Below are 54,942 nucleotides of genomic sequence, written 5' to 3'. Positions count from 1 at the left end.
CAGCGCCTTGGCGTGCACCTCGGCCAGGGTCGCCCGGCGGAAGCCCTGCGGGGTCTGCACCGCGCGCAGGGTGGACCGGTCGGGCGTGTCGAGGACGGGCTCGGGGTGGCCCGGGTTCGGCTCGACCCGCTTCACGGTGTCGGCCAGCGGCACCGCGGGCACCACCGCCTCGGCTCCGGCCCGGACGGCGGCCGCGACCGCGTCCACCACCTCGACCGGGACGAGCGGGCGGGCCGCGTCGTGCACCAGGACGATCTCCACGTCGGCCGGGATCGCGGCCAGGCCGAGCCGGACCGACTCCTGGCGGGTCGAGCCGCCGGCCACCACGCGGATGTCCTTGCCGTCCAGCCCGTGGCTGTCCAGCAGGGCGGCCACCTCGGCCACCCCGTCGGCCGGCGCGGCGACCACGACGAGGCCGACCGCGCGGCTGCGGGCCAGCGCCCGGACCGCGTGCACCAGGAGCGGCACGCCGCCCAGTTCCCGCAGGGCCTTCGGGGCGCCGGGGCCCAGCCGCTCACCGCGTCCGGCGGCGGGCACCACTGCTGCTGCGACTGCTGCTGAGGCGTTCAGGTTTCACTCCTTCGGCGAAGTGGGTATGGCCATGGCGTGCACGACGGGCGTATGGACCCCTTCCGACGAACCACCGGTCCCCGGCCCGCGCTTCGCAGATCCACAGATCCGCAGAACGGTCCGGCATGCCCGAAGACCGTCGGGGCGGAGGAGGTGTCGCGTCCGGACACGCCTCAGCGCCCGAAGTGCCACTGCACCACTCCCGGATGCTGGATCCGGGGAGCGGCGCGCCGGCACCGGGCGCTGTGAGCGGTGGGCGGCAGCCCGACTGCACTACGAGGCGAGAACCTCGTCGAGCAGCGTCTCCGCCTTGTCCTCGTTGGTGTTCTCGGCCAGCGCGAGCTCGCTGACCAGGATCTGGCGCGCCTTGGCGAGCATCCGCTTCTCGCCGGCCGAGAGGCCGCGCTCGCGCTCGCGGCGCCAGAGGTCGCGCACAACCTCGGCGACCTTGATAACGTCACCCGAGGCGAGCTTCTCCAGGTTCGCCTTGTAGCGACGGGACCAGTTGGTCGGTTCTTCGGTGTACGGTGCGCGCAGCACCTCGAAGACCCGGTCCAGACCTTCCTGGCCGACCACATCGCGCACGCCGACGAACTCCGCGTTCTCGGCGGGCACGCGGAGCGTCAGGTCTCCCTGCTGCACCTTGAGCACCAGGTAGGTCTTGTCCACACCTTTGATCTGGCGAATTTCGATGGCCTCGATCAGCGCGGCCCCGTGATGGGGGTAGACCACCGTGTCGCCAACCTTGAACGTCATGTGACAGGACCCCTTCCGTGGCTTTCCAGAATAACACGCTTCTCGGCCCACCCGAAGGGCGTTTTCGCAGGTCAGGGCAGGTCTCGGGGCTTGACAAGGACCCCCATGACGTGCTGCGACCGGTGTTCGAGAGGGGCTTCCCGCAGGTCGGAGGCGGTTCTGGCGCTCGGCGAAACCTCTCGCCACAGGCCCGAAACCGTGATTGGATCTTGAGTTTTCACCGTTTGTCGGGGCGTATCCGGATCGTTATCTGATCTTGGTCGAAGCTTGTCCCGCGAGTGACCCGGACACGTCACGGTGCCGCCGGACGGACGCCCGGGCGGCCCTTCCGAGTGCGACACGGGGACCACCCCGTGAGGACCGCATAAGCGAGGTCGATAATCTGAGACCTGACCTACCGACACGTGACCATAGGAGAAGCCGCCGCCGTGAGCCGCAGCCTTCGACGCGGCAGCATCGCCGCCCTCGCCGCCCTCGCCATCGCCTCGCTGTCCTCCTGCGCGGCCGGCAACCAGCCGGACACCCTGCAGATCAAGCCCGACAGTGCGTCGGCGACGCTCGGTACGAACGTCCGGCTGAACAACATCATCGTCGTCACCGGCGACGAGTCCTCGGGCCAGCACACCGGCCCCGCCGCCGTGACGGTGAACATCTCCAACACCGGGGCCGAGCCGGTCGAGCTGCAGTCGATCACCGTCGGCAGCGGCGCCAACGCCACCTTCGCCGACCCCGCGGGCGCGCCGCTGACCGGCATCGTCGTCCCGGCCGGCGGCGCCGTGCTGATCGGCGGTGACGGCAACCCGTCCGCCCGGATCGCCTCCGTGAGCGTCACGGTCGGCGGCATGATTCCGACCACCTTCGCCTTCAAGGACGGCCGGAAGGTCGACACGCAGGCCAGCGTGAGCCCGAACAAGGCCCTGTTCAAGGGCTTCGGCCCGACCCCGACCCCGACCGCGACCACCCCGGTCGCGGTGCCGACCAAGAACGCCTCCCCGGCCGCCACCACCCCGGCCGCCGGTGCCGGCGCCACCACCCCGGCGGGCACCGCCACCCCGGCCGCGCCCGCCGCCGGCGCCACGGGTGCCGCCACGCCGTCCGGTGCGGCCACGCCGTCCGCCGGCACCCACTGACGCGTCGCGTTGCGCCTGCCGGCCCCCTGGCCCGGCAGGCGCAACGCGAAGGCCCCCTCCGGCATCGGAGGGGGCCTTCGCGTGTCGGGCGACTTCGCGGTTTACGGCTCGAACTTGTAGCCGAGGCCGCGGACCGTGACCAGGTAGCGCGGGGCACCCGGGTCCGGCTCGATCTTCGCCCGCAGGCGCTTCACGTGGACGTCCAGGGTCTTGGTGTCGCCGACGTAGTCCGCGCCCCAGACCCGGTCGATCAGCTGCATCCGGGTGAGCACCCGGCCCGCGTTGCGCAGCAGCATCTCCAGCAGGTCGAACTCCTTCAGCGGCAGGTCGACCTTGGCGCCGTCCACCGTCACCACGTGCCGGTCCACGTCCATCCGGACCGGGCCGGCCTCCAGGGCGCCCGGGCCGCCGCCGTTGTCGCCCGCGCCGCCGTCCTCGCCGCGGCGCCGCAGCACCGCGCGGATCCGGGCGACCAGCTCACGGGTGGAGTAGGGCTTGGTGACGTAGTCGTCCGCGCCTATCTCCAGACCGACGACCTTGTCGATCTCGCTGTCCTTGGCGGTCACCATGATCACCGGGACGTTGGAACGCACCCGGAGCTGGCGGCAGACCTCGGTTCCCGGCAGGCCCGGCAGCATCAGGTCGAGCAGCACGAGGTCGGCGCCGTTCCGTTCGAACTGCTCCAGCGCGTCGGGGCCGGTGGCGGCGACGGCCACCTCGAAGCCCTCCTTGCGGAGCATGTACGAGAGGGCGTCGCTGAACGACTCCTCGTCCTCGACCACCAGTACTCGGGTCACGATCAGGCCTCCGGGGCAAGCTGGGGGGTTGTGTCTGACAGCGGTTGTTCTTCCCGCTCCCCGGCGGGGAGCGAACGGTCCGTGCGGCCCGTGGAGGCCGTCCGGTCTGTGGTGGTGGTCCGGGGTGCGGCGGCGGAGCCGGCAGCGTCGAGGTCGTCCGCGGCGTCGGGGCCGTCGTCCTCGGCCCCGGGTGCCTGTCCGGCGGGCAGGCGGACGGTGAAGGTCGAGCCCTGGCCCTCGACGCTCCACACCGAGACGGTGCCGCCGTGCGAGGCGGCGACGTGCTTGACGATGGAGAGACCGAGGCCGGTCCCGCCGGTGGCCCGGGAGCGGGCCGGGTCGACGCGGTAGAAGCGCTCGAAGACCCGCTCGCGGTCCTTCTCGGAGATGCCGATGCCCTGGTCGGTGACCGAGATCTCGATCAGCTCGCCGTCCGCCTCCCCGAGCGCGGCGGCGCTGGAGATCCGGCGGGTGGCGATCGCCACCCGGGTGCGGGGCGGGCTGTAGTTGACGGCGTTCTCGACCAGGTTGCCGAGTGCGGCGGCGAGCTGGCCGCGGTTGCCGTGCAGGTAGAGGCCGGCGATGCCGCCGGCGGCGATCAGGATCTGCTTGGCGGCGGCCTGCTGGCGGCAGCGGTCGATCGCCTCGGCGATCAGCTCGTCCACCGCGACCGGCTCCGGGTCGACCATCAGCCGGTCGTCCTGGACCCGGGAGAGGTCGATGATCTCCTGGACCAGGCTGGCCAGCCGGGTCGCCTCGATCTGCATCCGGCCGGCGAAGCGCTGCACCGCCTCCGGGTCGTCGGCCGCGTCCGCGACCGCCTCGGAGAGCAGCGACAGGGCGCCGACCGGGGTCTTGAGCTCGTGGCTGACGTTGGCCACGAAGTCCCGGCGGACGGCCTCCACCCGGCGGCGCTCGGTCTGGTCCTCGACCAGCACCAGCACCAGCCGCGAGCCCAGCGGGGCGACCCGGACCGAGACCGCGAGCGGCTCGGCGGCGCGGGCGGCACCAGGGCGCGGCACCTCCAGTTCGACCTGGCGGATCTCGCCGTCCCGTCGGGTGGCGCGGGCCAGCGCGAGCATCTGGTCGACGGCGACCGCGCCGCCGCGCACCAGGCCCATCGCGTACGCCGCAGAGCTGGCCTTGACCACCTCGTCGGCCTCGCCGAGCACGATCGCGCACGAGCGCAGCACGGAGAGCACGGTGTCCACACCGGGAGGCAACGGGGGCTCCTGGGTGCCGGCGCCCAGCACCTGGTGCCGACCGTGGTTCCTGCCGTTGGTGCCGCTGTACCTGCCTCTGGCCTGCTCGCGCTCGCTCCAGCGGAAGGCGATGGAGGCCGTGAGGCCGACGCCGAGCCCGGCTATGGCGCAGGCAGCGGCGGCGGCCACGTTCACGTCCATGTGGCCAGCGTAAGCGCATGGCCTGGGCCTTCCCCAAGAGGCAGATCAAGGCATCGGCCTCGCGTTGCCGAGAATTCACCTCCACGTAGCGGCCGATTCACCGCTCGGGTCGTGCGTGGTCGCCCGGGCGGCGCAAGGTTGGACGCGCAGCCCGTGTGGGACTGGGCGGTGTGTCGAACCAAGCAGCCGCCGCCCCGGGGTGCGCGTACCATGCGCGCACCAGCAGCGGTCATCCGTGCGCCGTGGAGACGGTCGGACGGGATGACCGGTCGGCACCGCCACCGACACAGCTACTGAGGAGAGAGCATGCGCGACGCGTACCACGAGGAACTCGATGCGATCGGCGACGGCCTGGTCGAGATGGCCCGGCTGGTCGGCTCGGCCCTGGGCAGGGCGACCACCGCACTCCTCGACGCGGACCTGGCGCTGGCGGAGAGCGTGATCGCCGCCGACGAGAAGATCAACGAGCTCCACCACGATCTGGAAGACCGCGCCATCGACCTGCTCGCCCGCCAGCAGCCGGTCGCCACCGACCTGCGCATCGTCGTCACCTCGCTGCGGATGAGCTCCGACCTGGAGCGCTGCGGCGACCTCGCCCGGCACGTCGCCAAGGTCGCCAGAATGCGCTACCCCGAGTCGGCGGTGCCGCGCGACCTGCACTCCACCGTCCTGGAGATGGGCCAGCTCGCCCAGCGCCTGGTGGCCAAGGCCGGCCTGGTGATCGCCACCAAGGACGTCGACAAGGCGCTGGAGATGGAGCAGGACGACGACGCCATCGACACGCTCCACCGTGAGCTGCTGTCGCACCTGATCGACGACCGCTGGGCCCACGGCATCGAGACCGCCGTCGACATCACCCTGGTCGGCCGCTACTACGAGCGCTTCGCGGACCACGCCGTGTCGGTCGCCAAGCGCGTCGTGTACCTGGTGACCGGTGAGCACGTGGCCGACTTCATCGCCACCTCGGAGGCCTCGGCCGCGGAGTGACCTCGGCGGGGCGCAGTGACCTCGGCGCGCTCACCCCGGGGCCCGTGAGGGTGAGTAAACCTCGGGCGAGGGGGGTGTGGGTGCACGGCGATCCGAACACCCCACCACTGCGCGCCCGTTGACGCCCCCTCCGACCGGCGGCTTCACTCGAAGCCGTAGGCACCGAAGTGTGCCTGTCACTAGGAGGGTTCAGCACGATGAAGGCCAACCCGACCCGACCGGCACCGCCACACGACACCGTCGAGCCGCCCACCCCGAAGCTGCTGCCCGTCCTCGCCGCCGGCTGCGGCTGCGGTCCTGGCTGCGGCTGCGGCTGCCAGTCCGGCGCCCCCTGCCAGTGCGGCGGCACGGACGGCGGCTGCTGCGGCGGCCACTGAGGCACTCCCGGGGTGCGGTGCCGCCGTGGGAGACGGCCGTGCACCCCGGTCTGCGGTGCCGGGGTGCAGAACTCCCGCATCGCACGAACGGGTTGACCAGCGACCGGACAGCACACGGCCCCGCCCCCGGCGAAACCGGGCGGCGGGGCCGTCGCGCGTTCGGGCCTACTTCTTGCCCTGGTTCCTGACCGCCTCGATGGCGGCGGCGGCGGCCTCCGCGTCGAGGTAGCGGCCGCCCGTGGTGACGGGCTTGAAGTCGGCGTCGAGCTCGTACACCAGCGGGATGCCGGTCGGGATGTTCAGGCCGGCGATGTCCTCGTCGGAGATGCCGTCGAGGTGCTTGACCAGCGCGCGCAGGCTGTTGCCGTGGGCGGTGACCAGGACGGTGCGGCCGGCGGCCAGGTCCGGGACGATCGCGTCGTACCAGTACGGGAGCATCCGCTCGACGACGTCCTTCAGGCACTCGGTGCGCGGACGCAGCTCGCTCGGGATGTCGGCGTAGCGGGCGTCGCCGGCCTGCGAGTACTCGTTGTCGTCGGCCAGCACCGGCGGCGGGGTGTCGTAGGAGCGGCGCCAGAGCTGGAACTGCTCCTCGCCGAACTCGGCCAGGGTCTGTGCCTTGTCCTTGCCCTGGAGCGCGCCGTAGTGCCGCTCGTTGAGGCGCCAGCTGCGGCTGACCGGGATCCAGTGGCGATCCGCCTTGTCCAGGGCGATCTGCGAGGTGCGGATCGCGCGGCGCAGCAGCGAGGTGTGCACCACGTCGGGCAGCAGGCCCTCGGCGGCCAGGAGCTCGCCACCGCGAGCGGCTTCCTTCTCGCCCTTCTCGTTGAGGTCGACGTCGACCCAACCGGTGAACAGGTTCTTCTGGTTCCACTGGCTCTCGCCGTGGCGGAGCAGGATGAGTCGGTACGTCGTGTCGGCCATGGCGTCCAGCTTAGTGGAGCCGGAAAACCCCTGGCCGGGGGCCTTTGGCCCTGTGTAACGTGTGCCGAGCTAGAGCGCCACTTACACTTGTCGGCTGAGCGAACCTGCCCGTACCGCTCGGCGGACGCCTGCCCTCGGGAGCCCCCACATGCCCGTCGCCCGACCCGCCCCCGGCCGGATCAGAGGACTTCTGCACGAGACGATGGGCGGGCTGCCGCGGCAGTTCTGGTGGCTCTGGACCTCGACGCTGATCAACCGGCTCGGGGCGTTCGTCGTGACGTTCCTCTCCCTGTACCTGACCCACGACCGCGGCTACTCGGACTCCTACGCGGGCCTGGTGGCCTCCCTGTTCGGCCTCGGCTCGGCGGTCTCGGCGCTCGGCGCGGGCGTCCTGACCGACCGGATCGGGCGCCGCCCGACTCTCGTCGCCTCGCAGCTCGGCACCGCGTTGTTCACCGCCGTGCTCGGCTTCGCGGACGGCCGGACGGCGATCGCGGTGGTGGCCTTCCTGGTCGGCCTCTGCAGCAACGCCTCCCGGCCGGCCGTCTCGGCGATCATCGCCGACCTCGTCCCGGCCGAGGACCGGGTCCGCGCCTACGCCCTGAACTACTGGGCGATCAACATCGGCTTCGGCCTCTCCGCCGCCGCGGCCGGCCTGATCGCCACCCACGGCTACCTCACGCTCTTCCTGCTCGACGCGCTCAGCACGCTGGTCTGCGCGGTGGTGATCTTCATCCGGATCCCGGAGACCAAGCCGGCGGCGCCGCCCGCAGCACAGGCGAAGGAGCCGGCGGTCGGCCTCGGCACGGTGTTCCGGGACGGCCGGTTCATGACGGTCGTCGCGCTCAACCTGCTGCTCGCCCTGGTCTTCCAGCAGGGCAGCACCACGCTGGCCGTCGGCATGGGCCACGCGGGCATCACGTCCACCGAGTACGGGCTGGTCATCGGCCTGAACGGGGTGCTGATCGTGGTGCTGCAGATCCCGCTCACCCGGTGGATGGAGGGCCGCTCCCGGACCGGGCTGCTGATCGCAAGCTGCCTGTTCGCGGGCTGGGGCTTCGGGCTGGCGGCGCTGGCCGGGTCGTCCGCATGGATCTTCGCCGGCTCGGTGGCGGTCTGGACGATCGGCGAGATCCTGAACGCCCCGACCATGATGAGCCTGGTCGCCGAGCTGGCGCCGACCCATGCGCGCGGGCGGTACCAGGGCGTCTACTCGCTCTCCTGGTCGCTCGCCTCGTTCGTCGGCCCGGCGGCCGGCGGTGTGCTGCTGGAGCAGGCGGGCCCGGTGATGCTGTGGGGTGTGTGCGCGGTCTGCGGCACGGTCGCGGCGATCGGGCACGTGCTGCTGGGCCGCCGCACGGGTGGCACGGCGGGCAGGGACCACGACGTGACGGACGTGCGGACGCCGGCGCCCGCCGAGGCCGTGAAGGCTCCGGCGGGCTCCTGAGGTCCGGTCACTCGGCCGCCGGGGCGGCCAGGTGGGCGAAGGCGGCCAGGTTGCGGGTGGACTCCCCGCGCTTGGTCCGCCACTCCCACTCGCGCCGGATCGCCGAGGCGAAGCCCAGCTCCAGCAGCGTGTTGAAGGGCTCGTCGGCGTTCTCCAGCACCGTTCCGAGCAGCTTGTCCACCGCGTCCGCGGTCAGCGCCTCCAGTGGCAGGCGGCCGGCCAGGTAGACGTCCCCGAGCGCGTCGATCGCGTAGGCGACGCCGTAGAGCCGGGTGTTGCGCTCCAGCAGCCAGCGGTAGACGGCCTCGTGGTTCTCGTCCGGGCGGCGGATCACGAAGGCGTTCACCGAGAGGGTGTGGTCGCCGACCCGCAGGGCGCAGGTGGTGCTCAGCTTGCGGGTGCCCGGGAGCGTCGCCACCAGCGTGTACGGGTCGGTGGCGGCCGGCTCCCAGGCCACCCCGGCGTGGTCCAGGGCGGCGCGCAGGAGGGTCAGGGCCTCGTCCTTGGTGCGGGTTGCCATGGGGGTGACGTTACTCGGCGGTACCGGTGGCACGCACCCGGCGGCCGCCACCCCGTCCGGGGTGTCAGACCAGACGCCGCCGGGCCCCGGGCAGCCGACCGGCCGGGCGGGCCAGGCTGCCGGCGTACACCTCGGCGGTGGTCGCCGCCGCGGTGTCCCAACCGAACCCGGCCGCGTGCCGGGCCGCCGCCGCCCCCCGCCGGGCGACCAGGGCCGGGTCGGTGACGTACGGCTCCAGCGCGTGCGACCAGTCCCGCGGGTCGTGGCCGCGCACCAGCGTGCCGGTCACGCCGTCCCGCACCGCGACCGGCAGCCCGCCGACCGCGGCGGCCACCACCGGGGTGCCGCAGGCCTGCGCCTCCAAGGCGACCAGCCCGAAGGACTCGCTGTGCGAGGGCATCACCAGGGCCGTCGCCGCCCGGTACCACTCGGCGAGCTTGGACTGGCCGACCGGCGGGTGGAAGCGCACCACGTCGCAGATGCCCAGCTGGGCGGCGAGCTTGTGCAGGCTCTCCGGCCGGGCCAACCCGGTGCCCGACGGGCCGCCCACCACCGGGACGACCAGCCGCTCGCGCAGGTCCGGCCGGCGGTCCAGCAGCTCGGCGACCGCGCACAGCAGCACGTCGGGCGCCTTCAGCGGCTGGATCCGGCCGGCGAAGAGCAGCACGGCGGCGTCCTGCGGCAGGCCCAGCCGGGCCCGCGCCGCCGCCCGCGCGTCCGGCCGCGCGTCCGGCCCGTCCGGCCGGAAGAGGTCCAGGTTGACGCCGGGGTGAACGACGGCCAGCTGGTCCGGTCGGGCGGAGTAGTGCAGCGCCAGCTCGGCGGCCTCCTCGGTGGTGTTCGCGATCAGCCGGTCGGCCGCCTCCACCACCTGGGTCTCGCCGATCACCCGGGCCGCGGGCTCGGGCGTGTCGCCCTCGGCCAGCGCGGCGTTCTTCACCTTCGCCATGGTGTGCATGGTGTGCACCAGCGGCACCCCCCAGCGCTGCGCGGCCAGCCAGCCGACCTGCCCGGAGAGCCAGTAGTGCGAGTGCACCAGGTCGTAGTGGCCGGGGCGGTGACCCGCCTCGGTGCGCAGCACCCCGTGGGTGAAGGCGCACAGCTGAGCCGGCAGGTCCTCCTTGATCAGGCCCTCGTACGGCCCCGCCGTGACGTGCCGCACCAGCACGCCCGGGGCCAGCTCGACGGTGGGGGCGTCGTCCGAGCAGGTCGCGCGGGTGAACACCTCGACCTCGACGTCGAGCTCGGCGAGGCGCTTGGCCAGCTCCACGATGTAGACGTTCATCCCGCCCGCGTCCCCGGTGCCGGGCTGGTGCAGCGGCGAGGTGTGGACGCTGAGCATGGCTATCCGGCGCGGGCGGCGGCGGCCCGTAACGAGCGCCTGGAACCGGCCGCGCGCGGGCGCGGCCGACTGGGCACGGCGTACCGAACGGACGGGGTGCTGGATCACCTGGCTGAAGCCTCCTCGTGTGCGGCCCGTCTCCGGCGGCCCGAGTTCGGCCCGCCGACTGTCCGGTGTGCGCTGCCCCGTCCGGGCACACATCACCACCAGTGTGCCAACCGCCCGGCCGAGGTCCGGCATTCCCGACCGGGCGCACTGATCGCGGGGCCGGGGATCATCGCAGGTGGGAGGCTGTGGTCGCGCGTCTCGGTACCCTTCTGGGCATGGCTGCCTCCTTCGACTCCGCGACCGCGCCCGCCCGCGGGCGGGCCGGGCGCCCGGTGGGGACGGTCACCCGGGGGACCACCAACACCAACCGGCTGCGGCGGATGGACCGCTGGATCGCCCACGCCCTCGGCCGCACCCTGCGCGCCGCCGACCGTCCGCCGGTGGCCGTCGACCTCGGCTACGGCGCCGCGCCCTGGACGGCCGTCGAGCTGGCCGGGCGGCTGCGGGCGGTACGGGCGGACGTCCGGGTGGTCGGGATCGAGATCGAGCCGGAGCGGGTCGCCGCGGCGCTGCCGTACGCCGAGCCGCCGCGGCTCACCTTCCGGCGCGGCGGCTTCGAGGTGCCGCTGGACGGCGGCACGCCGGCGCAGCTCATCCGGGCCGCCAACGTGCTGCGGCAGTACGACGAGGCGGCGGTGGCCGCCGTGTGGGAGCGGCTCTGCGCGCGGCTGGCGCCGGACGGGCTGCTCGTCGAGGGCACCTGCGACGAGATCGGGCGCCGGCACGTCTGGGTCGCGCTCGGCCCGGAGGGGCCGCGGACGGTGACCTTCGCGGCTCGGCTGGGCGGCCTCGGCCAGCCCTCCGACCTGGCCGAGCGGCTGCCGAAGGCGCTGATCCACCACAACGTGCCCGGCCGGCCGGTGCACCGGTTCCTGAGCGACTTCGACCGGGCCTGGGCGGCCGCGGCGCCGTACGGGGCGTTCGGGGCGCGGCAGCGCTGGGTGGCCGCGTGCACGGCGCTGGCGGGTGACTGGCCGCTGGTGGACGCCCGCGGCCGGTGGCGGCAGGGCGAGGTCACGGTGCCGTGGACGGCACTCGCGCCGTAGGAGGAGCGGCGCCGGATCCGGCAGTGACCCGTACGTTTCACTCGAACGAGTTATCGAATTCCCCTGGCGCGTTGACGCCCCGTCACGCCACGATGGAGGGCACCGAGCGGAGTTCAGCACCGCCGCCCGGTGCTCGCCCTGTTCAGCCGTCGCCACCTTCCCGCCGTTCCCCCTCCCGCTGCTCCCGCAGCGCCTGCCACGCCTGCTCGAACACCCCGTACATCTCCGCCCCGAACAGCACGAACCGCACCTCGTCCAGCCCCGCCCCGGCGTGCTCGTCACCGCCGTCCACCACCTCGGCGACGGTGGAGAGCGCGATCCGGGCCGCGTCGGCCGGCGGCCAGCCGTAGATCCCGGCCGACACGGCCGGGAACGCCACCGTGCGCGCACCCAGCTCCGCCGCCGCCCGCAGCGACTCGCGATAGCAGGAGGCCAGCAGCCCCGCCCGCTCCTCGTACTCCTCCGCCCTGTACACCGGCCCGACGGTGTGCACCACCCACCGGGCGGGCAGCCGCCCGGCCGTCGTCGCCACCGCCCGCCCGGTGGGCAGCCCCTTGCCCCAGTGCGAGGCGCGCAGCCGGCGGCACTCCTCCAGAATCTGCGGCCCGCCCTTGCGGTGGATCGCGCCGTCCACCCCGCCGCCGCCCAGCAGGGACGAGTTGGCGGCGTTCACCACCGCGTCCACCCGCTGTTCCGTGATGTCACCCTCGACCAGGGTGATCCGCGTCACCATCATGTACCCCCTTCTCCGCCCGCCCCGGCACCCGCTGGGGAACGGGCCCGAGCCGTCGTCCGAGTCCGATCACCACACCGTCACCGGCCTGGCAATAGCCACAACGGCGCCGATGGGCCAGAGCAATCCCCCGGAGATCACGTTATGGTCGCGAGACGTTCCCCGACGCAGGGTGCCAGGCGGGCACTGCGGACGGACGCCGGCCGTTACGCACTCGGGGAAAGGAAGGAACCACCGATGCCCGCAACGGGAGACGGGCGGGCACCTGGTGCCGCGGACCTGCCGGGCGCCCGCGACGGCGCCCGCCCCCGCCATGCCGTCAGCCGCCCGGCCGCGGCCGTTCCGCTGACGGACGCTCCCCCGATACCTCACCCGAGGTCGCAGGCCGGAAGCGTTCCGGCACCCGGCGACGCCCCCGCCGGCCCCGGCGGCGCACCGCTCAAACTGCTGGTGATCGAGGACGACGCCTCCGACGCCCAGCTGATCAAGGCGGCGGTGGCGGACAGCGGCACCTCCATCGAGGTCCACTGGGTCCGCGGCCTCGAACAGGCCACCCCCCTGCTGGCCCCCACCCCGGCCGGAAACCGGCGCGGACGCCCCCGCGCCAGCGAGTTCAGCTGCGTCCTGCTCGACCTCGCCGCCCCGGCCGACCTGCCACGCCCCGTCTGGGGGCCCCGCCCGGCCGCCGGCGGCGGAGGAACCGCCGACGGGCTGGAAGGCCTGCGCGAACTGCTCCGCCGGGCCCCGCACACCGCGGTCGTCGTCCTCACCGACGCGGCCGGAGCCGAACTCGGCGCCGCCGCCGTCGCCGCCGGCGCCCAGGACTTCCTGATCAAGCACGAGACGGACGGCCCGCTGCTCGCCCGGGCCCTGCGCTACGCCGTCGAACGCAAGCGCGCCGACGAGTCACAGCGCCGCCTGGTCGAGGCCGAACTGCGCGGCCAGGAGAACGCCCGCCTCCAGCGCCACCTGCTGCCCACCCCGCTGCTCGACGGCGCCGGCCTCTCCTTCACCCGGCGCTACCGCCCCGGTCGCCGCCGCGCCCTCCTCGGCGGCGACTTCTACGACGCCGTCCGCACCGACGACGGCACCGTCCACGTCGTCATCGGCGACGTCTGCGGGCACGGCCCCGACGAGGCCGCGCTCGGCGTCGCCCTCCGGATAGCGTGGCGCACCCTCGTCTTCGCGGGCCTCACCGGCGAGGCCCTGCTCACCACCCTTCAACACGTGCTGGAACACGAGCGGCGCAGCGACGAGATCTTCGCGACGCTCTGCATGCTCGTCATCGAACCCGGCACGGACGGCGGCGGCCGCGGCGGACCGGGCGCGCCCGGTGCCTGCGAGCGCGCCCGCCTCTACCTCGCCGGACACCCGGCGCCCCTTCTGCTCGGCCGGGACCACCAGCCGATGTCGCTCCCCTCCGACCTCGCCGGGCCCGCGCTCGGCCTCCTGCCGTGTCACGACAGGCAGGCCGCGTGGCCCGCCCACCACGTCGAACTCCGGCCCGGCTGGCGGCTGTTGCTCTACACCGACGGGCTGATCGAGGGCCGGGTGGGAGCCGGGTCCCGCCGCCTCGGGCAGGACGGGCTGGCGGACCTGGTCGGCGACCACCAGTCCGCCGGGCTGACCCGCGGCCGGCTGGTCGACAGCGCCATCGCCGAGGTCGAGGAGCTGAACGGCGGCGCGCTGACGGACGACGTCGCGGTGCTGCTGCTGGAGCGGAACCCGGTGCACCTGGTCCTCGGGTGAGGCACGGGCACACGGAAACGGCGGCGCCCGGGCAGGTGGTCCACCTGCCCGGGCGCCGCCGTTCTCGGCTCGGCCGGCTCGCGCGGCCTACCAGGGCCCGTACGGCCCCGTGTTGCTCCGGCCGCCGCCCCGGCCACCGCGGTTGGTCAGCTCACGGATCGCCGGGCGCACGTCCACCATGTAGACGATCGCGGCGACCAGTCCGGCGAGCGTCCCGATGCCGGTGAAGAAGTTCACCCCGAACAGCAGGTCCCAGCCGAACGCGACACCCAGGATCGTCAGCCAGAACGGCTTGGTCTTCTTGTCCGCCGCCCGGTAGGCGTCCTCACGGCGGGAGGCGCCGTCGAGCAGGGCGAACAGCTTGAAACCCAGGATGGCGACGGACAGCCACCAGATCGGGTTCAGATAGGCCAGGTCCAGGATCTGGGCCACTCCGCCCATCGCGGTCTCCTCTGTCTCTCGGATCCGGCGTGCGGTCCGCCGCCCGTCCTGGCACGGTGGTCCGTCCGCCCTGGTGTCAACGTCCCGCGGTCACCGGATGTGCCCCGTTCGGGGGCGGTTCACTCGCCTCGGTCGACACCCTTCCGGGCCCGGGCGTTCTTCTTCGGCGCGGACTCGGCGTCGCCCTCGACCAGCTCGGCCTCGACCGGCTCGTCGGCGGCGGGCTCCGCGGCCTCGACCGGCGCGCTCGGGCTGCCCGGGCGGGTGCGCTCGACCACGACCTTGCCGCGCTCGGCCAGCTCGTCGTACGTCTCCTTCGCCTTAACCGCCAGCTCGACCGCGCGGCCCACCTGCTGGATCGCGAAGTCCTGGGCCCGCTCCTGCAGGGTCTTGAGGTCGGTGGGGAGCGTCGTGACGGTCTCGGCGACCTTGGCCTGCGCCTCGGCCAGCCTGGCCTGCGCCTCGTGGAGGCGGGCGCCGGCCCGCTCCTGCGCGCCCTTGCGGTCCGCGGCCAGCGCCTCGACCTTGCCCGGAACTTCACGCAGCTTCTCGTAGGCGAGGTCGCTGGCGCCGGCGAGGGCGTACAGCGGCGTCGGGTCGGTGAGGGTCTTCTTGAGCTCGTCGGTGATCGGCATGACCGGTCCTCCCGGTGGATGTCTAGGTGGCTGGGCCGTCGGTCGTCGGAGCGCCGGTGCCGGTGCCGGCCGGGGCCGAGCCGTCGGACACCGTGCCCCGCAGGGCGGCGTTCTCCTTGAGGAAGGCGTCGTAGACCGCGAGCAGCGCCTGCTTCTGCTGCTCGTTGATCAGCGGATCGGCCAGGATCGCGGCCCGCAGTTCCAGGCCCTCACCCCGCCGTTCCTCCAGGATCCCGGCCTGGACGTAGAGCGTCTCCGCCGAGATCCGCAGCGCCTTCGCGATCTGCTGGAGGATCTCCGCACTGGGCTTGCGCAACCCGCGCTCGATCTGGCTGAGGTACGGATTGGACACGCCCGCGGCCTCCGCCAGCTGCCGCAGCGAGTACTGGGCGTTCCGGCGCTGTTCGCGGATGTACTCGCCCAGCGAGCCGACGTTCAGTGAGGCCATACCCACAGCCTGCAACACCGCGCTTGCAAATGCAAGCGGGGCGCTAGCAGTAGCAAACGGGTGACGGCGGAGTCGGGCAGCACGGACGAGCCGAGGCAGCGGCCGCGCCGCGGGGGCGGCCGCTCGGCGGGTCACCCGAGTTCGGGCACCCGGACCGGCATCAGGATGGAGAAGGTGCCGTCCCGGCCGGGCGTGCGGATCGCCAGGGGGGCGATCGGGCCGCCGAGTTCGAGGACCAGCTGCTCGGGACGGCCGACCCGCAGGGCGTCCAGCAGGAAGTCCCGGTTGACGGCCACCCGCAGCTCGCCCGGCGCGGGGTCGGCGTCGGCCGGGGCGACCGCGAGGCGGCCGTCCGGGGTGAGGGCGAGGACGGTGACCGTGCAGTCCTCGCCGTGCGGGCCGGACGGCAGGGTGCGGGTGGCGCCGGACTCGACGGCGCCGCGCAGGTCTGCGGCGGGCAGGCCGATCCGGTGCTGCGGGTCGAGCCGGGTGAGCGCGCGGTAGTCGGGGTAGTCGAGGTCGACGGTGGCGCCCTCGATCCGGTGGCCGCCGGTCTCGGCGCGGACCAGGCCGCCGCCGAGGGTCAGTTCGGCCTCGGCGGCGCCCGCGCCGAGCAGTGCGCGCAGGGCGTCCACCAGGGCGGTGGGGACGATCGTGCCGGTGGGCGGCGCAGTCTCGGGGGCCGCCGGGAGGGCCACCTCGGCGAGCGCCATCCGGTACCGGTCGGTGGCGACCAGGCGCAGCACCGTGCCGTCCAGGTCGAACAGCACCCCGGCGAGGACCGGGAGTTCGGGGTCGGCGCCGACCGCGAAGCGGACCGCGTCGAGGGCGGCGGCCAGTTCGTGGGCCGGGACGGTGAGCCGGAGTTCGGCGGGGGCGGTGGTCATCGGGTTCTCCCTCTGGTCGATCAGCGTGCGGATCAGGGAGAGCTCGCGGCGGGCGTCGGCGAGGCCGTCCTCCAGCCGGCGCAGGTGCGCGTCGACCACCCGGTGGGCCTCGCCGGAGCCGGGGGCCGCGCCGAGGACGGCGCGGATGCCGGCCAGCGGGAGGCCGACCCGGCGCAGCCGGGCGAGCAGCCGGGCGTCGGCTACCTGCCGGGGCCCGTACCAGCGGTAGCCGGACTGCGGGTCGACCCGGGCGGGGGTGAGCACGTCGGCGCCGTCGTAGTAGCGCAGGGTGCCGATGCCGAGGCCGCTCGCGCGAGCCAGTTCGCCGATGCTGTGCAGGTCGCTCTCCATGCCGGTGACTGTGGTGGCTCGACCAGGTCGAGGGTCAAGCCCCCTTCGTGCCGGCGGCGACGTGGCTGAGCTTGTGCGGGTTGCGGATGGAGCGCATCGCGGCGATCCGGGGCCCGCCGTCGGAGCCCTCGACAAAATCGAACGCCATCACGGAGTCGACCGCGCCGTCCACGGTGACGAGCAGGCCGGGCTGGCCGTTGACCAGGGCGGGTCGGGCGTCGGCGCCCTCGCCGAGCTGGCTGAGCACGCCGAGGATGAAGCGGGCCACCTTGTCGGCGCCGGTGATCGGGCGCAGCGCGGCGCGGACCACGCCGCCGCCGTCGGTCCACGAGGTGACATCGGGGGCGAGCAGTTCCAGCATCCGGTTGAGGTCGCCGCCGGCGCAGGCCGCGAGGAACTCGTCGGTGGCCCGGCGGCGCAGCTCCGGCGGGGCGTCGTAGCGCGGCCGGCCGGCCTGGACGTGCGCCTTGGCCCGGCTGCCGACCTGGCGGCACGCGGCCTCGGTGCGGTCCAGGGCCTCGGCGATCTCCTTGTAGGAGAAGCCGAAGGCCTCCTTGAGGACGAAGACCGCCCGCTCCAGCGGGGAGAGGCTCTCCAGCAGCACCATCACGGCGAGCGAGACGGTCTCGGCGCGCTCGACGTCCTCGGTCGCGTCCGGCTCGGTGACCAGCGGCTCGGGCAGCCACGGGCCGACGTAGGACTCGCGACGGACGGCGGCCGAGTCGAGCCGGTTGAGGGCGAGGTTGGTGACCGTCCGGGCCAGGTAGGCGCCCGGGTGGGCGACCGGGCCGGTGACCCGGCTCCAGCGCAGCCAGGTGTCCTGGACCAGGTCCTCGGCGTCGGCGACGCTGCCGAGCATGCGGTAGGCGATGCCGAAGATCATGCGCCGGTGCTGCTCGAACTCGGCGAGGCCGGGGGAGTCGATGGTGTCGGTCACCCGGCCGACGCTACCTCAGCGCGGCCGCCGGGCACCGGGGTGTCAGCCGAGGAAGGCGTCGTACGCGGGGGCGAGCAGGGTGGCGAGGTCGCGGCCGCGCACGGTGATGCCGGACGGGCCCAGGCGGCGCAGCGAGGGCTCGTCGGGCTCGCCGTCCTGCTGTGCCTCCGCGCGCAGAGTGAAGTCGCCGCGCCAGTACGAGGCGACGTTCACGGCAGGTGCGTCCACCGCAGGGGCGTCCATCGCAGGGGTGGTGTCGGGCTCGGTCATCCGTCCTCCTCCTCGGCCACCGCGTCGTCGCGGGTGAGCTCGACCAGTTCGCGCAGCGCGTCGGCGGGCAGGTCGGTGAGCCAGCGCTCGCCCTCCCCCACCACCGTGTCGGCCAACGAACGCTTGGCGGCGAGGAGTTCGTCGATCCGCTCCTCGACCGTACCGACGCAGACCAGCCGGCGGACCTGGACGTCCCGGCGCTGGCCGATCCGGAACGCACGGTCGCTGGCCTGCTCCTCGACCGCCGGGTTCCACCAGCGGTCGAGGTGGATCACCTGGTTGGCGGCGGTCAGGTTGAGTCCGGTGCCGCCGGCCCGCAGCGAGAGGATGAACACCCGTGGCCCGTCGGGGGACTGGAAGCGCTGGACGAGCTCCTCGCGGCGGGCCCGGGAGAGTCCGCCGTGCAGATACAGCACCTCCTCGCCGAGCCGCCGGGCCAGGTACGGGCGGAGCATCGCGCCGAACTCGGCGTACTGGGTGAAGACCAGCGTGCGGTCGCCCTCGGCGATCGCCTCCTCGAGGAGTTCGGCCAGCCGGGCGACCTTGCCCGAGCGCTCCCCCAACGCCGAACCGTCGTGCAGCAGTTGGGCCGGATGGTTGCACACCTGCTTGAGCTTGCCGATCGCGGCCAGCACGGTGCCGCGCCGCTCCACGCCCTTGATGCCCTCGACCCGCCGCAACAGGTCGGCCACCACCGCCTGGTAGAGGCCGGCCTGCTCGGCGGTGAGGTTGCACCAGACGGTCATCTCCTGCTTCGCCGGCAGCTCGGCCGCCACCGCCGGGTCGGTCTTGAGCCGGCGCAGCACGAACGGGGCGGTGCGGCGCCGGAGTTCGGCGGTGCGGTCCGGGCTGCGGTGCAGCTCGACCGGGATCGCGTAGCGCTCCTTGAAGCGCTCGGCCGGGCCGAGCAGCCCGGGGTTGGCGAAGTCCAGCACGGCGTGCAGCTCGGACAGCCGGTTCTCCACCGGGGTGCCGGTCAGGGCGATCCGGTGGACGGCCACGGGCAGGGCGCGGATCGCCCGGGCCTGCGCGGTGCCGGCGTTCTTGATGTGCTGCGCCTCGTCGGCGACGACCCGGCGCCAGCGGACCTCGCGCAGGGCGGCGAGGTCGCGCTGGACCACGCCGTAGGTGGTGATGACGAGGTCGGCGTCGCGGACGGCGGCGGCGAGTTCGTCCGGTCCGAGGCGGCCGGCGCCGTGGTGGACGTGGCGGCGCAGGCCCGGGGCGAAGCGCTCGGCCTCGCGCTGCCAGTTGCCGACCACGGACATCGGACAGACGACGAGGGTCGGGCCGGTCCTTTCCCCCTGCTCGGCGGCCAGCAGCGCGAGGGTCTGGACGGTCTTGCCGAGGCCCATGTCGTCGGCCAGGACGGCACCCAGGCCGAGCCTGGCCATGGTCCGCAGCCAGGCCAACCCCCGTTCCTGGTACGGGCGGAGGGTCGCACGGAAGTCCGGCGGGAGGTCGGGCACCGGGGCGGGGGCCGTTCGCCCGGCGAGCAGGTCACCGAGCGGTCCGTCGACCCGGACGCCGGTGACGGGCAGCCCGGCGACCGTGGCCTCCGGATCGAGTGCCATGCGCAGGAGCTGGGCCGCGGTGAGGGCGCCGTCGCGCCGGTGGTTCAGGAAGGAGAGCGCGGCGGCGATCTGCGCCGGGTCGGCCTCCAGCCAGGTGCCGCGCATCCGGACCAGCCCCTGTTTGGCGGCGGCCAGTTCGGCGAGTTCCTGCTCGTCGAGCGGGTCGCCGTCCGGGCCGAGCGCGGCCTGCCAGCGGAAGGCGACCACGGCGTCCCGGTCCACCTGGCTGGTGACCGCGAGCGAGCCGGGCGCGGGCGGGCCGGCGACGTGCAGGGCGAGCCCCAGCCGGGGCTTGCGGCGCCACCAGGCGGGCAGCAGCACGCCGAAGCCGCTCTCGGCGAGGGCGGGCGCGCCGGTGCGCAGGAAGTCCAGCGCCCCGGCCCGGTCGAGCGGGAGGACGGACGGGCGGGAGCGGTGGCGCAGCCCGTCCAGCTCGGGCCAGCGGTGGGCGGCGCGGGCGAGTTCGGCCGTCAGCACGCCGGCCGGGTCGTCGGCCTTGCGGGCGAGGACGGCGAGCGCGGCGCCGCCCTCGTGCAGGTCGGCGGCGCGGACCAGCAGGGAGGGCTCGTCGGCGGCCTGGAGCAGGAACTCCACCTGCCAGGCGTCGTCGGACGGGCGGCCCTCGGGGTCGTCCGGGTCCGGCCCGAGCGGCTCCAGCAGGCGGAAGCAGAGCCGCAGCGCGGGGTCGGTGGGCTCGGCGGCGGCGTACCAGGCGGAGAGCCGGCCGTGCAGGTCGGCGAGGTCGGCCGGATCCGCGGCGAAACGGCCGTCCGGAGCGGACAGTGCCGCCAGCCAGTGCTCGGCGGCGCCCGTCGGTGCGCCGGCGCCGCGCAGGAGCGGGGGCGCCGTGGCGAGGGCGGCCCGGGCTTCGACGTCCACCAGGGCGGTCAGCACGGCGTCCACCAGCGCCTCGCCGGTGACGCCGGTGGCGGGCCACTCCCCCAGCGCGACCGGCGGGCAGCCGGCCGCAAGGGCGGCGGCCTCCCGGCGGCCGGCGGGCGTGAGGTCCGGGCGCCAGCGGGCCTGCGGGGCGCCGTCCGTCAGGACGGGAGCCGGCAGCACCCGGCCGCCGCCGACCGTCCGCCAGGCGAGGTCGTGCACCCCGGTGAGCCAGCGCAGCGAGGGCCCGTGGACGACGTCGACGCGCCCGGTGCCGGGCAGATCCGTGCCGGTCACGGCCCAGTGCGGGTCGAAGACCTCGCCCAGCAGCTGGGCCGCCGCCCCCTCGTCGAAGAGCAGCGCGGGTACCCGCCAGGGCGCGAGCGCCGCCCCGCCGCGCACGGGGGTGACCGGGAGGTCGGGCGAGGGCGCGGGCAGGCCGCCGACGGTGGGCAGCAGCAGGGTGGCCCAGCGCTCGGGCGCCTGCCCGGCCAGCCAACCGAGGCCCGGGCCGATCCCGCCGAGCACGGCGGCCACGTCGGCGGCCGTGCAGGCGTAGGGGTGGGCGCGCGGGGACGGCCGGACGGGCGGCGCCTCGGCCGTCGCGGCGGGATAGCGGCGGGCGTCCTCGGCCCAGAGCGCCAGCCGGCCGTCCGCGCGCCAGAGCGCCTGCAGGACGAACATGGGCGGGCCTCTCGGGGTCGGCGGAACCGTCTTCGAAGACTAACGGCGGCCTCGGACAAATCAGTCGGACGCATGGTTGAAAGTTGAACGATGCGGGTCTATGGTGGAGACCAAGAAGTTGAAGCCTAAACAACTGGCTTCGAACCCGAGGAGGAGCCATGGGCCTGTTCAACCGCACCAAGACCGCCGCCGCCCCCGCCACCACGGCCGTCGCCACCGTCGTCGGGACCCCGGCCGGCCCGGACCTCGCCCACCTGACCGGCGACTGGGCGATCGACACCACGCACAGCGAGATCGGCTTCTCGGTCCGCCACGCGATGGTCACCAACGTCAAGGGCCGCTTCACCGACTACGACGGCAAGCTGCACCTGGACGGCAGCGCGCCCGGCAACTCCTCCGCCGAGCTGGTGATCAAGGTCGCCAGCATCGACACCAACCAGGCCCAGCGCGACGAGCACCTGCGCACCGGCGACTTCTTCGCCGCCGAGGCCTACCCGGAGATCCGCTTCCGCAGCATCTCGACCGAGCGGCTGCGCGGCGACTCCTTCCGGATGACCGGCGAGCTGACCATCAAGGACACCACCCGCCCGGTCGTCCTGGACCTCGACTACACCGGCAGCGCCACCGACGCCTACGGCGCCGAGCGGGTCGGCTTCGAGGGCTCGGCCGTCGTCGACCGCACCGACTTCGGCCTGACCTACAACGCGGCGCTGGAGACCGGCGGCGTGCTGATCGGCGAGAAGGTCAAGCTCAGCTTCGACATCTCCGCCGTCAAGGCGGCCTGACCCGGCCGTCCACGGCCGTCGTCCCGCCACCACCGGACCCGCACCGCCCCTGCCGACCCCCGAGCGGCAGGGGCGGTGCGCCGTTCCGGCAGAACAACGGGCGGACGCCCGGCATTTCCGCCGGGGAACCCTCTCCGATGCGGCATGTTCGCCGGGGCTCAGCCCGGCAGCAGGGCCGCGTCCGCCGCCGGCAGCCAGCTGCCCGGTGGGCGGCTCAACCAGCCCTCGGCCGCGCCGAGTTCCGCCGCCGCCGCGGCCAGCGCCGCCAGGCCCGGGTGCCGCATCCCGGGCCGGTGCACCAGGCTGACCAGGCTGAGCGGCACCGGCTCGACCAGTGGCACGTTCACCGCGCCCGGGATGTGCGGGCCGCCGACCGTGGTCAGCATCGGGTCGCGGTGCCGGGCGAGGTACCGGGCGGTCTCGTCCACGCCCACCGGCGGCACGTACGGCGCCGCCGCCGTCAGCCCGTGCTCGCGCAGCAGCCGGGCGCCGAGGTCGGCCCACTCGGTGGTGGCCGGGTTGCCCGCGCAGATGTCGACGGGGTGCCCGGCCAGGTCGGCGAGGCGCAGCGCCGGACGGCCGGCCAGCGGGTGGGTGTCCGCCATCATCACCGAGATCCGCTCCAGCCGGACCGGCCGCTGGGCGAGTTGGCCGCGCAGTTCGGCGGTCAGCCCGGCGAAACGGCCGAACGAGACGTCCAGCCGGTGGGCCAGCAGTTCGGCGGCGGCCGCGGCGAGGCCGCCGTGGAAGCGGGCCAGCAGTTCGCCCTCCGGCCGGGCGGCCCGGGCCCGGGCGAGCACCCGGTCGGCGGTCAGGTCGGGGCCGGTGACGTCGCTGTTGAGGTCGAGCAGCAGGGGCCGCTCGGCAGTGCCCGCGACGATCTCGTCGTGCAGCGCGAGGAGTTGGCGGGCCTGCGGCAGCAACCGCAGCCCGGCCGGGGTGAGTTCGACGCTGCGGGTGGTGCGGGTGAACAGGGCGTCGCCGAGCAGCCGCTCCAGCGTGCGGATGTCCCGGCTGAGCGCCTGCTGGGCCACGTGCAGTTGCCCGGCGGCCCGGCCGAAGTGCAGCGTCTCGGCCGTCGCGACGAAGCCGCGGAGCAGGCGGGGGTGCAGGTCACGGGACATGGCGACAGATTAACAACACCGTGTTGTGAGTGCGGCGGAACAGGTGTTGGACCGGCGCCGGTCGCCCGGGCGAGGCTGTACGCATCCCCCGACGACTCCTCAGGAGCCCGATGCCCTCGCGCGCCCTTTTCGCTTCCTACCGGCGGCTGTTCGCGGCCCCCGGCACCGCCGCCTTCACCCTCGCCGGGCTGCTCGGCCGGCTCGCGTTCTCGATGACCGGCGTCTCGCTGGTGGTGCTGATCGCCGAGCGGCGCGGCTCGTACGCGCTCGCGGGCACCGTCGCGGCGGCCGGGCTCGCCACCGGCGCGGTCGGGATGCCGCTGCTCGGGCGGCTGGTGGACCGGTACGGGCAGGCGCGGGTGGCCGTCCCGGCCACGCTGTACAACGCCGTACCGCTCCTCGGCCTGCTGCTCTGCGTCCGGCTCGGCGCACCCGACTGGGCGCTGTACGCCTGCTGGGCGGCCTGCGCGGCGGCACCCAACCTCGGCGGCATGGCGCGGGCCCGCTGGGCGCACCTGTACCGGGCCGACCCGGCCGCCCGGCACCTGGCCAACTCCTTCGAACAGGCGCTGGACGAGCTCTGCTTCATGGCCGGGCCGGTCCTCGGGATGCTGCTCTGCACGACGGTCGCCCCGGAGGCAGGACTGCTCACCGCCGGGACGCTCGGCACCACCGGCACCCTGCTGTTCGCCGCCCAACGACGGACCGAACCACCGCTGTCCCGGCCTTCTTCGACGCCCCACCACGGCTCGCCGATCCGCGTACCCGGGCTGCGGGTGCTGCTGCTGACCTTCATCGCCACCGGCGCGGTCTTCGGCTCGACGGAGATCACCACCGTCGCGTACGCCGACTCGCTCGGCCACAAGCCGGTCGCGGGCGGGCTGCTGGCGCTGGTCGCGGCCGGCTCCTGTGCGGCCGGGCTGCTGTTCGGACTGCTGGCGTCGCGCAAGACCCCCGGGGTCCGCTTCCTGCGCGGGGTCGCGGCGATGGCCGGGCTGCTGTTCCTGCCGCTCGCCGCCGGGCTGGGCGGTGCCGGGCTCGGCCTGCTCGGGGTGGCGCTGTTCGCGGCCGGCACGGGCACCGCGCCGACCATGGTGACCGGCATGACGCTCGTCCAGGAGCTGCTGCCGCAGCGGCAGTTGAACGAGGGCATGGCGGTGGCGGTGTCGGGCATCGTGGTCGGCATCTCGGCCGGCGCGGCGCTCGCCGGGACGGTCGCCGAACACACCGCGCCCGGCACCGGCTACGCGCTGCCCGCCGGGGCGGCCGCCCTCGCCCTGCTGATCGCCCTGGCCGGACGGCGGCACCTGATCGGTTCAGGTCCTGGGCCGCGGCCGGCGGAGAATTCCGAACGGGTTGTCAGTGCGGCGCGCTAGCGTTCGGACATGTCGACCATCACGTACGTCCGAGGCGACGCCACCGCGCCCCAGGCCAAGGGCGTCAAGGTGATCGCGCACGTCTGCAACGACCTCGGCGGCTGGGGCAAGGGCTTCGTCGTCGCGATATCGAAGCGCTGGCCCGAGCCGGAGGCGGCGTTCCGGCGCTGGCACCGGGAGCGGGCGCGGAACGACTTCGGGCTGGGCGCCCTGCAGCTGGTGCAGGTCGAGCCGTACGTCTGGGTGGCCAACCTGGTCGGCCAGCGCGGCATCCGGACGGGCCGCTCCACGGGTGTGCCGGTGCGGTACGAGGCCATGGACGCCGCGCTGGCCGCCCTGGGCGAGCGGGCGCGGGAGCTCGGCGCCTCCGTCCACATGCCGCGGATCGGCTGCGGCCTGGCCGGCGGGCGCTGGGAGCTCGTCGAACCACTGGTGACGGCACGGCTGGTGGAGCGGGGGGTGCCGGTGACGGTCTACGACTACGACTGAGCCGCGGGCCACGTGTACACGTACTCGGGCAGCAGGTGGCCGCCCGGGAAGACACCCTCCTGCGCCGCCGTCCGCCGGCCGCCCTCGCGCTCGTAGAAGGCGACGGCACGGGTGTTGTCGCGCAGCACCTCCAGGTACAGCGCCGCACCCGGATGACGCTCCGCGACGTGCGCGCGGGCCTCGGCCAGCAGGGCGCGGCCGATGCCGCCGCCGGTGCGGCCGGGCCGGACGTGCAGGTTGTCGAGCAGCACCCGGCCGTCCGGCTGCGGGACGAGGTAGGCGAACCCGACCGCCTCACCGGCCCGTTCGGCGATCAGCAGTTCCGGCGTGTCGACCGGCTCCCCGTAGTCGGCGGTCAGCCGCAGCGCCCACAGTTCGCGTCGCTCGGCGGCCAGCCCGTCGCCGATCGCCTCGGCGGGGACGATGCCGCGGTAGGCGGTCCGCCAGCTGAGGGCGTGGAGGTCGGCGACGGTCTCGGCATCGTGCGCCCCGCCGCGCCGAATGGCGGTCTCATCGGATCCGATCATGTGACGAGCCTCCCACACCCGCCGCATTGAACATGTTCAATCGCGCCCGCTACAGTGCGAGCATGCTTTTGAACGCGTTCGAAATGAACGGGGGCGGAGCGGCGGCACCGGATGCGGAGGGGGCATCCGGTGCCGTACGCACCGACACCGGTTGGAGCCTGCTCTCCGGCTAGGCTCATTCCCGTGGCAGACCTCGAAGCGACCAACGGAACGGACGGCACGAGCGGTACGGCCGAAACGGCAGCCGCCACCCCCGAGGCGGAGGGCGGAGCGGCCGTGGCCGTACCGCCCGTCGAGCCACGGGGCAGTCGCGCCCAGCCGAAGACGGACAAGAGCGAGGCCACCCGGGCGCTGATCCTGGAGACGGCGATGCGCCTGTTCCAGGAGCGCGGCTACGAGAAGACCACGATGCGTGCCATCGCCACCGAGGCGGGAGTTTCGGTCGGCAATGCCTACTACTACTTCTCGGCGAAGGAATTCTTGATCCAAGGATTCTATGACCGGATGACGTACGACCACGCGGCGGACGCCAGGAATCGCATGGCCGGTACGCGGGACTTCGCCGAGCGCCTGCAGATCGCGCTGACCTCCTGGCTCGACACTGCTGCTCCGTACCACGAGTTCGCGGCGCAGTTCTTCCGGACGGCCGCCGATCCGAACAGCTCGCTGAGCCCGTTCTCCAACGAGTCCCACCCGGCGCGGGCGACCGAGGTCGAGCTGTTCCGCGACGTCCTGCAAGGCTCCGAGCTGGCGCCCAAGCTGGACGCCGAGCTGGTGGAACTGCTGCCCGACGTCCTGTGGCTGAACCTCATGGTCGTGGTGCTCTACTGGGTGTTCGACCGCACACCGGACACCGAGCGGACGCGGGAATTCGTCCGGCGGTCGACTCCCATGGCCGCCCGGGTCATCAACCTCTCCCGTTATCGGGTCTTCCGGCCGATCGTCCGCGACGCCAAGGGCCTCATTCAGGATTTCATCCTGCCCACCATCGGCAAGACCGCCACGAAATAGCGTCCAGGTCGTTTGCGAACGCCGAGAGCCGGCCCGCGGACGTGCGGGCCGGCTCTCGGGCGCAGGACGAGCGAGTCCTCAGAAGTTGTCCGGGTTCCAGGCCAGCAGCGGCGTCCGCAGCAGGAGGTCCGCCGCCGCGGCCGCGCCCGGGCGCAGCTCGGTGACCAGGCCGGCCGCGGCCAGCCGGGGAAGGGTCTCGCCGCCGAGGTAGAGCGTGCCCAACTCGGAGGCTCCCAGGGCGAGGTCGGCCGCGTCCTCGGTCGGGGTGCATCGGCCCGTGCCGTCGGCCGCGACCTCGATCGCCCAGCGACCGGCCGCGAAGCCGAGCCGGTCCTCGACGTCCAGCACCACGCGCCCGGGTGCGCCGTACGTCCGGGCGTTGAACGCGGCCTCGACGTCGAGTACGCGAAGCCAGGTGAAGTCGGCGTTGTCCTCGTACGGCGTCGCGGCGCGCGGGTCCTGGAGCAGGAGCGGCAGCGGATCGTCCGGGCCGATGTTCTCGGCGACGACCTTGCGCACCCAGTCGACGGAGAAGACGAAGCGCCACAGCTCGGCGGCCGTCGCCCGGTCGAGGGCGAAGAAGTCGACCACGGTCAGGGTGCAGTTCGGATAGCTGCCGTCCCAGGTGTCGTCGACGCGGTAGGCCACCAGGCCGGTGGCGGCGCCCTGGGCGTCCCGGTGGACGGCGACGAACGGCTCCTTGAACTCGAAGCCCGGGACGTTGACTTCGCCGGTGTTGCGCTTCCACCACACGTCGTCGCGGGCCAGCGCGCCGGGCTGGGTGAGCCGCCAGCGGTCGTGGAGCTCGGGCCCGATCTTGCGGGCCTCCTCCATGGTGACGAAGTCGATCCGCCCGCCGGGCACGGTGGGCACGCCGTCGCGCAGGCCGCGGCTGCGCTGCAGGTCGACGTCCCAGCCGTGGCCGCGGGTGGCCGGGCCGAAGCCGTACCGGCCGTAGATGTTGTACTCGGCGGCGATCAGGACGGCGACCGCCGAGCCGCGCGCACGGGCCGCGGTGAGGTCCCGCCGCATCATGGCGCTGAGCAGCCCTCGCCGGCGGTGGGTGGCGCTCACCGTGACGCCGGTGACCGCGTCGGCCTGGACGGTGGCCCCGCCCGGGACCGTCAGCTCGACGTCGAAGCTGCGGAAGGTCGCGATGCAGCGGCCCTCGTCGAAGGCGCCGAGCATCCGCCCGGGCTCCCACTGGAGGCGGCGGTACTCGGCCGCGCTCTCGACGTGCGAGCGGAGGAAACCGAGAGCGAGCGCCCGGTCCCACGCCGCGACCTCGTCCTCGGCGACCGCGCGGATCTGGATTCCGTTGACAGTCTCGACGGCGTCACCGTCGAAGGAGTTGCCCATTGGGCCACGGTACGACCGCCCGCCCGATGGCGGCACCTCATTTATCCGTGCCCGACCCGGCGTGCTCTCCGGGCTCCACCACCCAGTGGTGGCAGTGCAGTACGCGGTCCGCGAAGTCCACCTCCCGCTCGCCGAGCAGCCGGAAACCGAGCGCCCGGCAGATGCCGTTGGACGGTCCGTTGGTGACCGCGGGGAACGCGTGCACCGAGCCCCAACGGCCGTCCCGCGCGGCCTGGTCCAGCAGCTGCCGGACGGCCGCCTTGGCGAGGCCGCGCCCCTGGTACTCGGGCAGCACCATCCAGCCGATCTCGCTGATCGCGGCGCCGCCGTCCTCGTTGGACCCGCGGGACTCTCGGGACTCTCGGGACTCGTGGGACTCATGGGACCAGAGCGCTATCCCGCCGGCCACGGCCTCCCCCGGCCCGGCCCCGTCCGGAACGACGATCATCCTGATCCAGGAGCGGTCCTCGGCCGCCTCCCGGACCTCGTTCCGCAACCGCTCGACGACCCGCTCCTTTGGCAGCGGCCCGCCCAACTCGGCCATCATCACCGGGTCGCACCGCATCCGGACGTACGCCTCGGCGTCGCTCTCCTCGACGTCCCGCAGCCGCATCGCGCCTCCCCACCAACAGTCGGAACGGTCACGCTAGCGGTGGGCACCGACGGATCGCCAGAGCCCGCTGGTGCGGCCGGCCGCGCCCTGGAATCCTCGTCCCGGTTCAGACACGCACGATCTCTTCAGGGGGAACCATGGACGACGACTACCTCCGCCACCTTCACGCGGTGAAGGCCTACGAAAGGCGGAGCAATCTGGCGAAGCTGCTGGGGACGCTGACGGTCGTCGGCTGGATCTGGGCGATCTGGCTGGCGTTCTACCCGGCCGACGCCTACGACGGCAGGGTCGACTGCGGCTCCCCGGTGTTCTCCGGAGCACGGGGGGACCGGTACGACTCGGCGACCTGCGACTCCCGCGCGGCCGAGCGGATCCGCGGGGCGGTCGGCGTCTCCGTCCTGACCGTCCCGCTCTCCGCCGCCTGGATCTGGGGCGGCGTCCTGCTCCGCACCCGGCGGGAGGAGTTGCAGTCCCACGGCTGACCGCACCGGATGGTCCTCACCGGTTCGCCGCGTCCGGCACCCTCTACGGGCGGGCGTAGAAGTTGGGCGTGCCCATGATCCAGAGGCTGGCCTGCTTGACCGGCATGCCGGTGCGCGGGGCCTCGATCATCTGGTCGTCGCCGATGTAGAGGCCGACGTGGTGGATGTCGGCGGCCCGGCCGGTGGCGGTCCAGAAGACCAGGTCGCCGGGGCGGAGGTCGCGGTAGGTGATCGGGGTGCTCTGGGCGTACTGGTCGGCGGCGAAGTGGTTGAGCCGCTTACCGCCCTCCCGCCAGGCCATCATGGTCAGCCCGGAGCAGTCGTAGCCGCCCGGGCCATCGCCGCCCCAGACGTACGGCAGGCCGATCTTGGACCGGGCGAAGGCGACGGCCGCAGCCGCGCCCTCGGCCGACCACGGACGGGCGGGCGGCGCCGCCGGACCGGACTTGGCGGCAGCGGCAGCGGCGGCTTCGGCCGCGGCCCGGGCGGCGGCCTCGGCCTCGCGCGCGGCGATCGCCTCCAGGGCCTCGCGGCGCTGCCGTTCCAGCTCGACGGTGGTGTCCCGGGCGGCGGCCAGGTCGGCCAGCAACTGCTCGCGGCGTTGCCCGATGGCGGCCACCTCCGTCTGCTGCGCCGCCAGCCTGGCCTCCGCCCGGCTCCTGGCCGCGCCCACCTCGGCGGCGGCCTTCCCCGCGGCCTCGGCGGCGGCCCGGGCGGCGGCGGAGGCACGGCTCGCGGCGGCCGCCGTGGAGGTGGCGGCGTCGAGGATCCGCCGGGCGCGATCGCTGGCGACGCCGACCGCAGCAGCTCGGTCGGCGGCCTCGCGCGGGCCGCGTGCGCCGAGCAGGGCGTTGAGCGCGGACAGTTCGGCGCCGGCGCCCTGCCGGTAGGTCTCGCCGGCGAGTAGGGCGGCGTCCTCGGTCGCGGCGGCGCGGTCGGCCTCGGCCTCGGCGGCCCGCCCGCCGGCGGCGGTCTCCTCGGTACGGGCCCGGGCGAGAGCGAGCTGCGCTCCGTTGTAGGCCTCGACGGCCTGTTCGGCGCTCCGGCCGGCCCGGTCCAGCTCCGCCTGGGCGGCGGTCAGCCCGGCCTCGATGCCGGCCACCGACGCGGCCTTGCGGTCGGCCTCGGCGCGGGCCCGGTCGACGTCCTCCGCGGAGGGGTACGGGTCGGCTCCGGCGGCCGGTTCGGGATCCGCCCGGGCGGCCTGGGCGGCGGGGAACAGCCCCAGCTGGGCGGTGAGGAGGAGCAGGAGGGTCGTCAGGAACCTGCGCGTCACGAGACATCCCTTCTCACGGAACGGGGTCGGACGAGTCACGCGTCGGACAGAGCAGCGGACGGGCGGTTCGGCAAGGCACCCCATCGCGCCACAAAACAGCCATTCGTCGCATATGGTCTCAAGCCGGGCGCTCTTCACACGCCGAACGCGCACAGCCGGACGGGTGATCATCAGATGATCCGATCAGGCCTCAAGTCCGGCCGGGCGCACGAGGCGCACCAGGCGCACCAGGCACACGAAGGCGAACCAACTACCGGATGATCCGGCGGGTGTGCGTCCGCACGTGCGGGTGCCGTTCGGGCCGGGGCTCCAGCCCGAGCGGCCGGACCGCGTACGTGCGGTTGCGCCCGGCCCGGACCGTCCGGCGGCGCTGCTGCGCCCGGCGCCCGCGGCCGTGCCCCGTCCCGGGCACCCCGTCGACGGAGACCTCGTGCGCCGCCGCCGGACCGTGCGCTGCGCCCGCGGCGGCCCCGGCGACAGCCGTCCGGGCGGCAGCAGCCGACCGCCGGTCCGCGAGCCGCGCGGAGCGCCGGGCCAGCGCCCGGGCCTCATGGGCGTCCAGGTGGGCGGTGGCCCGGGCGGCCATCCGCTCGGCCACCCGGTGGGCGGCGGGGTGGTTGGCCGACACCTTGTCGGGCGCGCCGGCGATCAGGTCGAAGAACCAGGTCCGCGCCCGGTCCGCCCGCCGGTGCAGCAGGCGCTCACGCCGGAGCGCACGCGCCCGGCGGCGGGGGCGCGTGGCGTACAGCCAGCGGGCCCACGGGCTCGTCGGCCGGGCCAGCCGGATCGCGCCGATCCAGGAGAGGCCGGGGACCATGATGCCGAGCAGGCCGGTCCACACCTTGCCCTTGAGCAGGGTGATCACCGAGGCCAGCGCGTTGACGGAGATCACGCTGACCAGCCCCCACCGGGTCTCCTCCCCGGGCACCACGCCGAGCGGCACGTACCCAACCAGCAGCAGGGCGGTGAACAGGATCCCGAAGATCACCGCGTCCACCGACTTGCGGCCCTGCTCGCTCCAGTACACGTCGTCCAGGTGCAGGATCAGCGCGAACTCGTCCAGCACCAGGCCGCAGCCCATGCCGAAGATCAGCCCGAACCAGTCGATCCACGGGTGCCCGCCGTAGGTGGCGAACACCCCGATGCCGCCGACCAGCAGGAAGCCCAGGCCGAACACCATGTGGTGGATGTGCAGGCCGCCGGGGGTGACGTTGCCGGGCCACCAGCGCACCTGGGCCCGGATCATCCGCACGCTGAACCGGATGAAGACGAAGGAGGTGATGAACCCGACCAGCAGCAGGAGCAGCGGTTGTTTGTGCGCGGCGACGATGTGCTCGCGGTAGCCGTCCAGCAGTGTGGTCATGGGTCTTACCTTCGTTCCTGGTCCTGCGTCCTGCCCGCCGTGACGTGGCCCGGAGGCCGACACCGGTCCGACGCGGTCAGAAGCCCCGGGTGCGCTTGGCGGCCCGGCGCGGCTCGGCCGGGTACAGGGAGGGACGCTCGGCACCGACGGGAAGCTTCAGGAACAGCCGGGCGACCTCGCCACCGAGGTTCACACCGATGGCCAGCGCCATCGCGATCGCCGCCGCCCGGGTGATCGACACCAGGCCGGCGCTGGAGTGCCCCTGGGCGAAGGCGAGCATCCCCAGGTAGAGCGCCGAACCGGGCATCAGCGGGCCGATCGCGGCGGTCACGTACGGCAGCGCGGAGCCGTTGCGGTAACGCGCCATCAGCTGGCCGAAGAGTCCGACCAGGCCGGCCGCCACCCCGGTCGCGACGATCGGGGAGATGCCCGCGTTGTGGACCAGCGCGCCGTAGCTGGACCAGCCGATGCCGCTGTTCACCGTGACGAGGGCGAGGGTGCGGCGGTCGGTCTGCAGCAGCATCGCGAACGCGAGGGTCAGCACCAGCGCGGCGACCATCTGGACCGGCGGATAGCTGCTCCCCACCAGGCTCTCGTCCGGCCGGAGCCTCGCCTCGAAGCCGACCCCCAGGTAGAGGATCAGCATCACGCCGATCACGATGCCCGCGACCAGGTAGATCACTTCCAGCAGGCGCGCGGCGGCCGTGATGTAGAAGCCGGTCAGGCCGTCCTGGACGGCGGCGACCAGTGCCCGCCCGGGCAACAGCGCGAACAGCCCACCGGTGATCACGACCGAGCCGCGCAGGCCCCAGTCGTTGAACGAGAGGATGATCCCGGAGGCGGCGGCCGGCATCGCGGCCGCGACGAACTGGTAGAACTCCGGCAGCCGGCGCCGGGCGAGCACGGAGGCCAGCCGGTCGCCGAGCACGGCCGCGATGAACGCGCTCGCGAAGACCAGCAGCGCCTTGTCGTCGATCCGCCCGCCGACCAGGAAGGTCGCCGCGCCGGCCAGCAGTCCGGTGTTCAGGGCGAGCAGCCAGGCCGGGTACGGGTGCCGGTTGCGGCGGATCACGGCGAGCCGGCGGTAGGCGTCGTTGACCGTGACCTTCTCCGCGGTGATGTCCGCGACAAGCTCGTAGACCGCGTTGAGGCGGGTGTAGTCGGAGGTGCGGCGGCGCACCACCCGGTCCGCGGTGATCGGCGGCTCGACCAGCGACGGCTGGTGCGAGATGCCGATCAGGGTGAAGGTCACCTGCGGCTCGCAGCGGTCCAGCCGGTAGGCGTGCGCGATGCCGAGCATCGCCGCCTCGACGTCCTCGGCGGCCTCGCCGCTGGCCAGCAGCAGCTCGCCGATGCGCAGGGTCAGGTCGAGGATGCGGGGGACGTTCCGGCCCGCCGAGGGGTGCATCTCGCGGGCGGTCCGCTCGAAGGCGGGGCGCTCGAACATCGGGGTGCGCAGCAGCGTGCGCATCCGGTCCGGCCAGGGCGCCTCGCCGGGCGCGCCGGGCGTCAGCTCGGGGACCGGGATGCCGGCCGGCGGGGTGTAGCCGGCGGCCCGCCACTCCTCGGGGGTGAGGGTGTCCTCGGCGACCGAGCGGCGGCGGTTCGGGCGTCGGCCTTCGGCGGCCGCCTCGGACGACGACTGCGGCAGCTCCAGGGACGGCGCCGGCTGCGGCTCGGGCGCGGGCGCGGGCCCGGGGACCAGCAGGCCCTTGGTCTCGGGGGCGGGCGGGTCGACCGGGCCGCCGCGCGAGATGGTGACGGTGGGCTCGGCGGCGGGGGCCGGGGCGGGGTGGCCGAGCAGGCCCTCGGTGGGCGGCGCCTCGGCGGGGTGCGCCGGCCGCACCGGTGGCGTCTGCCGCACCTGGCCGGCTGCCCGGTCTCCGTTCGCCCGCTCGCCTCCGCCCGGTCGGCCCTGCTTCGGCACTTCCGCTCCTTGCCACCCCTGGTGGCCGCGGGCCACCGTTCGATCTCGGGTTACACCTTGCCTGATCGAATGGCCGAACGCACATGTACGTCGCGTCCTCCGGCCGGGCGGCGGGCGCCTACCCGGCGTGGCAGAGTCGGCGCCCCCTCCCCCGGGCGGGGCGAGGGGGCGAGCCCGTCAGAGGCCGTAGCGCTCGACGATCGCCTCGTGCGGCGCGGTGTCCACGCCCGCCGCCTCTGCCAGAGCGGGCCAGGCCAGCGGGTGCGGCCAGGAGGCGGTGAGCCGGTGCAGCAGCGCGTCGGCCTCGGCCGCCGAGGCCGTCGGCGGCACGCCGACCGCGGCGTAGATGCCGGGCAGCATGCCGTCCTCCTCCCCCGGGTCGGTGATGCTGTACCGCTCCCCGCTGTACGCCCACACCGCGTAGCCGGACTCCCGCAGGCCCTCCCGCAGGGCGGTCCACGCCTCGTCGCCGGGCCAGCCGCCGTCGATCCAGTACGTGGTGTACCCGGCCGGGTCGAGCAGCGTCAGCATCTCGAACACCGGCCGCCACCGCTCCCGCTCCGCCTCGGGGGCGTCGTCGGCGGGCGGCGGCTCCAGCAGCGCCGGGGCGAAGACGACGACGTCGCCGTGGTTGAGCGTCAGGTCGTCGCCGAGCACCGGCAGGAGTCGGGCGGTGGCCGGGCCGGTGCGCAGGGCGGGCAGGTCGGCGGTCGCGCCGTCGGTCCGGGTGGCGCGGACGGTGACCGGCTGCCACTCCTCGTCCACCGGCCCGTCGGGCTCGTCGAACTCGACGCCGAGCAGCGCGCCGGTGGAGCGGACCACGGCCCAGTCCCGGTTGACGGTGGCCGCGGTGACCAGGTGCCAGAGGTCGGGCTGCTGGACCGTACGGTGGCGCTCCTCCTCGGGGGTGCCCTCGGCAGGAAGGGCGTGCTCCAGGATCTCCTGGTACAGCCGCTGCGCGGTCGCGTGGTCGCCCAGCTCGGTGGCGGCGCCGGCGGCCAGCCGGCGGGGGTTGATCCGGTCCGGGTGGTCGGCCAGGATCGCCGCGCAGTGCTCCACCACCTCGGCCCATCGGCTCTCGGCGGCGGCCCAGCGGGCCCGCACCCAGTGCCCGTCGGCCGGGCTCGTCACGGCCAGCCGGCCGGCGAGGCGGCGCACGCCGTCTCCGTCCCCGGCGTCGATCAGCAGCGCGCCGAGCAGGCCGGCCAGCACCTCGCTGCCCGGGTCGGCGTCCAGCCGCTGCCACAGCAGGTCGGCGGCGGCACGGGGGTGGCCGAGACGGCCGAGCGCGGCGGCCAGGTCGACCGCCAGGGCGGTGGCGCCGGCCTGCTCACCCCGGTACCGGTCCAGGGCGACGGAGAGCAGGTCGGCGCCGGTCTCGTGGGGCACCTTCTGCTCGGCGAGGTGCGCCGTCAGTTCGCTCGGCGGAACGGGCAGTTCGGGCACGGGCAGCGCCTCGGCGGCGGCCCGCAGCGCGGCGATCTCCGTGGCCACGCCGTCCGTGCGGCGCAGCTGGGCGAGTTTACGCTCACCCGTCGCGGCGAGGGTGAGCGCGACCGTCCGGGCGCCGCGGTCGAGGGCGAGCCGACCCGCTGCCAGCAGCAGGTCGACGCACGGGCGGTGGGCGCCGGTGCCGTCGAGGTAGCCGACCCAGCCGGCCAGGACGGCGCCCAGCTCTGCGTCGTTCTCCCAGGCTCCGGCCGCGACCAGCCGCTCGACCGTCTCGGTCCAGTTCGACCGCAGGTCGGCGTGGCGCTCGGCGGCCTCCCGGGCGGGCAGCAGCGCGAGCGCCTCGTCCGTGCAGCCGAGTGCGGCGAGGGCGCGGGCCCGCAGCAGGCCGCCCCAGAGCCGGTCGTTCTCGCCGAACTCGCGCCCGGCGGAGCGCGCGGCCCGCTCGGCGGTGTCGAGCAGCGCGAGGACCTCGTCGTACCGGCCGAGCCGGTGCAGCGTGCCGGCCCGGGAGTGGTGGAACTCCAGCGAGAGCCGTTCGCCGGCCGCCTGCATCCGGGCGGCGGCCTTGTCGAGGTAGGCGAGCGCCTCCTCGGCCCGGCCGTCGTCCTCCAGCGCGTCGGAGTACTCGCGGGAGAGGCAGTCGAAGCAGGACCGGGCGGGCTCGATCCGCTCCAGCGTCTCGCCGAGCACCGCGAGCCGCTCCGGCACGTAGCCGGGGCCGTCGACCCGGGCGTGGCAGATCGCGAAGTCCTGCACGACGCAGACGGACTGCGGGCAGCCCGCGGTCTCCTCGCGGTGGGCGAACTCCAGCAGGTCGACCGCCTCGGGCAGGGCCTGCTCGCCCTGGTGGCGCTTGTTCAGCAGGTTCTGCATCCGCCAGTGCCGCAGGTAGACCTCGACCCAGGGCAGGCCGAGCGCGCGGGCGGCGGCCAGTGCCTCCGGGAAGGCCGCGTCGAGCTGGTCGTTTCGGCCCTCGTTGGCGTGGCCGGGGAGCTCGTAGACGGCGTCGGCCAGCCGCTGGTGGCCGGCCTCGGCCAGCTGCTGGTGGGTGTCGTGCACCCAGGCCCAGATGTCGGTCGTCATGCCCTGTCCCCCTGCGTCGTGCTGATGGAGAGTCTGCCGCCTGCCACTGACAATCCGTCCGGGCCCGCCGTCACGGCCCCTCCGAGAGGGCGCCGGGGGTGTCCGGGACGTCCGGCAGGCCGGCCGGGACGGCGGCGGTGAGCGCGGAGACGGCGGTGCCGATGCCGGAGAGCGCGGCGGTCAGGTCCCCGCCGGACGAACCCGCGGCGCCGGCCGCCGCCATGATCACCTTGAGCGAGCGGAGCAGCCCGGCCGCGGTGGCGCTGCCGGTGTGCCCGCCGCGGTAGGCGGTGAGCAGGTCCTGGACGGCCGGGCAGGCCAGGTTGAGGTAGAGCCGGGCCCGGACCTCGCCGTCGGTGCGGGCGGTGAAGGCCCGGGCCAGCCGCAGCGCCGCGGACGGGATCCGGGCGTCGGCCCGGTCGTCCTCGATCCGTGCCTTCAGCTCGGCCTCCCGGTCGGGCACCAGGACCAGCGGCAGGCCGGGCGGGTCGAACCGGGCCGGGACGAGCTGCTCGCCCGGGTCGGCGAGGGCGCCGGCCAGCCAGGCGGTCTCCCCGGCGGGCAGCGGGCGCTCCGGGTCGCGGAACAGCGCGCGGTCGCCGTGCTCGCTGCCCAGTTCGACCACCCGGCAGCCGCGCAGCTGGGCGTAGCGGCGCAGGAACGGCAGGACGGCGTACCGGTCGCCACGCGCGATCGGCACCCGCATGGCCCGGTACAGCATCTCCTCCAAGCCGCCGCCGCTGCCGAGGGCGACGTGCACCGCTCCCCCTCCGGCCGCCCGCAGGGCGCCCGCGGTCAGGTCCCCCTGGGAGGTGGGCACCGGGACGTCGTCGGCGAGCAGGGTGAACAGCCGGTCGTCGCAGAGCGCGGCGCCCAGCAGGTCCTGGCCGTGCCGGGTGAGGATGCGGCGCCAGGCGGCGGGCCGCAGCCGGGCGGTCTCGTACAGGCCGTCGACGATGGCGTCGGTGAGGGCCCGCTGGAGCGCACGGTAGTGCTCGTCGCGCTGGAGGTCCTCGCGGCTGGCGGTGGGGGTGAGCCGGTTCGACTCGACGACGCCGCCGATGAACCCGGCCCAGCCGGGCAGCAGGTCGCGGGCGTCCTCGGCGAGCAGCATGCCGCGCAGGTAGACGGCGAGGTCGCGGTTGTCGCTGGTGCCGTAGGTGCCGCCGTCCTGGACCCAGAGCAGGCCGATCGCGTCGGTGCCGCCCTCGACCGGGTGGACCGGGAAGGCGGTCAGCGGCTCGAAGCGGCGGCCGAAGGCGGCGGCGAAGCGCATCCGGGCGGCGTGCGGGTCGCCGTCTGAGGGGCGACGCGTGGCGTCTCGTTCGACGGACGACTGCCGCCAGGGCACCTCGACGGCGTTGACGGGCTCGTCGTCGTCGCCGACGAAGACCGGGATCGGCAGCAGCACGCAGTACCGGCCGAGCACCTCGCGCAGCGCGTCCTCGTCGGCGAGGTGGGCGTGTTCGGCCTTGAGCGTCAGCTCGACGACCGTCCCCGGTTGCGGCCGCGCGGGCACCGGGTCGACCCGGTACTGCTGGCCGCCGCGGCTGCGGTAGCGGTGGCCGAGCCCCGGTTCGCGGTGCGAGGTGGTGGTGACGACGACCTCGTCGGCGACCGAGAAGGCGGAGAGGAAGCCGAGCCCGAAGGCGCCGATCAGCTCCTGGTTGCCGGTGAGTTCGCGCAGCATCCGGGTGTAGCCGGTGCCGACGGTGGCGAGGTAGGCGTGGATCTCCGGCTCGGTGAGGCCGGCCCCGGTGTCCTCGATGCCGACGGTCCGCCGGGTGGCGTCGCCGCGCACCCGGATCAGCGGGCGGTGGTCTCCGTCGGGGTCCTCCAGCAGCCGGCGGGTGTGCGAGTCGTGGGCGTTCTGGACGAGTTCGCGCAGGGCGACCAGCGGGGTGGAGTAGAGGTGGGTGGCGAGGACGTTCACCAGGCCGCCGAGATCGACCTCGGTCGTACGCAGATCCTCGGCGGGGGCGCTCTCGGGCGGGAGACCTTCAGACATGGGAACCCAGTGTGCCAGTGCGACTATCCGGCGACCATTTCTTTCTCTCCGCGGAGATTTCGGTCAACTCGACGTTGACAGCGCGGGGTTGTGGAATTCATTCGCCTTCCTCCTCAACACCGGCCCGGGGCGGGCACCCGGCCCGGCCGTGGGTCAGGACACCCCGAGGACGGCCCGGCCGAGGCGCAGGAGGCAGTCGCCGAGGTCCGGGCGGGCGCTGTGCGGGCGGTTCCGGACCCCGTCGTTGACCAGGGCGAACAGGGCGTGGACGCGGATCCGGGCCTCCACCGCGTCGCACTCCGGGCGGACCAGGCGCAGCAGCCCGACCCAGGTCCGCAGGAAGTCCCGGCGGAAGTCCACCGCGACCCGTCGGTCGGACGGGGCCAGCCGCTCCGTCTCGCTGAGCATCGCGCCCAGGTAGTCGCCGTTGCGCCGGGCGAAGCCGACGTACGCCGCCAGGCCGGCCTCCAGCGCGGCCGCCGGGCCGTCCGCCGCCGAGATCGCGCCGTCCACCTCGTGCCACAGGCGCTCGCGGCTGCGGACCAGCGAGGCGGCGAGCAGCTGCGCCTTGCTGTCGAAGTGCCGGTACACGCTGGGGCCGGTGATGCCGACGGCGGCGCCGAGCTGGTCGGTGCTGACGTTGTCGAAGCCGCGCTCGTGGAACAGCCGGACGGCCGCCACGAGCAGCTCCTCGCGGCGCGCCTGCGGGCGGGGGCCAGGGGTGACGGGCATCTCTCCCCCGGCCTCCCCCAGTCCGTCGGCGGGCAGGGAGCACAGGTCGGTGCCGTCGAGGGAGACCGCGAGGACGGCCGCGACCAGCTCGCGCAGCACCGCCTCGGCGCGGCGGGGCTGCGGCGCGGCCGACTGGTAGGAGAGCCCGGCACACGCCGAGAGCGCCGACCAGCAGAGCAACTCGGCGTCCCGGTCCGGCAGTTCCGGCCGCTCGGCCCGCAGGACGGCGGCCATCAGGGCCGTGTCCGCGCGCAGTTCGCGGCGCAGGGATGCCCGGCGGGCCGGCGCCAGCAGCCGGGCGTCGCGCTGCACCAGCGTGCCGAGCGGGCGGTGTCCGACGGCGACGGCGGCCAGGGCCGCGGCCAGCGCGTCGGTGGAGTCGGCCGTGCGGAGCCCGTCGGCCAGCGCGTCCAGGCCGAGGCGGACGGCGCGGTCGAGGAGTTCGGGCTTGCCGCGGAAGTGCCGGTAGAGGGCGGGCGCGGTGATGCCGACACCGGCGGCGACCTCGGTCATCGAGACCTGGTGGTAGCCGCTGCGGTGGAAGCGGTCGGCCGCCACGGCGAGGATCTGGGCGCGCCGCCCGGGCGGACGTCGGACCACCATGCCATGACCCTCCCGGTTCGTGCCGCCACGCCGAGCGGATTCACCGGGCGGGCGAATCCACCGGGCGAAGGCTAGCAAGGATTCACTTGTCCCGGGCCACGGCTGGCGATCACGGGCTCCGCCGGCCGCGCCGACCCTGGACAGCCGAAGCTACCCGGGATTAACTTGTGGGGCCATCACCTGGCAGGATCACCGTCGGTACCACCGAAGGGAGCGCCGCCGTGCGCCGCACCGTGTTCACCGAGGACCACGAGGCCTTCCGGGAGACCATCCGGGACTTCATCGCGCGCGAGGTCGTCCCGGTCTACGAGAGCTGGGAGGCCGACGGCCACCCCCCGCGCGACTTCTACCGGCAGCTCGGCGCGCTCGGCGTCTACGGCATCGAGGTGCCCGAGGAGTACGGCGGCGCGGGCGAGAGCGGCTTCAAGTACCAGGCGGTGATCGCCGAGGAGACGGCCCGGGCGGGCGTCAGCTTCGGCTCGTCCGGGGTGCACACCGGGCTGGTCCTGCCCTACCTGCTGGAGTACGCCACCGAGGAGCAGAAGCGGCGCTGGCTGCCCGGCTTCGTCTCGGGCGACATCATGACCGCGATCGCGATGACCGAGCCGGGCGCCGGCTCCGACCTCGCGGGCATCACCACCACCGCGCGGCTCTCCGAGGACGGCACCCACTACGTCCTGAACGGCGCCAAGACCTTCATCACCGGCGGCGTGCTGGCCGACCTCGTCCTGGTGGTCTGCCGCACCTCCCCGTCCGACCCGGAGAACCGCCGGGCCGGGCTGTCCATCCTCTGCGTGGACACCACGTCCGAGGGCTACAGCGTCGGCCGCAAGCTGCAGAAGATCGGCCTGCGCACCTCGGACACCGCCGAGCTGGCGTTCAGCGACGTCAAGGTGCCGGTGGAGAACCTGCTCGGCGAGGAGGGCAGGGCGTTCTCCTACCTGACCCACAACCTGGTGCAGGAGCGGCTGGCGATCGCGGTCGGCGCCTACGCGGCGGCCGCGGCGGCGGTGCGGTTCGCGATCCAGTACGTCAAGGACCGCAAGGTGTTCGGCAAGGCCGTCGCCGAGTTCCAGAACACCAAGTTCACCCTGGCGGACTGCGAGGCTCAGGTGGTGGCCCAGCAGTCGATGGTGGACCGCGCGCTGGAGCTCTACCAGAGCGGTGAGCTGACCGTCGCCGACGCGGCCGCGACGAAGCTGTTCTGCACCGAGTCGGCCTCCACCGTCATCGACAAGTGCCTTCAGCTGCACGGCGGTTACGGCTACATCCTGGAGTACCCGATCGCCCGGCTCTACACCGACAACCGGGTCTTCCGGATCTACGGAGGCACCAGCGAGGTCATGCGCAGCATCGTCGCCAAGTCGCTCGGCCTGTAGGCGGGTTCACAGCTGCGGCGGGCCGTACCCCCATGGCGGCCCGCCGTTCACCCGCCCGGCAGACCGGGCCGGGCGGGTGAACGTACCGGACGTCAGTTCGGCGAACTGTGCTCGGCACGCCAGGCATCCAAGCCCGCGGTGGACGCCACCTTCGCCTGGTGCATCGCACGGTGGGCCAGCACGGTGGGCGGGGTGTCCAGGCTGCGCACCCAGCTGCGGCCGGCCGTGGCCAGCGCCGCGCACACCATCGTCGCGCCGGCCGCGCCGAGCAGCGCACCGATGCCGGTGAGCACCGCGCCGCCGGTCAGCAGCGGACGGTTGACCTGGAACCCGGTGAGGAAACTCTCGTTTGTCGCCATGCCTCCACGATGCGGGCACTCGGCGGGGCCCGCATCCCGAGCGGCTCCGGGTGCGCGAGCCGACCGCGTCCGCGAACCTGGGCGCTAGGCCCGGTCAGGAGGACGCGCGATGCCCGATCTCGAACAGCTCGCGGTGGAGCACGCCGCCAAGGCCGCCGAGAGCCCGCACGGCCGCAGCGCCCACCTGGTCCTGCACGACGGCGTACTGCGGCAGACCGTGATCGCCCTGACCGGCGGCACCTCGTTGGACGAGCACACCCCGCCGACCGCCGGCAGCGTCCAGGTGCTGCGCGGCCGGGTCGCGCTGACGGTGGCCGGGCGGCATCAGGAGCTGTCGGCGGGCCAGCTGGCACCCGTCCCGCAGGAGCGGCACGGGCTGCTGGCCCACGTCGACTCGGTGGTGCTGCTGACGGTCGTCACCGCGTAGCGGGCCTGCTCAGCGAGGGTTGAGCACGCTTGCGCTGACCAGCCGCAGTCCGCGCAGGAAGTCCTGCCCGCTGGGCGCCAGGTCGGGCGCAGCCAGCCACTGCGCCGCGTACCCGGCGAGCAGCGTTTGGTAGAAGGCGCCGCGGGTGATCTCCTCCTCGGTGTCCGGCACCTCGGGCAGGCCCTGGAACAGCGCGGCGAGGCCGAGCCGGCCGTCCTTCTGCGTCTCCGCGAAGGCCCGGGCCAGGTCCGGCGCGTGCCCGGTCTGTGCGAGCGCCTCGAACTGGGCCGCCCAGAGCCCGCGGTGCTCGACGAAGACGCCGATCAGGCCGTCCCAGACGGCGGCGAAGCGCTCCTCCGGGTCCTCCGACACCTGGTTCGCCGCGTGAACCACCGCTCCGAGGGCCATGCCCATCTCGCCGATCGCCTCGATCATCGCCGCGTTGAGCAGCGCGTCCTTCGAGCCGAAGTGATAACCGATCGCGGCCAGACTGACGCCGGAGGTGGTCGCGATGTCGCGGGCGGTGGTGCGCCCATAGCCCTTCTCGTACAGGCAGCGCTTGGCGCCGGCCATCAGGTCTTCGCGGTTTCCCATGGCTTGATCCTACGGAAGTGCGGCATGGATTGCACGGATGTCTTGCACGATCGATTTACACAAGCGTACTAGACATATGTCTGACACGTCCGTACTGTCTTCCCCATGACCGCAACCACCGGCCGCGCAGGCCGCCGCGAATGGATCGGCCTGGCCGTCCTCCTCCTGCCGACACTCGTCCTCGCCATGGACATGGGCGTGCTCTTCTTCGCCGTCCCCTACATCTCCACCACGCTCGCCCCCACCGGCACCCAGCAGCTGTGGATCATGGACATGTACTCGTTCCTGCTGGCCGGCCTGCTCATCACCATGGGCGCGCTCGGCGACCGGATCGGCCGCCGCCGGCTGCTGATGATCGGCGCGGCCGGCTTCATCGGGGCCTCGCTGCTGGCCGCCTGGGCCGACAGCGCCGGCCAGCTGATCGCCGCCCGCGCCCTGCTCGGCACCGCCGGGGCCACCGTGATGCCCTCGACGCTCGCGCTGATCCGCAACATGTTCCACGACGCCCGGCAGCGGCAGATCGCCCTCGGTGCCTGGGGCGGCATGCTCACCGCCGGGGCCACCCTCGGCCCGGTCGCCGGCGGCCTGCTGCTCGACCACTACTGGTGGGGCTCCGCCTTCCTGCTCGCCGTCCCCGTGATGGCCCTGGTGCTGCTCACCGCACCCGTACTGCTCCCCGAGTACCGCTCCGCCGCCTCCAACGGTCGGTTCGACCTGCTCGGCGCCGCGCTCTCGATGGCCGCGATCCTGCCGCTCGTCTACGGCGTCAAGACCCTCTCGGTGGAGGGCTGGAGCCTGCTGCCCGCGCTCGCCGTCCCCGCCGGGCTGCTGCTCGCCGCCGCGTTCGTGTGGCGCCAGCGCACCGCCGCCGACCCCCTGCTCGACCTGAGCCTGTTCCGGATCCGCACCTTCAGCGGGGCGATCAGCGTCAACACGATCGCGATGTTCGCGATGATGGGCTTCACCCTCTTCACCTCGCAGTACCTGCAGCTGGTCAAGGGCATGAGCCCGCTCACCGCCTCGCTCTGGTCGCTGGTGCCGAGCGTCGGCGTCGGCGCGGCGGTCGGGATCGGCTCGGCGCTCGCCGGGAAGGTCCGCCCGGCGGTGCTGATGGGCAGCGGGTTCCTGGTCGGCGCGGCGGGCTTCGCGATGATGACGCTGGTCGGCGCGCACTCCCCGCTGGCGCTCATCCTGGTCGCGGCGGGCGTGCTGGCCGCCGGCACCGTCGGCACCATGACCATGACCGCCGAGATGGTCGTCTCCGCCGCCCCCGTCGAGCGGGCCGGCGCCGCCTCCGCCACCTCCGAGACCGCGGTCGAGCTCGGCAGCTCGCTCGGCATCGCGCTGCTCGGCGCGGCCGGCGCCGCGATCTACCGCCACCGACTGGACGGCGCCCTCCCGGCGGGCGTGGACGGCGAGGCCGCCCGCACCGCCCAGGACACCCTCGGCGGCGCGGCCACCGTCGCCGCCCACCTCCCCGGCCGGCTCGGCGCCGACCTGCTGGAGGCCGCCCGGACGGCCTTCACCGACGGCCTGCACGTCGCCGCGCTGGTCGGCCTGGTCCTCGCCCTCGGCGCCTCCGTCCTGGCCTACCGCCTGATGCGCCACCTCCCGGCCGCCGCCCCGACCGCCGATCCGGAGCCCGCCACCGCCTGACCCCGGCCCCTGCGGCCCGATCCACGCGAGTCATCGAGAGCCCCTGCCCACCGTCGGACAGGGGCTCTCCGCCGTTGCGCCGAAGGCGTGTCTAGAGGTTCCGATGGACCTCGTCTGTTGCAGGTTTCGGTCGGCGTGGCAGGGTGAACGCCATGGTTGCTGATCACGGGCGGGTGCGCGGGAGTTACGACACCGTGGCGGAGGAGTACCTGGGGCGGATCGGGGGTGAGCTCGCGTACAAGGCGGTGGACCGGGCGCTGCTCGGGGTGGTGCTGGAGGAGGCGGCCGGCGGGCTGGTGGCGGACCTCGGGTGCGGGCCGGGGCACGTCGCGGGGTGGCTGGCCGGACGCGGGGCCGAGGTCGTCGGGATCGACCTCTCCCCGCGGATGGTGGAGCTGGCCCGCCGGGAGCACCCCGAGGCCGTCTTCCGCACCGGTGACCTGCTGGAACTGCCCGCCACCGACGGCGAGTTCGCGGCGGCCGTGGCCCTGTACTCGGTGATCCACCTGGAGCCCGCCGAACTGGCGCCCGCGTTCGCCGAGATGCGGCGGGTGCTGCGGCCCGGCGGGTTCCTGCTGGTCTCGTTCCACCTGGGCACCGAGGTGCGGCGGCTGGACGAGTGGTGGGGGCACCCGGTCGACGTCGACTTCCACTTCCTGGCGGCGGACGCCGTCGCGGCGCAGCTCACCGGGGCCGGGTTCGCCGTCGAGGCGCGGCTGGAGCGGGAGGGCCTCCCGCAGGAGGCCCCGACCCGGCGCGCGTACCTGCTGGCCCGTCGGGTCGGCTGAGCCGCACCGCCGTCCACTCGGGTGCCCACCGGGTCGCCCACCGGATCGCCGGCGAAGCAGTGTGAGCTTGGGCACGCGGGGTCGGTTTCCGGCCGAAAGCAGTCTGCGACACTCGCGCTCCGCCCGAGCGGCACCTGGTTTTCGACCAGCGTTTCCCGGCCGGTGTACCCGTACGCCGTCAGGGCCAGGCATACTGGCGAGCACGGGCGCTAGCCCTCCCGTGACTCTAGACAAGAAGGGACCGGTGGCCAGGGATGCTGCGGAACGGTCTTGAGCCCTGGCACCTCCTGGTGGTGCTTGCGGTCGTAGTCCTGCTGTTCGGATCGAAGAAGCTGCCGGAGATGGCCCGCGGCCTCGGCAAGTCCATGCGCATCCTGAAGGCGGAGACGAAGGCGCTGCGCGAGGACGACGCCCCGGCCGACGCCCAGGCCGCCGGCACCGCGCAGAGCACCGCCCAGCAGCCGGCCGACCGCCCGGCCGTCACGCCGACCAACGTGACCAAGGCGACCGAGACCCCGCGGCCCGAGACGACCGCCTGAGTCCTTCGCTCTTCCGGAAGCCCCCGGTCCCGTCCGACGACGGAACCGGGGGCTTCCGCCGTCCCGGCGCCACCCGACGGTTTCGGTGACGCTCTGCCTGACGCCCTTTCCGGTCGGCGTCCTGACGATGCCGGAGCTGCCGGACGAGCCCGACCGCGGTGGCCCGAAGGAGGACCCACGGTCTCCGCCTGAGGGACGATCAGCCGGGGCCGGGGTGCGCTCCAGGGTCCCGGGGAGACCTGACCGAGACCGGCAGCCGCAACCGGGTCCGCCTCACGGTCCTGGCAATCGAGGGTCCTGGCGATCCAGCAGGGGCTGGTCCGAACGGAGCAGGCGCGCGGGCGTCCTGGGCTCGGCTGCCGCAGGCTGGACGGGATGTCCGAGAACCCGCAACGCGTCGACCTGCCGTCCACGGCCTGGCTGCTGGGCTCGCTCACGGTGCTGATGACCGTGTACTTCACGATCCCGCTGCGCTTCTTCGGCAGTCAGCGGCCGGCGCTCAGCTGGTTCGTCCTGATCGCCCTGCTCACGTCGCTCGGTGCGCTGCTGCTCACGCAGATCCTCGCCGTCCTGCAGGGGACCAGCCGCCGACCGGTGGTGGGGCTGATCTTCCTGATCTGCCTGGCGGTCATCGTCTTCTCGGCCACGTACTACGTCTTCGCCGCCCGCCTGGGCGAGTTCAAGGGCCTGGAAACGCGGCTCGACGCGCTCTACTTCACCGTGGTGACCATGGCCACCGTCGGCTACGGCGACATCACCCCGTCCGGCCAGGACGCGCGGCTCGTGGTGATCCTGCAGATCTGCTACAACTTCGTCTTCCTCGCGGCGGCCGCGGGAACGCTGACCCGGACGATCCGGTCGAACGTCGAGACCCGGATCCAGCGGAAAGCGTAGGCCCGGCGGCCGCTCGACCCCGGCGGCCGGGCCGGCCCGTCAGTCGTTCTGGTTGTCCGCGGCGGTGTGGAGGGCGCTGAGGAGGGAGCCGAGGCGGGAGTTCCAGTTCTGGGCGGTGGGGCCGTCGATGGCGTGCTTCTTGCTCATGTCGCGGACCACCTTCTGGGCGTCCTTCAGCCCCTGGGCGGCGGCGTCGGGGTTGTTCTCGTTGAGTCGGGCGGAGGCGTCGTCGAGGACGCGCAGGAGTTCGGCCTGGCGGTCGGCGGCCTTGCCGCCGACCGGCGTCTGGGCGACGGCCTGGCGCAGGGCGCTCAGCTGGACGGCGGGCGGCTGGTTGCGCGGAATGGTCGGGGTGGGGGTGGGCAGGGCGGACGCCGTGGTGGGTGCGCTCGGGGACGGGGTGGCCGTCGCGCTCGGGGCCGCCGTGGCGGCGGCCGGGGGTCTGGCGGCGGCCGCATGGCCGGGGGGCTCGTCGAAGGCGGTGAGGGCGATGGCGGCGATGCCGGCCAGCCCTGCCACGCCCAGCGCGCCCAGGACGAGGGGCTTGCGGCGGTTGCGGGCGGGCGGCTCGGGGTCTTCGGCGAGCGGGATCGGCGCCATCAGGGAGGTCGCGGGGGCGGCCTGGGACGGGAGGAGGGTGGTGTGCTGGTGGTCGGGGTTCACCGCGGCCACCGGCGGGAGCATCTGGGTCGGGCCGGCCGTCGCCAGCAGTTCCGCCGTCGGGTCGCCGACGGCCAGACCCGGGACGGTGGCGAGGAGCTCGGCGCGTGCCGCCGCCGCGTCCGCCGGTCGATCGGCCGGCTTCTTGGCGAGCAGCCGCAGCACCGCGGCGTCCAGTGCGGGTGGCAGCCCGGGGCGGCGGGCGGACGGCGGCAGCGGCAGCTCGCTGACGTGCTTGAAGGCGATCGCCACCGGGGTCTCGGCGGTGAACGGGGTCTCGCCGGTCAGCATCTCGGTCAGCACGCAGCCGACCGCGTAGAGGTCGGTGCGGCCGTCCAGCGCGGAGGCGGTGGCCTGCTCGGGCGCGAGGTAGGCGGCCGTGCCGAGCACGCTCGCGGTCTGGGTCAGGTTGCCCGACGACCCGGCCCGGGCGATGCCGAAGTCGACGACCTTCACCCCGCCGTCGTCGGTGATCATGATGTTGCCGGGCTTGATGTCCCGGTGCACCAGCCCGGCCGCGTGGGCGACGGTCAGCGCCTCGCACACCGCGGCCGCGATGCCCACCGCCCGTTCGACCGGCAGGCCGCCCGGCGGCGTCTGCGCCAGGACTGCGGCCAGCGAGCGGCCCTGGACCAGTTCCATGACGATGTACGGCGAGCCCTGGTCGACGCCCGAGTCGAAGACCATGACGATCCGCGGGTGCGCCAGCATGGCGGCGTGCTGCGCCTCCCGGCCGAACCGCTCGGCGAAGCGCGGGTCGTCGGCGAGACCGCCGTTGAGGACCTTGACGGCCACCTGGCGCCCCAGCACGCGGTCCGTGGCGCGCCAGACGGTGGCCATGCCGCCGACGCCGATTATCTCGGCGAGTTCGTAACGCCCGTTGAGCGCCCGTCCGATCATCTGGAACTCCCCTCACGTGCCGTGCCCGGGGTTCCGGGCCGCATCGTGCACCTGTGCACGATAGCCGCCGACTCCTACGGGCTCCGGACGAGCGTCCGGGGCGGCCGTCCTCTGGAGGCTGCCGTAGCGCTGCATCCGCTGCCAGCGCAGCCGGGAGCCGGCCAGCGCCGTGAACACCGACTGGATCACCACCAGGTACATCAGCTGCCGGTACACGAACTGCTGCAGCGGCAGGCTCCACAGCGGCCCCAGCCGCTCCTTGTCGAGCCGGAACGCGTACGCGCCCATCAGCACCTGGAGCAGCAGGAACGCGGCCCAGATGCCGATGATCCGGACCGGGTCCAGGAACGCCAGGCCGTACAGCGCGAAGACGTCCACGACCGGGGCGAGCAGCGGCAGCAGCACCTGGAACATGAGCAGGTAGAGCAGGCCGCGGCGGCCCAGCTTGCCGGCCTGACCGCGCTGGCCGAGCGCGCCGCGGTGCTTCCACATCGCCTGCAGGGTGCCGTAGCACCAGCGGTAGCGCTGGCGCCAGAGCGCGCTCAGCGAAGCGGGCGCCTCCGTCCAGGCCTTGGCGCGCTCCTCGTACACGACCCGCCAGCCGTCCCGGCAGAGGGCCATGGTGAGGTCGGTGTCCTCGGCCAGGGTCTCCTCGCCGACCCCGCCGACGGCGAGCAGCGCGGAGCGGCGGAAGGCGCCGACCGCGCCCGGGACGGTGGGCATGCACTGGGCGAGGTCGAACAGCCGGCGGTCCAGGTTGAACCCGACCACGTACTCGATGTGCTGCCACCGCCCCAGCAGGCCGCCGCGGTTGACCACCTTGGCGTTGCCCGAGACGGCGCCGACCGAAGGATCCGCGAAGGGCTGCACCAGCATCCGGACGGCGTCCGGTTCGAAGACCGTGTCGCCGTCCACCATCACGAGCAGCTCGGCCCGCGCGGCGGCGATCCCGGTGTTGAGGGCGGCCGGCTTGCCCGCGTTCTCCTGCCGGATCACCCGGACGTACGGCAGGCCGAGCGACTCCACGAGGTCGGCGGTGCCGTCCGTGGAGCCGTCGTCGACCACGATCACCTCGACCGGGTGGTCCGAGGCCAGCAGCGAGCGCACGGCCGGCTCGATCCCGGCCACCTCGTTGTACGCGGGCACGATCACGCTCACCGGATCGGTGACCGGCGGGCCCCAGCCGCGGCGGCGGAGCCGCTTGTGCCGCGCCGCGGCCATCAGCACGACCGCCGCGCGCAGCGCGCTCACCACGCCCGCCGCCCACAGCAGCCAGCCCAGCACGGTGACCACCCAGCCGCCGGCCCCCATGAGCCAGATCAGGGCCAGGCCCTGCCAGTGGTCGCCCGCCCCGGCCGAGTGGACCGGGTCGGGCATGCCGACCGCCTCGCTGACGGTGGTGAAGCGGAAGCCGCGGGCCTTGAGCCGGGTCACCACGTCGCCCAGCGCGGCGACGGTCTGCGAGCGGTCACCGCCGGCGTCGTGCATCAGCACGATCTGGCCGGTGTTCCCGGGCCCGGCGGTGGCGCCCTTGACGATCTCGCCCACGCCGGGGCGGCGCCAGTCCTCGCTGTCCTGGGTGGTGAGCACGGTCAGGTAGCCCTCCCGACCGGCCTGCTGGACGGCGGACCAGCCGGGGTCGTCCAGGGCGTCGGCGGTCGAGGAGTACGGCGGGCGCAGCAGCGAGCTGGTCACACCGGCGGCGCCGGCCAGCGTCAGCTGCGCCTCGCGCAGCTCCAGCGTGCGGCGCCAGGCGGGGGCGGCGCCGAGGTCGGTGTGGGTGAAGGTGTGGACGCCGACCTGGTGGCCCTCCTCGACCATCCGCTGGACCAGCTCGGGGTGGGCGGCGGCCTGGGTGCCGACCAGGAAGAAGGTGGCGTGGACGCCGGCCCGGTGCAGGACGTCGAGGATCTGCGGGGTCCAGCGCGGGTCCGGGCCGTCGTCGAAGGTGAGGGCGATCGTGCCGGGCTTGGGGGACGCGCTGCGGGGTCCCCCCTCGGCGGTGTCGATCACCGGGCCGCCGGTGTGGATCGCCGGCGGGACGCCGTCCGCGGCGGCCGGGGCGGCGGCCTGGTCGGGGCGGTCGTCGTACAGGTGCTGGGTGTAGCCCTGGAACAGCAGGGCGGCGGCAAGGGTGAGCAGCGTGACGGTCAGCAGCGCCCAGTGCATGCGCAGCGGCCGCTGGCGGGGCACCCCGCGCCGGCCCCGCCGGGCGGTGGGGGAGGGTGCGGGGGTTCTTCGGCGACGGGATGCGCTCACGGGGACGGGTGCTTCCGGGTGGTGGCGGACGGGACGGGGATGCGACGGGACGGGGGTACGACGGACCGGCGCGGCGCGAGCGACGCGCTTGGCTGTCGGCGGCGGAGGCCGGGTCAGGGCTTGTTCGGCTTGCCCGGCGCGCTGGTGGGGCGGCCGTGGCCGGGGGTCGGGCCGGGGGTGGGCGTTGCGGCGCCCGTCGCGCTGGGCGCGGGGGCGACCGGCGACGGGGGTTCGACGGGTACGGCCGGCGCCGCGGAACGCGTCGGGGCCGCCGTGGCGGTCGGGTGGTGGGCGGCCGTCGGCTGGACGGGGCTCGGCTGAACGGGGGCCGGACGGGCAGTCCCGGGACCGGTCGGCGCCGGTTCGGCCGGCGCGGTGGTGGCCGCCGGCTGGGGCGTGGGTGCGGCGGCCGCGGGCGGCTGCGGCAGGAACGGCGCGTTGACGGTGGGCCCGCCGAGCACCGTGCTGACCAGCAGCGCGACGTAGCCGGCGGCCGGGACGGCCAGCAGGAAGGCCAGTCGGCGGACCCGCCGCCGGCGTCGGCCGGAGGAGTCCACGAACACCGGGGCCGGGTCGGTCCCGGCCACCGCCGGAGCGGGGGACTCCGGAGGCGGGGCCGGGAACGGGGAGGCCACGAACACCGGAAGTTCGGCGGTGTCGGCGTTCTCGGGGGACAGGGAGGACACGTACGCCGGGAAGACGGCGGTCGCGAAGGCCTCCGGGGTGGGGGAGGCGGCCGGGGAACCGGGCAGCGGATCCCCGACCGCCGGCTCGTGGTCGTGCGCGGTGACGGTCACGGTCGGGTCCAGGTGGTCTGGGTGGCGCAGGGGGTGTGTGGCCCGCCCGGACTGCGGGCGGGCGGGCCACACGTTTCGGTCCGGCCGGTCCGGCGGCGCGTCCGGGGGGTCTGCGCGTTGCCGGTCCGGCCTGGGCCGGCCGGGTGGACGGCGGGCACGGGGGAGCCGACCGGCCACCCGGGGTCTTCGGGTGGTTACTGCGGTACTGCGGTTACTGCGGCCTTGCGGGGTGCTGCGGTGGTTCGGTCCGGGTGGGCGGCGAGCCCGGGGGGATTCGCTCGCCACCCACCCGGAGTTCTGGGCTCACCTGTGGGCTGGTGAGTTGTCGGGTTTGACCTGGTGCCCGTCGGGCGGTGTGGGCGCCGCCGGCTGGGCGGACCCGGTGGCTCCGCCCTTGGGCTTGGCGCCGCCGTCTCCGGCGCCGCCGCCGTTCTTGCCGGCGTCGGTCCCGTTGCCGGGGTCGGCACTCGGCCGGCCGGGGTCGTGCGGCTGCGAAGTGGCGTTCTTGTGGGCGTCGTCGTTCGCCCGGGCGAGCACCTGTCCGCAGTACTCCTCCACCTTGTCCGGCCCCTCGGCCGCGGCGACCAGCTGGGCGAACTGCGGGTCCGTGACCAGCTGGCGCGAGCGCTCGCCCTTGGCCGTCCGGTCGGTGAACCCCCGGCAGAGGGCCACCATCGCGGGCGAGGGCGCGGTGCCGTGCCCGTCCGTGGCCGACGAACCGGCCGACGGCGAGGCCGACGGCCCGAGCGCCTGCGAGCCGCCACCGGACGAACCGGAGCCGGACGGGCGGGACGAACCGCCCGTGGTCGCGCCGCCCGTCCCGCGCCCGGAGGAGGGCGAGGTGCCGGTGTCGCCACCGGCGAAGGCGTGATCGGGCGTGGCGGAGCCGCCGCTGAACGGCGACGGCAGGTTCCCGGTGCCGGCGGCGACCGCGACCCCGCACAGCGCAGTGGCGCTGAGCACGGCGGCAGTGGCCTTCGTGCTCAAGGCCCTGGCCAGCGCGGCGGTTGCCATCGATCGTCTCCGGACGGGTGCGGTCTTCACTACGGGGTCGGGCGTGAGACGGGCCTCCCGGAACGCGGTCAGGGCGGCCTCCTCCCCGGCCAGCTCGGCGGCCGTCGCGGGAGCGGCGGCCGCGGCGAGTACCCGGGCGAGCTGCCCGGGACCGCCGTCCGGTCCGGTGAGCGAGGCGTCCTGCCCGGCCGACGGGCCGCCCACGGCACCGCCGAGCAGCTGCTCGGCAGTATCACGGTCGATCCGACGGGATCGGTTGGTGCTCATCTCATGTCCTTCAGCGTCGCGGCCCGGCGTTCTGTCACACCCTGCGGAGGAATTTTTTTCTCGGCTCTTCCGGCGGCCCCGCCGGCGCCCTTCCCGGCCGTCCCCAGGGCCCGGTCCGCCACCTGCGCGGCCGGAATCCCCGCGCCCGCCCCGAACGGCTGCTCCAGCAGCTTGGCCAGCCGCTTCAGCCCCCGGTGGGCGGCCATCCGGACGCTGCCGGCCCGCTTGCCGAGCACCTGCGCGGCGCTCTCGGCGTCCAGCTCCATCACGACCCGCAGCAGCACGGCCTCGGCCTGGTCTCGCGGCAGCCGGGAGATCAGCGCCAGCGCGTCGGACGTACCGACCCGGGCCACCGCGGAGCCGGCGGTGTCGTCCCCGGCGGACAGCTCGGCCAGGTACTCGAACGGCAGGTCCGCGACCGGGCGGCGGCGCCGGGCGCGCAGGTGGTCCAGCGCGCGGTTGCGGGCGATGGTGGCGGCCCAGCCGCGGAAGCCGTCCCCGTCGCCGGTGAAGCCGCTCAGGTCGCGGGCGATCTGCAGCCAGGCCTCGGAGGCGATGTCCTCGGCGTCCTGCGCGTCCTCCGGGCGGCCGCCGACCAGCACCCGCAGGTAGCGCAGCAGACCCGGCTGGACGCTCCGGAACAGCAGTCGGAAGGCCTCCTCGTCGCCGCGCTGCGCGGCCTGGACGGCCTCGGTCAGGTCGGTGGGAGCGGGGGCCGGGCCCGGTGGCGGGCCGGTGGGGGGACTTGTCCGGACCGGCCGACGGGGCTGCCGGTGCCCGCTCCGGGGCGCTCTGCACTCTGCACCCGCCACATCATGCGCCATTCGGGCGAACGGATCGGCTCCGGCCGCAGGACCGATTTGGCCCCGGCCCTCGGTCCTGCGGACGGCTGCCGTTCGCCCGGCGGCCTCGACGGGCCCGCCCGGACCGCATGGTCCGTGGACGAATCAGCTGGGCCGCCGCCGGGCCCCGCTCGCCCGCCCCGGCCGTCCGCGCTCGGACGACACCGCCACCGAGTGACGCCCGGATCACCACGCCGCGCTCCCTCCCAGTGGGGACGAACGGTTCCGCGCCTGGGATGAAGGTGCAGGTCGGAGCCGGTGTCACGCTGCGCGCCATGACGTCTGTCATACGGATCTGGCAACGGACGACACTGCTGCGGCAAAGGGTCGCCCCGGAAAACTGAAGGCACGACGCGGGCACCGGCCCGCGGCCACCAGCCGGGGAGGAACCCACCATGAGCCAGACCCTCAGCGCCGCCGCCGTCACCGCCGAGGCCGCCGAGGCTCCGAACCCGCTGGTCTCCGCCCTCCGCCCGCTCGCCCTGGACGTGGCCGCCCCGCTGGCCGGCTACTACCTGCTGCACTCGGCCTGCGGCCTCAGCGAGTTCGCCGCCCTGGCCTGGAGCAGCGCCGTCCCGGCCGGCCGGACCGTCGCCGGCCTGCTGCGCGAGCGCAAGCTCAACACGTGGGCCGCGCTGATGCTGGCCGTCAACCTGGCCGGCCTGGCGCTCACCTTCGTCACCGGCGACGCCCGGCTGATGATCGCCAAGGACGGTGGGCTGAGCGGCACCGTGGCGCTGGCGATCCTCTTCTCCGCACTGGTCGGACGGCCGGTGATGACCCCGATGCTGATGCCCTTCATGACCAAGGGCAAGCGCGACCGCGCCGGCGCCTGGCAGCGGCTGGTCGAGGGCCGGGCGGCCGGCTCCCGCGCCTTCCGCCGCTACGAGCGCCTCTTCTCCGGCATCTGGGGCACCGCGCTGCTGACCGAGTGCGTGGCCCGCGTGGTCGGCGCGTTCACCCTGCCGGTCTCCACCATGGCCTGGCTGTCCACCGTCTTCCTGATCGGCGCCATCGTGGCCGGTTCGATGCTCGGCCAGATCGCCGCCGAGCCGATCGAGAAGCTGGTCCGCACCGAGGCCGACGCCCCCACCGCCGCCTGAACGGCTCCCAGCGGCGGATCGAACGGCGAGGAACCATCCGGATCTCCCGGGAGTCCTTCATAACGAGGGGGTAACGGGACCCCCGGAACGAGGAACGGGGAACCCCATGAGCCGGACGTACACGCCGACCACCACCGAGGACCGCACCCTCGTCTGGGACGGCTGCCTGAACGTCCGTGACCTGGGCGGACTGCCCACCGCCGACGGCCGGCTCACCGCCCGCGGCGCCGTCGTCCGGGCCGACAACCTCGACCGCCTCACCGCCGAGGGCTGGGACGCCCTCCTCGACCACGGCATCCGCACCGTCGTCGACCTGCGCAACGTCGAGGAGTACAAGCCGCTCCTCCCGCTCCCCGAGGGCATCGACCTGATCCGCATCCCGCTGGACGAGCTCGCCGGCCCCGCCTGGTGGGAGACGTACGGCCGGCTCGACGGCACCCCGCTCGCGCTGCGCCCCTACCTGGACCACTGCCCGCACGCCGCCGCCGAGCTGATCACCACCGTGGCCGGCGCCCGGCCCGGCGGACTGGTCATCCACTGCGGCGCCGGCCGTGACCGCACCGGCCTGGCCACCCTCCTGCTGCTCGCCCTGGCCGGCGTCGAACCGGCCGCGATCACCGAGGACTACCTGCTCAGCGGCCCCAACGTCCGCCCGCTGTACGGCATGCTGGGCCTGCCGGACCCCTACCACCGGATCGACGCGGTGCTCGCCGAGGCCGGCACCACCGCCGAGGCCGCCCTGGCCGACGCGCTCGACGGCTTCGACCCGGCCGCCCACCTGCTCGCCGCCGGGGTCTCCCCCGCCGACATCGCCGCCGTCCGCGCCCGCCTGCTGCCGGACTTCTGAGCGGCTACCAGGCCACGGCCTACCAGAGCCGGTCAATCGCCCCGGGGTGGAGGGCGATCCGGCTGTGCGGGAAGTCCACCCGGTGGCGCTCGGCGTGCGCGGTGAAGAAGGCCGCCATCGTCACCTTGTCGAAGCCCTCCCGGTCGCTGGGGAACGGTTCCTCCGCCGTGCCCCCGACCAGCACCGCGCCCGGCAGCACCGCCCAGCCCGCGCTCTCGTAGAAGCCCCGGAGCCCGCGGTCGCAGGTGAAGAGTCCGAGGTCCGCGCCGCCTTCGCGGGCGGCGTCGCGGGCCGCCGCCACCAGCCGCCGCCCGTACCCGAGGCCGCGGCAGGCTGGGTCGGTGACCACGGTGGACAGCCCGCTGGCCGCGTAAGTCCGGCCGGCGTGGACGAGCTCCTTGGAGAGCACGTC

The 54,942-nt window shown here is 74.3% G+C and carries 52 protein-coding genes (2 of these 52 cut by a window edge); 19 read left to right on the top strand and 33 right to left on the bottom strand.

The genetic code is table 11. From position 1 onward, the window contains the following. Nucleotides 1–570, bottom strand: the 5' portion of a protein-coding gene (gene ispD, locus F7Q99_RS14800; protein ID WP_153461816.1) for a 2-C-methyl-D-erythritol 4-phosphate cytidylyltransferase. 186 nt of this gene lie to the left of the window's left edge; 570 of the gene's 756 nt are visible here — the first part of the coding sequence; its start codon is at nucleotides 568–570; its stop codon lies off the left edge, out of view. 273 nt (nucleotides 571–843) lie between these two features. Beyond that, nucleotides 844–1,326, bottom strand: a complete 483-nt coding sequence (locus tag F7Q99_RS14795; RefSeq protein WP_030244332.1) for a CarD family transcriptional regulator — start codon at nucleotides 1,324–1,326, stop codon at nucleotides 844–846. 428 nt (nucleotides 1,327–1,754) lie between these two features. On the opposite strand from F7Q99_RS14795, the gene F7Q99_RS14790 reads away from it, so the two are divergent. Further along, nucleotides 1,755–2,456 (top strand): DUF461 domain-containing protein, encoded by a 702-nt coding sequence (locus tag F7Q99_RS14790; RefSeq protein ID WP_153461814.1) that lies wholly within the window; start codon nucleotides 1,755–1,757, stop codon nucleotides 2,454–2,456. A gap of 101 nt (nucleotides 2,457–2,557) precedes the next feature. On the opposite strand, the gene F7Q99_RS14785 is transcribed toward F7Q99_RS14790, so the two are convergent. Both F7Q99_RS14785 and F7Q99_RS14780 read right to left on the bottom strand, forming a co-directional pair. Next, complete coding sequence (locus tag F7Q99_RS14785; protein WP_031069385.1) at nucleotides 2,558–3,253, bottom strand: response regulator transcription factor; 696 nt, start codon at nucleotides 3,251–3,253, stop codon at nucleotides 2,558–2,560. A gap of 2 nt (nucleotides 3,254–3,255) precedes the next feature. Then, the gene (locus F7Q99_RS14780; protein WP_230210220.1) at nucleotides 3,256–4,656 is read right to left on the bottom strand and encodes a sensor histidine kinase; all 1,401 of its coding nucleotides are present in this window, start codon (nucleotides 4,654–4,656) and stop codon (nucleotides 3,256–3,258) included. 306 nt (nucleotides 4,657–4,962) lie between these two features. Here F7Q99_RS14780 and phoU point away from each other — a divergent pair, with 306 nt between their 5' ends. Continuing rightward, entirely contained in the window at nucleotides 4,963–5,643 is a 681-nt protein-coding gene (gene phoU, locus F7Q99_RS14775; RefSeq protein ID WP_153461813.1) for a phosphate signaling complex protein PhoU, read from the top strand. A gap of 197 nt (nucleotides 5,644–5,840) precedes the next feature. After that, nucleotides 5,841–6,020: a hypothetical protein gene (locus F7Q99_RS14770; protein ID WP_153461811.1), complete on the top strand. Its 180-nt coding sequence runs from the start codon at nucleotides 5,841–5,843 to the stop codon at nucleotides 6,018–6,020. A 165-nt stretch (nucleotides 6,021–6,185) separates the two neighbouring features. On the opposite strand, the gene F7Q99_RS14765 is transcribed toward F7Q99_RS14770, so the two are convergent. Further along, a complete protein-coding gene (locus F7Q99_RS14765; RefSeq protein ID WP_153461809.1) occupies nucleotides 6,186–6,944 on the bottom strand; it encodes a phosphoglyceromutase in 759 nt (252 codons plus the stop codon). 148 nt (nucleotides 6,945–7,092) lie between these two features. Here F7Q99_RS14765 and F7Q99_RS14760 point away from each other — a divergent pair, with 148 nt between their 5' ends. Next, a complete protein-coding gene (locus F7Q99_RS14760) occupies nucleotides 7,093–8,391 on the top strand; it encodes an MDR family MFS transporter (protein ID WP_153461807.1) in 1,299 nt (432 codons plus the stop codon). Between the two features lie 7 nt (nucleotides 8,392–8,398). On the opposite strand, the gene F7Q99_RS14755 is transcribed toward F7Q99_RS14760, so the two are convergent. Together F7Q99_RS14755 and mshA are read right to left on the bottom strand one after the other, a co-directional pair. After that, on the bottom strand, nucleotides 8,399–8,911 hold the full coding sequence (locus F7Q99_RS14755; RefSeq protein WP_153461805.1) for a type III secretion system chaperone family protein: 513 nt from the start codon (nucleotides 8,909–8,911) through the stop codon (nucleotides 8,399–8,401). Between the two features lie 64 nt (nucleotides 8,912–8,975). Further along, nucleotides 8,976–10,361 (bottom strand): D-inositol-3-phosphate glycosyltransferase, encoded by a 1,386-nt coding sequence (gene mshA, locus F7Q99_RS14750; protein WP_326846668.1) that lies wholly within the window; start codon nucleotides 10,359–10,361, stop codon nucleotides 8,976–8,978. Nucleotides 10,362–10,576: 215 nt separating this feature from the next. Between mshA and F7Q99_RS14745 the strand changes: the two genes are divergently transcribed. Next, on the top strand, nucleotides 10,577–11,407 hold the full coding sequence (locus F7Q99_RS14745; protein WP_153461801.1) for a methyltransferase domain-containing protein: 831 nt from the start codon (nucleotides 10,577–10,579) through the stop codon (nucleotides 11,405–11,407). Nucleotides 11,408–11,549: 142 nt separating this feature from the next. Here the strand turns inward: F7Q99_RS14745 and F7Q99_RS14740 are convergent, their stop codons facing one another. After that, a complete protein-coding gene (locus tag F7Q99_RS14740) occupies nucleotides 11,550–12,140 on the bottom strand; it encodes an O-acetyl-ADP-ribose deacetylase (RefSeq protein WP_153466190.1) in 591 nt (196 codons plus the stop codon). A gap of 237 nt (nucleotides 12,141–12,377) precedes the next feature. On the opposite strand from F7Q99_RS14740, the gene F7Q99_RS14735 reads away from it, so the two are divergent. After that, nucleotides 12,378–13,889 carry a PP2C family protein-serine/threonine phosphatase gene (locus F7Q99_RS14735; RefSeq protein ID WP_153461799.1) on the top strand — a complete coding sequence of 504 codons (1,512 nt, stop codon included), beginning with the start codon at nucleotides 12,378–12,380 and terminating at the stop codon, nucleotides 13,887–13,889. Between the two features lie 87 nt (nucleotides 13,890–13,976). Here F7Q99_RS14735 and F7Q99_RS14730 read toward each other — a convergent pair whose 3' ends face one another. The 7 genes from F7Q99_RS14730 to F7Q99_RS14700 form a co-directional block, all read right to left on the bottom strand. Beyond that, entirely contained in the window at nucleotides 13,977–14,330 is a 354-nt protein-coding gene (locus tag F7Q99_RS14730) for a DUF2516 family protein (RefSeq protein WP_153461797.1), read from the bottom strand. Nucleotides 14,331–14,449: 119 nt separating this feature from the next. Continuing rightward, entirely contained in the window at nucleotides 14,450–14,965 is a 516-nt protein-coding gene (locus F7Q99_RS14725; RefSeq protein WP_153461795.1) for a hypothetical protein, read from the bottom strand. Nucleotides 14,966–14,987: 22 nt separating this feature from the next. Beyond that, nucleotides 14,988–15,413, bottom strand: coding sequence for a helix-turn-helix domain-containing protein (locus F7Q99_RS14720; RefSeq protein ID WP_153461794.1), 426 nt, complete (start codon nucleotides 15,411–15,413; stop codon nucleotides 14,988–14,990). 131 nt (nucleotides 15,414–15,544) lie between these two features. Continuing rightward, nucleotides 15,545–16,651 (bottom strand): DNA polymerase III subunit beta family protein, encoded by a 1,107-nt coding sequence (locus tag F7Q99_RS14715; protein WP_153461792.1) that lies wholly within the window; start codon nucleotides 16,649–16,651, stop codon nucleotides 15,545–15,547. Between the two features lie 34 nt (nucleotides 16,652–16,685). Then, nucleotides 16,686–17,588: an RNA polymerase sigma-70 factor gene (locus tag F7Q99_RS14710; protein WP_326846667.1), complete on the bottom strand. Its 903-nt coding sequence runs from the start codon at nucleotides 17,586–17,588 to the stop codon at nucleotides 16,686–16,688. 42 nt (nucleotides 17,589–17,630) lie between these two features. Next, the gene (locus tag F7Q99_RS14705) at nucleotides 17,631–17,858 is read right to left on the bottom strand and encodes a hypothetical protein (RefSeq protein ID WP_153461790.1); all 228 of its coding nucleotides are present in this window, start codon (nucleotides 17,856–17,858) and stop codon (nucleotides 17,631–17,633) included. Then, on the bottom strand, nucleotides 17,855–20,995 hold the full coding sequence (locus tag F7Q99_RS14700) for a DEAD/DEAH box helicase (RefSeq protein ID WP_153461788.1): 3,141 nt from the start codon (nucleotides 20,993–20,995) through the stop codon (nucleotides 17,855–17,857). Before F7Q99_RS14700 ends, F7Q99_RS14705 begins: the two co-directional genes overlap by 4 nt. Nucleotides 20,996–21,153: 158 nt before the next feature. Between F7Q99_RS14700 and F7Q99_RS14695 the strand changes: the two genes are divergently transcribed. After that, complete coding sequence (locus F7Q99_RS14695; RefSeq protein WP_153461786.1) at nucleotides 21,154–21,780, top strand: YceI family protein; 627 nt, start codon at nucleotides 21,154–21,156, stop codon at nucleotides 21,778–21,780. Nucleotides 21,781–21,938: 158 nt separating this feature from the next. On the opposite strand, the gene F7Q99_RS14690 is transcribed toward F7Q99_RS14695, so the two are convergent. Beyond that, a complete protein-coding gene (locus tag F7Q99_RS14690; protein ID WP_153461784.1) occupies nucleotides 21,939–22,904 on the bottom strand; it encodes a LysR family transcriptional regulator in 966 nt (321 codons plus the stop codon). 110 nt (nucleotides 22,905–23,014) lie between these two features. On the opposite strand from F7Q99_RS14690, the gene F7Q99_RS14685 reads away from it, so the two are divergent. Next, the gene (locus F7Q99_RS14685) at nucleotides 23,015–24,280 is read left to right on the top strand and encodes an MFS transporter (RefSeq protein ID WP_153461782.1); all 1,266 of its coding nucleotides are present in this window, start codon (nucleotides 23,015–23,017) and stop codon (nucleotides 24,278–24,280) included. 9 nt (nucleotides 24,281–24,289) lie between these two features. Next, a complete protein-coding gene (locus F7Q99_RS14680; RefSeq protein WP_153461780.1) occupies nucleotides 24,290–24,769 on the top strand; it encodes a macro domain-containing protein in 480 nt (159 codons plus the stop codon). Here the strand turns inward: F7Q99_RS14680 and F7Q99_RS14675 are convergent. Next, on the bottom strand, nucleotides 24,760–25,296 hold the full coding sequence (locus tag F7Q99_RS14675) for a GNAT family N-acetyltransferase (protein ID WP_153461778.1): 537 nt from the start codon (nucleotides 25,294–25,296) through the stop codon (nucleotides 24,760–24,762). The genes F7Q99_RS14680 and F7Q99_RS14675 overlap by 10 nt on opposite strands. Nucleotides 25,297–25,479: 183 nt before the next feature. On the opposite strand from F7Q99_RS14675, the gene F7Q99_RS14670 reads away from it, so the two are divergent. Next, the gene (locus tag F7Q99_RS14670; RefSeq protein WP_326846666.1) at nucleotides 25,480–26,307 is read left to right on the top strand and encodes a TetR/AcrR family transcriptional regulator; all 828 of its coding nucleotides are present in this window, start codon (nucleotides 25,480–25,482) and stop codon (nucleotides 26,305–26,307) included. Nucleotides 26,308–26,385: 78 nt separating this feature from the next. Here F7Q99_RS14670 and F7Q99_RS14665 read toward each other — a convergent pair whose 3' ends face one another. Next, complete coding sequence (locus F7Q99_RS14665; protein ID WP_153461776.1) at nucleotides 26,386–27,666, bottom strand: GNAT family N-acetyltransferase; 1,281 nt, start codon at nucleotides 27,664–27,666, stop codon at nucleotides 26,386–26,388. Nucleotides 27,667–27,703: 37 nt separating this feature from the next. Further along, a complete protein-coding gene (locus F7Q99_RS14660) occupies nucleotides 27,704–28,279 on the bottom strand; it encodes a GNAT family N-acetyltransferase (protein WP_153461774.1) in 576 nt (191 codons plus the stop codon). Between the two features lie 137 nt (nucleotides 28,280–28,416). On the opposite strand from F7Q99_RS14660, the gene F7Q99_RS14655 reads away from it, so the two are divergent. Further along, a complete protein-coding gene (locus F7Q99_RS14655; RefSeq protein ID WP_153461772.1) occupies nucleotides 28,417–28,761 on the top strand; it encodes a hypothetical protein in 345 nt (114 codons plus the stop codon). A gap of 43 nt (nucleotides 28,762–28,804) precedes the next feature. On the opposite strand, the gene F7Q99_RS42570 is transcribed toward F7Q99_RS14655, so the two are convergent. The 6 genes from F7Q99_RS42570 to F7Q99_RS14625 all read right to left on the bottom strand — a co-directional run bounded on the left by F7Q99_RS42570 (nucleotide 28,805) and on the right by F7Q99_RS14625 (nucleotide 39,205). Further along, nucleotides 28,805–30,037, bottom strand: a complete 1,233-nt coding sequence (locus tag F7Q99_RS42570) for a C40 family peptidase (protein WP_153461770.1) — start codon at nucleotides 30,035–30,037, stop codon at nucleotides 28,805–28,807. 250 nt (nucleotides 30,038–30,287) lie between these two features. Beyond that, complete coding sequence (locus F7Q99_RS14645; RefSeq protein WP_195911067.1) at nucleotides 30,288–31,400, bottom strand: hypothetical protein; 1,113 nt, start codon at nucleotides 31,398–31,400, stop codon at nucleotides 30,288–30,290. A gap of 76 nt (nucleotides 31,401–31,476) precedes the next feature. Then, entirely contained in the window at nucleotides 31,477–33,327 is a 1,851-nt protein-coding gene (locus tag F7Q99_RS14640; RefSeq protein WP_326846665.1) for a threonine/serine exporter family protein, read from the bottom strand. 177 nt (nucleotides 33,328–33,504) lie between these two features. Beyond that, nucleotides 33,505–35,862, bottom strand: coding sequence for a tetratricopeptide repeat protein (locus F7Q99_RS14635; protein ID WP_153461768.1), 2,358 nt, complete (start codon nucleotides 35,860–35,862; stop codon nucleotides 33,505–33,507). Between the two features lie 70 nt (nucleotides 35,863–35,932). After that, nucleotides 35,933–37,870, bottom strand: coding sequence for an ATP-binding protein (locus F7Q99_RS14630; protein ID WP_153461765.1), 1,938 nt, complete (start codon nucleotides 37,868–37,870; stop codon nucleotides 35,933–35,935). A gap of 153 nt (nucleotides 37,871–38,023) precedes the next feature. After that, nucleotides 38,024–39,205 carry a TetR/AcrR family transcriptional regulator gene (locus F7Q99_RS14625; protein WP_153461763.1) on the bottom strand — a complete coding sequence of 394 codons (1,182 nt, stop codon included), beginning with the start codon at nucleotides 39,203–39,205 and terminating at the stop codon, nucleotides 38,024–38,026. Nucleotides 39,206–39,426: 221 nt separating this feature from the next. On the opposite strand from F7Q99_RS14625, the gene F7Q99_RS14620 reads away from it, so the two are divergent. Next, nucleotides 39,427–40,584: an acyl-CoA dehydrogenase family protein gene (locus tag F7Q99_RS14620; protein WP_326846664.1), complete on the top strand. Its 1,158-nt coding sequence runs from the start codon at nucleotides 39,427–39,429 to the stop codon at nucleotides 40,582–40,584. Between the two features lie 92 nt (nucleotides 40,585–40,676). On the opposite strand, the gene F7Q99_RS14615 is transcribed toward F7Q99_RS14620, so the two are convergent. Beyond that, nucleotides 40,677–40,943, bottom strand: coding sequence for a hypothetical protein (locus F7Q99_RS14615; protein ID WP_153461761.1), 267 nt, complete (start codon nucleotides 40,941–40,943; stop codon nucleotides 40,677–40,679). Between the two features lie 109 nt (nucleotides 40,944–41,052). Here F7Q99_RS14615 and F7Q99_RS14610 point away from each other — a divergent pair, with 109 nt between their 5' ends. Beyond that, complete coding sequence (locus F7Q99_RS14610) at nucleotides 41,053–41,370, top strand: cupin domain-containing protein (RefSeq protein ID WP_153461759.1); 318 nt, start codon at nucleotides 41,053–41,055, stop codon at nucleotides 41,368–41,370. A gap of 9 nt (nucleotides 41,371–41,379) precedes the next feature. Here the strand turns inward: F7Q99_RS14610 and F7Q99_RS14605 are convergent, their stop codons facing one another. Then, nucleotides 41,380–41,964, bottom strand: a complete 585-nt coding sequence (locus F7Q99_RS14605; RefSeq protein ID WP_153461756.1) for a TetR/AcrR family transcriptional regulator — start codon at nucleotides 41,962–41,964, stop codon at nucleotides 41,380–41,382. 105 nt (nucleotides 41,965–42,069) lie between these two features. On the opposite strand from F7Q99_RS14605, the gene F7Q99_RS14600 reads away from it, so the two are divergent. From F7Q99_RS14600 to F7Q99_RS14585, 4 genes are all read left to right on the top strand, one after another. After that, entirely contained in the window at nucleotides 42,070–43,620 is a 1,551-nt protein-coding gene (locus F7Q99_RS14600) for an MFS transporter (protein WP_153461754.1), read from the top strand. 152 nt (nucleotides 43,621–43,772) lie between these two features. After that, the gene (locus tag F7Q99_RS14595) at nucleotides 43,773–44,408 is read left to right on the top strand and encodes a class I SAM-dependent DNA methyltransferase (protein ID WP_153461752.1); all 636 of its coding nucleotides are present in this window, start codon (nucleotides 43,773–43,775) and stop codon (nucleotides 44,406–44,408) included. A 254-nt stretch (nucleotides 44,409–44,662) separates the two neighbouring features. Further along, nucleotides 44,663–44,947, top strand: a complete 285-nt coding sequence (tatA, locus tag F7Q99_RS14590; RefSeq protein WP_153461750.1) for a Sec-independent protein translocase subunit TatA — start codon at nucleotides 44,663–44,665, stop codon at nucleotides 44,945–44,947. A gap of 375 nt (nucleotides 44,948–45,322) precedes the next feature. Continuing rightward, nucleotides 45,323–45,841: a potassium channel family protein gene (locus F7Q99_RS14585; RefSeq protein ID WP_153461748.1), complete on the top strand. Its 519-nt coding sequence runs from the start codon at nucleotides 45,323–45,325 to the stop codon at nucleotides 45,839–45,841. Between the two features lie 39 nt (nucleotides 45,842–45,880). Here F7Q99_RS14585 and F7Q99_RS14580 read toward each other — a convergent pair whose 3' ends face one another. The 5 genes from F7Q99_RS14580 to F7Q99_RS14560 all read right to left on the bottom strand — a co-directional run bounded on the left by F7Q99_RS14580 (nucleotide 45,881) and on the right by F7Q99_RS14560 (nucleotide 52,562). Further along, complete coding sequence (locus F7Q99_RS14580; RefSeq protein WP_153461746.1) at nucleotides 45,881–47,401, bottom strand: protein kinase domain-containing protein; 1,521 nt, start codon at nucleotides 47,399–47,401, stop codon at nucleotides 45,881–45,883. A 12-nt stretch (nucleotides 47,402–47,413) separates the two neighbouring features. Further along, the gene (locus tag F7Q99_RS14575) at nucleotides 47,414–49,660 is read right to left on the bottom strand and encodes a bifunctional polysaccharide deacetylase/glycosyltransferase family 2 protein (protein ID WP_326846663.1); all 2,247 of its coding nucleotides are present in this window, start codon (nucleotides 49,658–49,660) and stop codon (nucleotides 47,414–47,416) included. Between the two features lie 113 nt (nucleotides 49,661–49,773). Then, complete coding sequence (locus F7Q99_RS14570) at nucleotides 49,774–50,457, bottom strand: hypothetical protein (protein WP_153461744.1); 684 nt, start codon at nucleotides 50,455–50,457, stop codon at nucleotides 49,774–49,776. Nucleotides 50,458–50,760: 303 nt separating this feature from the next. Then, nucleotides 50,761–51,738, bottom strand: a complete 978-nt coding sequence (locus F7Q99_RS14565) for a hypothetical protein (RefSeq protein WP_153461742.1) — start codon at nucleotides 51,736–51,738, stop codon at nucleotides 50,761–50,763. Further along, nucleotides 51,735–52,562 carry an RNA polymerase sigma factor gene (locus F7Q99_RS14560; RefSeq protein ID WP_153461741.1) on the bottom strand — a complete coding sequence of 276 codons (828 nt, stop codon included), beginning with the start codon at nucleotides 52,560–52,562 and terminating at the stop codon, nucleotides 51,735–51,737. The genes F7Q99_RS14565 and F7Q99_RS14560 overlap by 4 nt, the downstream gene beginning before the upstream one ends. 413 nt (nucleotides 52,563–52,975) lie before the next feature. Here F7Q99_RS14560 and F7Q99_RS14555 point away from each other — a divergent pair, with 413 nt between their 5' ends. Both F7Q99_RS14555 and F7Q99_RS14550 read left to right on the top strand, forming a co-directional pair. Further along, complete coding sequence (locus F7Q99_RS14555; protein WP_153461739.1) at nucleotides 52,976–53,683, top strand: VC0807 family protein; 708 nt, start codon at nucleotides 52,976–52,978, stop codon at nucleotides 53,681–53,683. Between the two features lie 106 nt (nucleotides 53,684–53,789). Next, entirely contained in the window at nucleotides 53,790–54,530 is a 741-nt protein-coding gene (locus F7Q99_RS14550) for a tyrosine-protein phosphatase (protein ID WP_153461737.1), read from the top strand. A 19-nt stretch (nucleotides 54,531–54,549) separates the two neighbouring features. Here F7Q99_RS14550 and F7Q99_RS14545 read toward each other — a convergent pair whose 3' ends face one another. Continuing rightward, nucleotides 54,550–54,942, bottom strand: the 3' portion of a protein-coding gene (locus tag F7Q99_RS14545) for a GNAT family N-acetyltransferase (RefSeq protein WP_326846662.1). It continues 207 nt past the right edge of the window; 393 of the gene's 600 nt are visible here — the last part of the coding sequence; the start codon falls outside the window, past its right edge; it ends in the stop codon at nucleotides 54,550–54,552.

The organism is Streptomyces kaniharaensis (assembly GCF_009569385.1).
Lineage (GTDB): Bacteria > Actinomycetota > Actinomycetes > Streptomycetales > Streptomycetaceae > Kitasatospora > Kitasatospora kaniharaensis.
This window is presented reverse-complemented; position numbering and strand designations above follow the sequence as displayed.

Excerpts from the sequence above, each read along its gene's own strand:
- tatA (WP_153461750.1), top strand. The coding sequence starts at position 44,663 with ATGCTGCGGAACGGTCTTGAGCCCTGGCACCTCCTGGTGGTGCTTGCG.
- F7Q99_RS14685 (WP_153461782.1), top strand. The coding sequence starts at position 23,015 with ATGCCCTCGCGCGCCCTTTTCGCTTCCTACCGGCGGCTGTTCGCGGCC.
- F7Q99_RS14615 (WP_153461761.1), bottom strand. The coding sequence starts at position 40,943 with ATGGCGACAAACGAGAGTTTCCTCACCGGGTTCCAGGTCAACCGTCCG.
- F7Q99_RS14765 (WP_153461809.1), bottom strand. The coding sequence starts at position 6,944 with ATGGCCGACACGACGTACCGACTCATCCTGCTCCGCCACGGCGAGAGC.
- F7Q99_RS14780 (WP_230210220.1), bottom strand. The coding sequence starts at position 4,656 with ATGGACGTGAACGTGGCCGCCGCCGCTGCCTGCGCCATAGCCGGGCTC.
- F7Q99_RS14680 (WP_153461780.1), top strand. The coding sequence starts at position 24,290 with ATGTCGACCATCACGTACGTCCGAGGCGACGCCACCGCGCCCCAGGCC.
- F7Q99_RS14690 (WP_153461784.1), bottom strand. The coding sequence starts at position 22,904 with ATGTCCCGTGACCTGCACCCCCGCCTGCTCCGCGGCTTCGTCGCGACG.
- F7Q99_RS14695 (WP_153461786.1), top strand. The coding sequence starts at position 21,154 with ATGGGCCTGTTCAACCGCACCAAGACCGCCGCCGCCCCCGCCACCACG.
- F7Q99_RS14740 (WP_153466190.1), bottom strand. The coding sequence starts at position 12,140 with ATGGTGACGCGGATCACCCTGGTCGAGGGTGACATCACGGAACAGCGG.
- F7Q99_RS14795 (WP_030244332.1), bottom strand. The coding sequence starts at position 1,326 with ATGACGTTCAAGGTTGGCGACACGGTGGTCTACCCCCATCACGGGGCC.
- F7Q99_RS14645 (WP_195911067.1), bottom strand. The coding sequence starts at position 31,400 with ATGACCACACTGCTGGACGGCTACCGCGAGCACATCGTCGCCGCGCAC.
- F7Q99_RS14605 (WP_153461756.1), bottom strand. The coding sequence starts at position 41,964 with ATGGGAAACCGCGAAGACCTGATGGCCGGCGCCAAGCGCTGCCTGTAC.
- F7Q99_RS14725 (WP_153461795.1), bottom strand. The coding sequence starts at position 14,965 with ATGCCGATCACCGACGAGCTCAAGAAGACCCTCACCGACCCGACGCCG.
- F7Q99_RS14560 (WP_153461741.1), bottom strand. The coding sequence starts at position 52,562 with ATGGCGCATGATGTGGCGGGTGCAGAGTGCAGAGCGCCCCGGAGCGGG.
- F7Q99_RS14635 (WP_153461768.1), bottom strand. The coding sequence starts at position 35,862 with ATGACGACCGACATCTGGGCCTGGGTGCACGACACCCACCAGCAGCTG.
- F7Q99_RS14600 (WP_153461754.1), top strand. The coding sequence starts at position 42,070 with ATGACCGCAACCACCGGCCGCGCAGGCCGCCGCGAATGGATCGGCCTG.
- F7Q99_RS14730 (WP_153461797.1), bottom strand. The coding sequence starts at position 14,330 with ATGGGCGGAGTGGCCCAGATCCTGGACCTGGCCTATCTGAACCCGATC.
- F7Q99_RS14550 (WP_153461737.1), top strand. The coding sequence starts at position 53,790 with ATGAGCCGGACGTACACGCCGACCACCACCGAGGACCGCACCCTCGTC.
- F7Q99_RS14595 (WP_153461752.1), top strand. The coding sequence starts at position 43,773 with ATGGTTGCTGATCACGGGCGGGTGCGCGGGAGTTACGACACCGTGGCG.
- F7Q99_RS14745 (WP_153461801.1), top strand. The coding sequence starts at position 10,577 with ATGGCTGCCTCCTTCGACTCCGCGACCGCGCCCGCCCGCGGGCGGGCC.
- F7Q99_RS14585 (WP_153461748.1), top strand. The coding sequence starts at position 45,323 with ATGTCCGAGAACCCGCAACGCGTCGACCTGCCGTCCACGGCCTGGCTG.
- F7Q99_RS14675 (WP_153461778.1), bottom strand. The coding sequence starts at position 25,296 with ATGATCGGATCCGATGAGACCGCCATTCGGCGCGGCGGGGCGCACGAT.
- F7Q99_RS14705 (WP_153461790.1), bottom strand. The coding sequence starts at position 17,858 with ATGACCGAGCCCGACACCACCCCTGCGATGGACGCCCCTGCGGTGGAC.
- F7Q99_RS14665 (WP_153461776.1), bottom strand. The coding sequence starts at position 27,666 with ATGGGCAACTCCTTCGACGGTGACGCCGTCGAGACTGTCAACGGAATC.
- F7Q99_RS14655 (WP_153461772.1), top strand. The coding sequence starts at position 28,417 with ATGGACGACGACTACCTCCGCCACCTTCACGCGGTGAAGGCCTACGAA.
- F7Q99_RS14625 (WP_153461763.1), bottom strand. The coding sequence starts at position 39,205 with ATGGTGGTCCGACGTCCGCCCGGGCGGCGCGCCCAGATCCTCGCCGTG.
- F7Q99_RS14660 (WP_153461774.1), bottom strand. The coding sequence starts at position 28,279 with ATGCGGCTGCGGGACGTCGAGGAGAGCGACGCCGAGGCGTACGTCCGG.
- F7Q99_RS14580 (WP_153461746.1), bottom strand. The coding sequence starts at position 47,401 with ATGATCGGACGGGCGCTCAACGGGCGTTACGAACTCGCCGAGATAATC.
- F7Q99_RS14720 (WP_153461794.1), bottom strand. The coding sequence starts at position 15,413 with ATGGCCTCACTGAACGTCGGCTCGCTGGGCGAGTACATCCGCGAACAG.
- phoU (WP_153461813.1), top strand. The coding sequence starts at position 4,963 with ATGCGCGACGCGTACCACGAGGAACTCGATGCGATCGGCGACGGCCTG.
- F7Q99_RS14715 (WP_153461792.1), bottom strand. The coding sequence starts at position 16,651 with ATGGAGAGCGACCTGCACAGCATCGGCGAACTGGCTCGCGCGAGCGGC.
- F7Q99_RS14760 (WP_153461807.1), top strand. The coding sequence starts at position 7,093 with ATGCCCGTCGCCCGACCCGCCCCCGGCCGGATCAGAGGACTTCTGCAC.
- F7Q99_RS14700 (WP_153461788.1), bottom strand. The coding sequence starts at position 20,995 with ATGTTCGTCCTGCAGGCGCTCTGGCGCGCGGACGGCCGGCTGGCGCTC.
- F7Q99_RS14630 (WP_153461765.1), bottom strand. The coding sequence starts at position 37,870 with ATGTCTGAAGGTCTCCCGCCCGAGAGCGCCCCCGCCGAGGATCTGCGT.
- F7Q99_RS14555 (WP_153461739.1), top strand. The coding sequence starts at position 52,976 with ATGAGCCAGACCCTCAGCGCCGCCGCCGTCACCGCCGAGGCCGCCGAG.
- F7Q99_RS14610 (WP_153461759.1), top strand. The coding sequence starts at position 41,053 with ATGCCCGATCTCGAACAGCTCGCGGTGGAGCACGCCGCCAAGGCCGCC.
- F7Q99_RS14755 (WP_153461805.1), bottom strand. The coding sequence starts at position 8,911 with ATGGCAACCCGCACCAAGGACGAGGCCCTGACCCTCCTGCGCGCCGCC.
- F7Q99_RS14735 (WP_153461799.1), top strand. The coding sequence starts at position 12,378 with ATGCCCGCAACGGGAGACGGGCGGGCACCTGGTGCCGCGGACCTGCCG.
- F7Q99_RS14565 (WP_153461742.1), bottom strand. The coding sequence starts at position 51,738 with ATGAGCACCAACCGATCCCGTCGGATCGACCGTGATACTGCCGAGCAG.
- F7Q99_RS14770 (WP_153461811.1), top strand. The coding sequence starts at position 5,841 with ATGAAGGCCAACCCGACCCGACCGGCACCGCCACACGACACCGTCGAG.